Below are 56,659 nucleotides of genomic sequence, written 5' to 3' on the forward strand. Positions count from 1 at the left end.
GCGAACACGAGCCTGTATGTGCTCGACGAACACCTCGCGCCGGTCCCCGCAGGGGTGACGGGCGAGTTGTATATCGCCGGGGCGCAGGTGGCGCGTGGCTATCTGGGGCGGCCGGGGTTGACCGGGGAGCGGTTCGTGGCTTGCCCGTTTGAGAGCGGGCGGATGTATCGGACGGGTGATCGGGCTCGCTGGACTCCCGATGGGCAGGTGGTGTTCGCGGGCCGGGTGGATGACCAGGTGAAGATTCGTGGTTTCCGGGTGGAGCCGGGTGAGGTCGGCGCGGTGCTGGCCGGCTGCCGGGGTGCGGAGCAGGTGGCTGTGGTCGCCCGGGAAGAGGCGCCGGGTGATGTGCGGCTGGTCGGGTATCTGGTGGCCGGTGACACGGACAACACGGCAGAGCTGCCGTCGCTGGTGCGCCGCTTCGCGGCCGAGCGGCTGCCGGACCACATGATCCCCTCGGCGTGGGTCGTCCTGGAAGCCCTCCCGCTGACCGCCAACGGCAAGCTCGACCGCCACGCCCTCCCCGCCCCCGACTACGCCTCCGCCCACACGGCCGGCGGCCGTCAGGCGGCGACCGCGCAGGAGGAGATCCTGTGCCTGGCCTTCGCCGAGGTGCTCGGGCTGCCCGAGGTGAGCGTCGACGACGACTTCTTCGCACTCGGCGGCCACTCGCTCCTGGCCGTCCGCCTGGTCAGCCGCATCCGCGCACTCCTCGGCGTCGAGATCGAGATCCGCGCCCTGTTCGACACCCCCACCGTGGCGGGCCTGGCCGCCGGTCTGAACGGCGCGGCCCGGGCCCGCGCCCCGCTGACGGCGGGCGAGCGCCCCGGCCGCATCCCCCTCTCCTACGGCCAGCGGCGCATGTGGATCATCGCCAAGCTCGAAGGCCCGAGCGCCACGTACAACATCCCCGTCGCGGTACGGCTGGCCGGCCCGGTGGACGTCCCGGCCATGGCCGCCGCCTTCCGTGACGTCCTCGCCCGCCACGAGGTGCTGCGCACGGTGTTCCCCGTGGCCGACGGGGAGCCGTACCAGCACATCCTGCCCGTCGAGGACCTCGACTGGGAGCTGACCACGGCGCGGGTCGCGCCCGGGGACCTGGAAGCGGCGGTGGAGGCGGCGCGGGCGCACACCTTCGACCTGTCCGCCGAGCCGCCGATCCGGGCCTGGCTGTTCAGCGGCGGGCCGGAGGAGCACGTGCTCGTCGTCGTGGTGCACCACATCGCCGGCGACGGCTGGTCGTGGGCGCCGCTGGCCAGGGACGTCTCCACCGCCTACGCCGCACGCCGCGAGGGACGGGCGCCGGGGTGGGAGCCGCTGCCGGTGCAGTACGCCGACTACGCGCTGTGGCAGCGTGCCGTGCTCGGCGACGGAGAGGACCCGGACAGCCTCATCTCCAGCCAGGTCGCCTATTGGCGGGAGACGCTGGCCGGCCTGCCGGAGGAGCTGGAGCTGCCCTTCGACCGCACGCGGCCCGAGGTGGCCGGGCACCTGGGACGGCGGGTGCCGCTGGAGATCCCATCCGAGGTGCACGCCCGGCTGCGCGAGGTCGCCCGTGATGAGGGCGTGACCATGTTCATGATGCTGCACGGGGCGTTGGCTGTGCTGCTGTCCCGGCTCGGCGGCGGCACCGACGTGCCCATCGGCTCGGCGCTGGCCGGACGCACCGACGAGGCGCTCGACGACCTCGTGGGGTACTTCGTCAACACCTTCGTCCTGCGTACCGACCTGTCCGGCGACCCCACCCTGCGCGAGGTGCTGGGGCGGGTCAGGGAGGCGGGGCTGGGGGCGTTCGCCCATCCGGACGTGCCCTTCGAACGCCTTGTGGAGGAGCTGTCCCCGGCCAGGTCGCTGGCCCGCCACCCGCTGTTCCAGGTGATGCTGCTGCTGCAGAACACCGAGGGCGCCAGGCTGGACCTGCCGGACCTTGCCGCGACCCGGGGCGCCGACCGAAGCACCGCCGCCACACCTGGCGAGCAACTGTCGGTGGTGAAGTTCGACCTGGACGTCAGCGTCGGCGAGACGTTCGACGCCGACGGCGCTCCGGCGGGGATGCGCGGCGCGGTGATCGGCGCCGCCGACCTGTTCGACCTGGCCTCGGTGGAGCGCATCGCCGAACGCCTGGTCCGCGTGCTGGCCGCCCTCGCCGCCGAGCCGGGCACCAGGCTGAGCGCCGTGGACGTGCTCGACGCGGACGAGCGGCGCCGCATGCTGACCGCCTGGAACGACACCGCCGCCCCGCTCCCCGCCACGACCGTCGTGGAGCTGTTCGAGGCGCAGGCGACACGTACGCCCCACGCCACCGCCCTCACCTCCGGGACGACCGAGCTGACCTATGCCGCCCTCGACGCCCGCGCCAACCAGGTCGCCCGCCATCTGATCGGCAGGGGCATCGGCCCCGAGTCGATCGTGGCCGTCGTCTTCGACCGTGGGATCGACCTGGTGGTGGCGCTGCTCGGCGTCATCAAGGCCGGGGCCGCCTACCTGCCGATCGACCCGGCCTACCCCGCGGGCCGCATCGCGTACGTGATCGCCGACTCCGGCGCGGCGTGCGTGCTGACCGGCGAGGACATGCGCGAGCGGCTGCCCGGGTTCGAGATCGGCGACGGCGTGCCGATCGTCATGATCGACGATGCGGCGGTGCGCGCGGAGGCGGCCGGCCGGCCGGGCGTCGCCACGCGTCCCGAGCACCCGATGTGGGTCATCTACACCTCCGGCTCCACCGGCCGTCCCAAGGGCGTGCTGGTCGAGCACCGCGCCATCGTCAACTTCCTGCTGTCGATGCAGGACATGTTCGCGCTGACCCCGGACGAGCGCCTGCTCGCGGTGAGCACGCACGGCTGCGACATGGCCGGCTTCGAGTTCTACCTGCCGCTGGTCAACGGCGCGCGCATCGTCATGGCCGCGCAGGAGCAGGTGCTCGACCCGTGGGCGCTGCGCGCGCTCATCCGCTCCACCGGCGCGACGACGGTGCACGCCACGCCCAGCCTCTGGCGCGGCCTGGTCGCCGACGCCGACGACCCGGTCGACTGGACCAGGATCCGCGCCATGATCGGCGCCGAGGCCCTGCCCGCCGACCTGGCGCACACGCTGCTCGGCCGGACGCCGACCCTGACGAACCTGTACGGCCCCACCGAGACCACGGTCTGGTCCACCGCCAAGCGCCTCACGTCGGGCGCGCCCGACGTGTCCTCGATCGGCGTCCCCGTCGCCAACACCCAGGTGTACGTCCTGGACGACGACCTGCGGCCGGTGCCCCCCGGCGTGACCGGCGAACTGTACATCGCGGGTGAGGGCATGGCCCGCGGTTACCTGGGCCGCCCGGGGCTGACGGCGGGCCGCTTCGTGGCCTGCCCCTTCCGGCCCGGTGCCCGCATGTACCGCACCGGCGACGTGGTGCGGTGGACGGCCGGAGGCGAGCTCCAGTACGCCGGCCGCTCCGACGACCAGGTCAAGATCCGCGGCTTCCGCGTCGAGCTGGGCGAGATCGAGGCCGTCCTCGCCGCGCACCCGCGCGTGGCGCAGGCCGTCGCGCTGGTACGCGAGGACGACCCCGGGGACAAGCGGCTGGTCGCCTACGTGGTGCCGGACGGCGACGCCGACGGCCTGCCGCAGGCGGTACGCGCCGCCGCCCAGGAACGCCTGCCCGGCTACATGGTGCCCGCGGCCGTCGTGGTGATCGACCGGCTGCCGCTCATGCCGAACGGCAAGCTCGACCGCAAGGCGCTCCCGGCCGCGGCCCCGGAGGCTCAGGAACGCGTCACCCACTGGGACGTCACCTCGGTCACGTCCGGGCTGTGCGAGGCGTTCGCCGAGGTCCTGGGCGTGCCCGAGGTCGGCGTGGACGACGACTTCTTCGCGCTCGGCGGCCACTCGCTGCTCGCCGTGCGGCTGGTGGAGCGGCTGCGCGGCCGCGGCGTGACGGTCGCGGTCCGCGACCTGTTCGTCGCCCCCACGGTCGCCGAGCTGATGAAGCGGATGACGCTGTCGTCCGTACGGGACGCCCTCGGCGTGCTGCTGCCCATCCGCGCGGAGGGCGAGCGGCCGCCGTTCTTCTGCGTCCACGCCGCGGGCGGCCTGAGCTGGTGCTACATGCCGCTGGCCCGCCACGTCCAGCCCGGCATCCCCTTGTACGGCGTGCAGGCCCGCGGCCTCGACGGCACCACGGAGTTCGCCCGGTCCGTCGAGGAGATGGCGGCCGACTACGTCGAGCAGATCCGCTCCGTGCAGCCGAGCGGCCCGTACCACCTGCTCGGCTGGTCATACGGCGGCGGCGTCGCGCACGAGATCGCCGTCCAGCTCCGCGCTGCCGGCGAGGAGGTCGCGGCGCTGGTCCTGCTCGACCAGTACCCGTGGGTGCCCGAGCAGGACGCCGACGAGCACGACGACGATCCCGACGCCGCCCTGGAGCGGCAGATGGACATCGTGCGCTGGCAGGCCGGCAACGGCTTCGGCGCGGCCACCGAGGACGAGATCCGCACGTTCGCCCGCCTGCTGCAGAACCACCGCAGGCTGCGCCGCGGCTTCCGGCACGGCCGGTTCGACGGCGACATCCTGCTCATCGTCGCGGAGGACGGCAGGCCGGGACAGGAGCCCCGCCCCGAGCTGTGGCGGCCGTACGTGACCGGCGAGATCGCGGTCGAGAGCATCGCCTGCACCCACTACGAGATCGCCAAGCCCGACACCCTGGCCGAGGTGTGGTCCGCGGTGTCCCGCCGGCTGGGCCTGGACGGCTGAGAGCCCGCCCCCCGGCAGCGGGGGAGCGGGCTCTGAGCTCGGCGGTGACGGGGTCAGCCGTAGCGCTTCATCTCATGGAAGAAGCCGGGCACGGTCATGAGGTCGCCCGACGCGGCGACCTCGTCGTGGACGTAACTGGCCACGGCGAGATCGAGCACCCCGAGGCCGAACGGCGAGAACACGACCGGACGCGCCGCGGGCGGGACGACCCGGCCCTCCATCACGTCGTACAGGGTGCCGGCCACGAACGAGCGGTTGCCGACGCGCTGCTCGGCGAGGTGCGGCGACGTGCCGGCCTTCAGACAGTGCTCGACGTCGTCGACGATGTTGCAGGACGCCAGGATGATCTCCGGCGAGAGGTCGCGCAGCGAGACGTGCAGCACCAGCGGGTTGTGCGCCAGCAGCTCCGGCGCGTGCAGGTGCGGCTCCCCTGCGACCGTGGCCAGCACGACCAGGTCCGACTCGGCTACCAGCGACTCCGCGCTGTCGTGGATGGTGACGGAGCCCGCCCCGGCTCCCTCCAGGTATCCCTGGAAGCCCTCGGCGTGCTCGCGGACGAGGTCGAACACGCCGACCTCGTCGAACGACAGCCCGTTGGCCGCCAGGTACGTGTGCACGTAACGGGCGATGAGCCCCACGCCCACGAACCCGGCGCGGCGCGGCGTCACCCCGCGGGCGGCGGCCAGCGTCGTGGCCGCGAGCGCGGCCGAGGCGGCGGTGCGGGCCGCGCTGATGATCGAACTCTCCAGGCACGCCACCGGATAGCCGGTCGCCGTGTCGTTGAGGATCAGCACCGCCGAGGCGCGCGGCAGACCCGCCGCCACGTTCTCGGGGAACGAGGAGATCCACTTGACGCCGTGCACGTCCACCGGCTCCCCGACCGAGGCGGGCAGCGCGATGATCCGCGCCGACGGCCGGTCGGGGAAGCGCAGGAAGTAGGAGTCCGGGTTGACCGTGCGGCCCTCACCGTGCAGCCGGTAGGCCGCCGCCACCACGTCCGTGACCTGCTTCTCCCGGCCGTGCAGGACGCCCGCGACCTGCTCTCCCGGGACGACGGCGAACGATGGGGCACGGGTCATGGTCTCTCGCTCCTGTCAGGTCGGTCGGGCAGGTCGAGGCGGCCGAAGTGATCACGCAGCCAGCCCTCCTCGTAGATCGAGTCGAGGTAGCGCTCGCCGAGGTCGGGGGAGACCGCGACCGCGACCGGCTCCTCGCCCGGGTACTTCTCGGCCAGCCAGCGCGAGGCACCGCTCACGACGGTGCCCGTGGAGCCGCCGAACAGGAAACCGCGGGCGGCCAGGCTGTGGCAGGCCATGATCGTGTCCGGCTCCGGGACGTGCACCACGTCGTCCAGCCACGACTCGTCCACCAGTTCGGGCCGCACGCTCGTGCCCAGCCCCGGCACCATGCGGCGCTCCGGGACGCCGCCGAACGTCACCGAGCCGACCGCGTCGACCGCCACGATCGTGACCGGCGCGCCGCGCTCCTTGAAGTAGCGGGCGCAGCCCATCAGCGTGCCCGTGGTGCCCGCGCCGACGAACAGCACCTCCAGGCCGGGGAAGCTGCGGGCGATCGCGGGCGCCGTGTGCAGGTAGTGGGCGCGCCAGTTGCCCGGGTTGGCGTACTGGTTGAGCCACACGTAGCGGGGGTCGGACGCGCACAGGTCGCGGACGTGGGAGATGCGGCTGTTCAGGTAGCCGCCGTTGGCGTCCTGCGCCTCGACGACGACGACCTCGGCGCCCAGCGAGCGCATGAGCCGCCGCGAGGCGGTGTTGCAGCGCGGGTCGGTGACGCACACGAAACGCAGGCCCCGGTCGGCCGCGACCATCGCCAGCGCGACGCCGAGATTCCCGGACGACGACTCCACCAGCACCGAGTCCAGGCCGATCAGGCCGTCGCGCTCGGCGGCGGCGACCATTTCCGCGGCCGCCTTCAACTTGACGGATCCCGCGAAGTTGAACCCTTCGCATTTCAAATAGAGTGCAGTCCCGAGCACCGCCCGCAGATCTATGAAAAGGTCTTCGACATTGAACTCTTGCGGGGCTTTGATAACAGGCACTTCGCCGAACCCCCCTGCTCACGGGAATGGATGCGACAGAAACGGGTCAGGGGGTGGAAACGAGCCGCCGGCTATTTTTCCCGGCCCTGCACAACCTTGATCGTCGTAGCTCGGATCACGATACTTGAGGCCATCTCGGCCCGGCAAGGTCCGGAAATTCCTGGCAATTATCGGAGCGTGTGAATGACATTCGCGGACGGCCTGCCCGGCCTCGCAGAACTGCCCGTGCTGCCCATCTCACCCCCGCAGGTCCGGCGCGCCCGCGAGCTGGCGATGCGCCGCCCGCACGCGGCCGACCTGGCCGACGCCGTGATCACCTGGGTCGAGCGCACCGACGCCGGCCGCCCCGCCGTCAGGGACGGGACCCGCCGCCTCGCCTACGGCGAACTGGCCGTCGAGGCGCGCCGCCTGGCCGCGCTGCTGGAGCACGAGGGCGCCGGCCCCGGCACGGTCGTCGCGGTGGGCGGCGAACGCAACGTCGAGGTCATCGCCGCGTTCCTGGCGATCGAGCTGGTCGGCGCGGTCTACGTGCCCGCGGACGGCGGCTGGCCCGCCGGGCGGGTGGCCGGCGTCCTGACGCAGGCCGGCGCCGTGCTGCTGCTGGACACCTCCCGCGGGGCCGCGGCGCCGGCGCTCGCCGAGGGCGCGCGGGCCGCCGGGGTGCGCGTCGTGCGCGCGGACGCGGCCGCCCGGCACGCGCCGTGGCGGGGCCCCGCCCGGCTCGAAGCGCTCGACCAGCCGCGGTACATGCTGTTCACCTCCGGCTCCACCGGCCGTCCCAAGGGCGCGGTGGTCGAGCACCAAGGCATGCTCAACCACCTGCACGCCAAGGTCGTCGACCTGGGCCTGACCGGCGACGACGTGGTGGCGCAGACGGCGCCGCTCGGGTTCGACATCTCCATCTGGCAGATGCTCTGCCCGCTCGTCGTCGGAGGGCAGGTCAGCGTGGTCGGGGACGCGACGGCGTACGACTCGGTGGCCTTCGCCCGGCTCGTGGGCGAGCACGGCGTCACGATCGTCGAGCTCGTCCCCACCATGGTCCGGCTGCTCCTCGACGACCTGGCCGCCGCCCCCGAGGCGGACCTGCTCGCCGGCCTGCGCTGGATGCTCGCCACCGGCGAGGAACTGCCCACCGAGGTGGCGCGCCGCTGGCTGCGCGAGATGCCGCACGCCGGGCTGGTCAACGCTTACGGGCCGACCGAGTGCTCCGACGACGTCACCCACCACACCGTCACGGCCGCCGACCTCGACCTGCTGCGCCTGCCGATCGGCACCCCCGTCGTCAACGCCGACCTGTACGTCCTGCGCCGCGAGGACGACGGCTGGCACGCCTGCGAGCCGGGCGAGACCGGCGAGTTGTTCGTCGGCGGCGTGTGCGTGGGCCGCGGGTACGCCGGCGACCACGATCGCACCCGCGAGGCGTTCTTCCAGGATCCCTTCGCGGCCACGCCCACCGGTCGCCTCTACCGCACCGGCGACGCGGTGCGGGCGCTGCCGCAGGGCGCCCTGCAGTACCTCGGCCGGGTGGACCGGCAGGTGAAGATCGCCGGGGTCCGGATGGAACTGGGCGAGATCGAGGCGGTCTTCCAGCGTCACCCCAGCGTCGGCGCCGTCGCCGTCGTCGTGCACGACTTCTCCGTCCCGCCGCGCTAGAAACACGAAGAGGGCGGGGACCGGTAGGACCGATCCCCGCCCTCTTCCACGTGCCGTCAGCCCTCGGCCCAGCCGTGGTTCTTCGCGAACTGCAGCAGGGCCACGCGGACCTGCAGGATCTGGTCGCCCGTCAGCGACGGGGCCTCGCTCAGCAGGATCTCCGTCACCTCCCGCAGGTACTCCTCCGCGTCGAGCACGTCGCACATCGAATCGTCGTCCACCACCTCCGAGACGGCCGCGGAAGGCGCCGCCGCCACGCTCGCCGCCGCGACTGCGCCCTCCGCCAGCCGGACCCGCGACGCCTTCGGCCCTCTGTCTCCCTCTTCGGCCTCGAACACCACCGCCAGCCCCGCCCGCACCGCGGACTCGGGGATCAGCATGTCGTTGACGTGGAGGAACACATCCTCCCCACCGTCGTCGGGCGCGATGAACCCGTAGCCCCTCGTCCCGTCGAACTTCACCACTCGGCCAGAAACCACTGCGAACTCCCAAAACAGATTCGGGCCCATGCCCGGAAACGCCCGTGTTGAAGATAGTTCCGCGACCGCGCTAAAGCGAGCGGCGTCACCGCGGGTTGCCGGCCGCCTGCCCGGCGAACTGCGTGCGGTACAGGTCCGCGTACAGGCCGCCGGCCAGCAGCAGCTCCTCGTGCGTGCCCCGCTCGCGGATCCGGCCGGCCGCCACGACCAGGATCTGGTCGGCCTCACGGACCGTGGACAGCCGGTGCGCGATCACCAGCGACGTACGCCCGGCCAGCGCGCTCCGCAGCGCCCGCTGGATCGCCGCCTCCGACTCCGAGTCCAGGTGCGCGGTGGCCTCGTCGAGCACCATGATCGGCGGCGCTTTCAGCAGCAGTCTGGCCAGGGCCACCCGCTGCTTCTCGCCGCCGGACAGGCGGTGGCCGCGCTCGCCGACCACGGTGTCCAGGCCGTCCGGCAGGGCCTGGATCGTGTCCCAGACCAGCGCCGCCCGGCAGGCCGTGATCACCTCCCGTTCGCTCGCGCCCGGCCTGGCGTACTCCAGGTTGGCCCGCAGGGTGTCGTGGAACAGGTGTGCATCCTGGCTGACCACGCCGACCGCGTCCCGCAGGGACTGCAGCGTCAGGTCGCGGACGTCCTGGCCGCCGATCCGCACGCTGCCCTCGGTGGCGTCGTACAGGCGCGGCACGAGCTGGGTGATCGTGGTCTTGCCCGCTCCCGAGGGCCCGACCAGCGCGGTCAGCCGTCCGGCGGGCGCCCGGAAGCTGAGCTCCCGCAGCGTCCACGACTCGCTGGGCCCTTCCGGTCCGCGGGGCGCGGCGGACTCCAGGGAGGCCAGGGAGACCTGGCCCGCGTCCGGGTAGCGGAAGCCCACCCGGTCGAAGACGACGTCAGGCGCCGCCGGCCCCGAGGCGGCCGGCCCGTTCAGCGCGCGGGCGCCGGGCCGCTCGGTGATCTGCGGCTCCAGGTCGAGCACCTCCAGCACCCGGTCGAAGCTGACCAGCGCCGTCAACGCGGTGGCCTGCATCGAGGCCAGCAGGTTGACCGGTCCGTAGAGCCGCATCAGCAGGGCCACCATGGCGACCAGGGTCCCGAGTTCGAGCGAGCCCGCGATGGTCAGCACGCCGCCCAGGCCGTAGACGATGGCCGTGGTCAGCGCCGTGAGCACGGTGACGACGATGCCGAACAGGCGTCCGTACACGACGCGCAGGATGGAGATGTCGCGGATCCTCGCCGTCTTGCGCGCGAAGGCGGCCAGGTCGTCGTCCGGGTGGCCGTACAGCTTGGACAGCAGCGCGCCCGAGACGTTGAAGCGCTCGTGCATCATCGAGCTCATGCCGGCGTCCAGCTCCATCGACTCGCGGGCGAGCCGCTCCTGCCGCCTGGCCACCAGCCGCGCCGGCAGCAGGAAGAACGGGATCATCAGCAGCGCCGCGACGGTGATCTGCCACGACAGGTAGAGCATCGCGACGAGGATGAGCACGAGCGTGAGCAGCGTCGACACCGACTGCGACAGCAGCGTCGTCACCGCCTGCCGGGCGCCCACCACGTCGGTGTTGAGCCTGCTGACCAGTGCGCCGGTCTGGGTACGCGTGAAGAACGCCAAGGGTTGCCGCTGCACGTGCGCGAACACCTTGGTCCGCAGGTCGTGGACCAGGCCCTCGCCGATCCGGCCCGAGCACCAGGCCCCCAGGTACGCCGCCCCGCCCTCCACCAGGGACAGCCCGGCGACCAGCAGGCACAACCACACCACCGTGCCGGTCCGCCGGGGCAGGATCCCGTCATCGATGATCATTTTCAGGATCAGCGGCCCCACGGCCGTGATGACCGCGCCGGCGACCGTGGCCAGCATCAGCAGGGCCAGGAACCAGCGGTAGCGCAGCGCATACGGGAGGATCCGCCGCACCGTGCCCCGCCTCACCCGCTGCCGGGTGATCGAGTCGTCGAACCGCAGTGCCGTCAATGGACACCTGCCTCACTGTCGAAGGAACCCCGTGAGGGGGACGGCGGCGCTCACCCGTGCCCGGCCAACTGCCGCCAGCGCGCACTTGAACAGGGAAACCGTCGAGGTTGACTGGCGCACGGCGTCTGCGTTCATAGTTGATCCCAGCGGGGCCGAGCGACGCATCACGCGGCCACCGAACGCCGGACCGGAGCCGTACGGACGTCCGCGCTCCGGCGCCACCCACATCCCGTACCCGAGAAAGGACGACGTGGTGACGAACCCGTTCGACGACCCGGATGCCCAGTACCTGGTCCTGGTGAACGACGAGAATCAGCACTCGCTCTGGCCCGTGTTCGTGGCGGTCCCGGAGGGCTGGAAGACGGTCTTCGGGCAGGCCGGACGCCAGGAGTGCCTCGACTACATCGAGAAGTCCTGGACCGACATGCGGCCCAAGAGCCTGATCGAGGCGATGGAGAAGCAGTAACCGGTCCCACCACGTCGCCGACCACCTCCGGTGCGTCGGCGACGTCGGCGTTTCCCCGATCGGAGACGGCGCCCGGTGACGTCCGGTCCGCCCGGCTACTGGCCGACCGCCTTCCACACCGGTGACCCGTCCCGCTCGTCGAGCGTCTGCGCGAACTGCTGCCAGGTGGCGGCGTACTGGCGCGCCAGCCTGACCACCAGGGCCTCCCAGTGCGGCGGGACCGCGGCGATCAGCTCGGACCAGCACTCGGTCGCGATCGCGTTCTGCTGCAGCAGCCGCAGGAGCTGGCGGCCCTCCTCCTTCAGGCGCAGCGACGGGTCGCGCAGCAGCTTGTCCAGCATCATGATCGGCTCCGGCGGGCGCGCCGCGGACCCCGGCTCGGAGCGCCGCCCGGCGTGCATGGACAGCACGTCGTCGTGGAGCGGTTCGGCCGCGGTGTCGGCGGCTGGGACGGAACTGGCGGCCGCGGGGCGGGTCATCGTCGGCGGCTCGTTCGACAGCATGCGCTTGCGCACGTCACCGGCCGTGGCGGGGGAGATGCCGGCGAGCCTGGCCACCTCGCGGAGCGAGGCGTCGGGGTTGCGCGCGATCACCTCGGCGGCTCGTAACCGGCCGCTGTCCCCGCTCAGCGGGCGAACCCTGCCGTCCCGGCCGATGCGGGCGTTCAACTGCGGGACGGAGTCAGTTGAACGCCGGCGGATGGAGGCCACGGCCTTGGCCCCGAGCCCCGACGCCCGCGCGATCGCACGATCCGACATGTGCGGATGCGAGAGCACGATCCGGGTCGCCGCGGCCCGCCGATCGGCCTGGGTCAGTGGCAGGCCGTGCGCGATGTTCGTCTCGACGGCGCGGAGAAAGGCGTCCTCCGTGGTGCCGTCGAAGAATTCGACGTCGATGCTCTCCTGCCCGCGTATGAGGGCGGCGAGCAGACGGTGCATCCCGTCGATGACCCGCCTGTCGGAGCGACGGACGAGAATGGGAGGGAGCGGTCCGTCGATCTCGGCCAGCCGGGTCACGTGCTCCTGATCCTGACCCTGCAGGCGGGGTGATTCGCCGGGCATCAGCGTGGCGATCGGGACAGATACGATTTTCGGTTCAGAAGGTGTGATGACGCAGGGGGAGTGGTCACCCGGGTCAAGGGACGGACCGTATTGGGTTTCGTCTTGGTGCAAATCGTTCACCCCGTTACTTCGTGCCTATTACACCGTCGTCGCGAACTATCCGCCGCAAAATAGGACGTATTTCCGCATGGTTGTCCTGTCGTCCTCACAGTGAGAAGTCGCACCGTCACGGTCTAGTTGGGCGCCTCCGCGTGGGCGACGGCGGGGAGTCGCCGGGTCACCGGCTCCGCAGGCCGCCGAAAGGGCCAGGTGCTCATGATCCCTCATCATCCACGCGGCTCAGCGGTATGCCAAGCCCGGTGAGTCAGAGCTTCTGTCAATGGATTCGCGCGCTCGTGGAGGGCCGTCTTAATTGTCTGGTAAGGGCTCTTGCCCGAACGGGTCCTGAGCGCGGCCCGCCCGGCGTGCACCGGCCGTACCCGCTGTTCAAGTAGCTTTTTCACCCGTCCGGCGGCGGTGCGACCTAGATACACGGTCGTTCATTTTTTGGCTATTTCCCGCGATTCCGCCGCTGACCTGGGACTTCGCCCGACGCGGCGGGACCGGGAACGGCATCGGGCCCACCCGCCGGCGTCGGCCGGCCCGCCGAATTACTCATCGAGTCGGGTCCGAGTATTACCCGTTGTCACGGTGTGGTGACATTAGATTCGGCTTATGGGGAGGGGTGTTAACTTCGATTCATGTACTTACGGTCGACCCCCCGGCGCAATAAGGACGGCACCGTTGTCCGCTACCTGCAGCTGGCGCACAACGAGTGGGATCAGGCCACGCAGCGCTCGAAGGTGCAGGTCATCTACAACTTCGGCAGGGAGGAGAACGTCTCCAGCCGGTTGGCCCTGGTACGCCTGGTCGCCTCGGCGGCCAAGTTCCTCGACCCCGCGCAGCTCCTCGCCGTGGCGGCCGACGGCCTGGAGTTCGTGGAGTCCCGTCCGCTGGGCGGGGCGTGGGTGCTGGACGGGCTGTGGCGACAGCTCGGCATCGATGCGACCGTGCGGCGGCTGTGCCGCGAAAGCGGGCTCGACGCGGCGACGGAGCGGGTGGTCTTCGCGCTCGTCGCCAAGCAGGCACTGGCACCAGGGCACGGTCCGCCGCCCGCCGCGTGGATCAACGAGGACGTCCTCGTGGACGGGCTGCCCGCCACCGACGACGACGCCTGCGAACGCGCCCTGGAATGGCTGGTCGAGATCTACGGCCAGATGGAGGAGGAGGTGCTGCACCGGGTCGTCGACTGTCACGGCCTGCAGGTCGACCTGGTGCTCTTCGACGCCTCCTGCGCCTGTGGCTGGGCCGGGCACGTGCCCCCCTCCGGCACGCCGGGGCCGCACGACGACAGCAGGTTGACCGGGTTGGCGTGCTTCGGGACGGCCGTGGACGATCGCGACGACCCGCACGAGGTGGTCCTCGGGATGGCCGCCACGCGCACCGGCATCCCGCTGCGGATGTGGTGCTGGCCCAGCTGCGCCGACGACTCGGCGATGATCCGGCAGGCCAGGGACGATTTGAAGGGCTGGACCCTGTCCCGCGTCATCAGGGCCGCCGACCGCTGTTGCGCCACCGCGCATGACCTCCGTGACCTGCGGACGGACGGCGACCTTCACTACATCATCGGCGAGCGGCTGCGCCCGGGATCCGCCGAGGCCGACGCGGCGCTGTCCCGCCAGGGCCGCTACCAGCGCGTCGCGCCGCACCTGCGGGTCAAGGAGGTGCGCATCGCGGGGGACGAGCGGTTCGTGGTCTATTGCGACGCCGAAGCCGCCGAGCGGGACGCCCGTGCGCGTGCCCGCCTGGTGGAGCGGCTGGCCGAGCTGATCGCCGACACCGACCGGCTGCCGCCCGCCGCCCGTGCCGAGCTGTGCACCGTCATCTCGGCCCAGCCCGGCATGAACCGCTACCTCCGGCTGACGCCAGGCGGGCTGCTGCGCATCGACGCCAAAGCCGTCAAGGCCGAGGAGAACCTCGACGGGAAGTGCCTGGTGCGCACGTCGGACCCGGAGTCGTCGGCGGAGGAGATCGCGCTCGGCTACACGCAACTGCTCAACTTCGACCGCGGCTGGCACGACCTGGTGGCCGACCTGCGGCCCGTCCGCGAGCGGGGAGAGGCGGCCGTCCGGGGGGATCTGCTGTTGCGCTGGGCGGCGCTGGTGCTGGTGCGGGTCGCGGAGAGCCGTACGGGGATGGAATGGGCGCGGCTGCGACACGAGCTCGACCGCATCAAGCTCGGCGTCTTCGTCTCCAAGTCCGGCACCTTGCTGCAGCGCACGGAGCTCACCGATGCCCAGCAGGAGCTCTTCGCCGCTCTGACCCTCGCCCCGCCCCCGCGCGTCTTCCCCTCCACCCTTTAGGTCGCCTCGCCTACCGCTCGGGGCCCAGGTAGGCGAGGACCGCGGCCACCCTGCGGTGCACGTCCCCGCTGTTCTCCAGCCCCAGCTTCGTGAAGATGGCGTTGACGTTCTTCTCCACCGAGGAGATCGACAGATGAAGGGCCCTGGCGATGGCCGAGTTGGAGCGGCCGTGCGCCATCTCGCGGAGCACGTCGCGTTCGCGTCCGGTCAGCGCCTCCTGCTGGCCGCGGACGTCGCGTTTGGCCAGCAGGCCCTCCACGACCTTCGGGTCGATGACGGAGCCGCCGCCGGCCACCGCCCTGATGGCCCCCAGCAGCTCGTCCAGGTCCCCGACCCGGTCCTTGAGCAGGTACGCGAAGCCCTCGGTGCCGTGCTTGAACAGCTCGAACGCGAACAACGCGTCCGAGAACTGCGACAGCACCACGACCCCGACCCCCGGATGCGCGGCCCTGATGCGGTGGGCGGCGTCGATGCCCTCGAAGCCGGGCCGCCAGTCACCGCCCGGCATCCGGATGTCGGTGACCACGACGTCGGGGCCCAGGCGGCGGACGGCGTCGAGCAGCTCGTCGGCGTTGCCGACCGCGCCGACCACCGTAATCTCGCCCGACATGTCCAGCAGTTGCCGGGTTCCTTCGCGTACGAGGTAATGGTCGTCGGCGACCACCGTACGGAGCCGCTCACCCATCGGCCGGCACCCACGCGTTCACCCGTGTCCCCTTTCCCGGCGAGCTGTCGAGGTCGAGCCCGCCGCCGAGCGCGTCCAGCCGGTCGGACAGCGTGGCCAGGCCCCTGCGGGCGGTGGCGCCCGGGTCGAAGCCCTTCCCGTCGTCGGCGACCGTGGCGCGCAGGCGGCCGCCCGCGTGCGACAGGCGTACCTCTACGGTGGCGGCGCCCGCGTGTTTGAGCGCGTTGGCGACGGCCTCGCTGACCGTGAAGTACAGCGCGCCCTCGACCTCGTCCGCGAAGCGCCTGGTACGCAGCCCGGGGTCCGAGGTCACCGTCGTGTGCACCGGCAGGCGGGAGCAGCGCTCCTCGACCGCCTCCACCAGGCCGCCCTGGCTGAGGCTCGACGGGTGGATGCCGGCCGCCAGCTCGCGCACGTCGGCGAGCGTCTGGCGGGCCTGTTCGCGCAGGTGGGCGAGCATGTCGGGGCTCGCGCCGGTGGACCGGGCCAGCTCCAGCCCGGCGATGAGCGCGACGAGCTGCTGCTGAACGCCGTCGTGGATGTTGCGTTCGATGCGCCGGCGTTCCGCCTCCTGGGCGTTGACCAGGCGGGTGGCCAGGCCGGCGCTCTGGATGGCCAGCCCGGCCGGTACGGCCAGCGCCTCCAGGAGCCGCCGGTCCACGCGCGTCAGCCCGCCCACGCCTCTGGGCCCGCACTCGATCCGGCCGAGCCCTCCGCGCACCGGCACCGTCAGCGTCGCCGGGCCCTCCTGCCGGCCGGCGACCACGCGGGTGCCGTCCGCCAGCGTCACGGCCGCCCAGCTCGCCTCCAACGCCGTCCGCACGGCCGCGGCCACCCGGCCGAGCTGCTCCGCGGGCTCGGGCGCGTCCTCCAGGGCGGTGCCGAGGTCGGACAGCACCTCGTCCACCGTCGGCCGTACGTCGAAGATCAGGTGCAGGCGCGAGCCCCGGATGCCGATCCCGATGTCGAGCAGCCGGTGGCGGACCACGGTGACCCCGATCGCCACGGGCAGCGCCCCCGCCATGGCCACCGTCCCGAGCACCGCGACCGCCGGCAGCCACGTGGCGAACGCCAGCTGCGTGACGCCTCCCACCAGGCTCACGGCCACGCCTCCGACCATCCACGCGTACTGCCGCCGCTCGACTCGCGCGCTGCGCCGGAAGCGGAGCACGAGCCCGCAGAACCCGATCGCCGCCATGACCCACGTGATGAACTGGCCGACGGCGGCCGACAGGACCGCGAACAGCGCGAGCGCCGAATCCACGACCGGCAGCGGCCGGGCCCCGGCGTAGCCGCTCAGCACGAGCCCCATGGCGTGCAGGCCGATCGCGACGCCCGAGATCCACGCGAACGCACGCCAGCGGCGCGAGGGCAGCCGTCCTTCGGGGAAGAGCAGCGGGACGAAGATCCAGTTCAGGCCGTAGAAGACGGGGAGGACGGAGGCGAGCGGGGAGGCCAGCCAGAGCGGCGCGCCGCTCGTGATCGACAGCCCCGCGCCGACCAGTCCCAGCCCCAGGAAGAGCGCGCAGACCAGCAGCAGCCAGCCATAACGCAGCTCGGGACGCCGGGTGGCCAGCAACCAGCCCAGCGCGGGCAGGAGCAGCGCCACCCCCATGAAGACCCACTCGGTCACCGGGAGGGGGAGGTCGCGGCTCGCCGTGATGCGGCTCGTGATGACCATGTTGGCCACGATGCCGGCGGCTCCGCCCGTCGCCAGCACCCCGGCCGCCAACCTGGAACGCATAGGCCTCCATCCTCATGAGAGATCACGAAGGCGTCTATGAGGTTATCCGCATATTTCGTACGGCCATCCCCACCAGCCAGAACGGCGGCTCCCATGGTGGTCCGCCGTGAGCCTGCCGCGATTGCCTGAGAGGCATGAGAAGCAGCCTGGTTCTGATCACTTCGTCCAAGTCCGTCCGTCTTCTGGCGGCCGCCGCCACGGCGTTGACGATGACGGCGGCCTGCGTGGGCCGGACCGCGCCCGTACAGGCCGCCGTCGCCGCGCCCGAGATCCCCGGCACGGCCGCGGGCAAGCAGTTGCGCTGGCTGCTCGACGCCGCCACCCGCCCGCCGATCGCGGAGAGCGAGCTGAAGCGGCACTTCGCCGCCGGGTTCCTCCAGAGCGTCCCCGCCGACCGGATCAACCAGACCCTGACCGCGTTCAAGGGCATGCGGCTCCAGGAGCTCACCAGGTCGGAGAACGCCCTGCTGACCGCCACGGTCGAGGCGGCCGGCGCCCTGTTCGACCTGTCGCTCACGACGGACGGCGCCGGCCTCGTCAACGGACTGCTGTTCAGGCGGCACGTCGCCCCCGCGCCCAAGGACTGGGCGGAGCTGGACCGGCGGCTGGGCAGGCTCGCACCGCAGGCGGGCTTCATCGCCGCGGAGGTGACCAAGGACGGGAGCTGTCGCCCCGTGCACTCCGTCGCCCCCGGCACGGCGCGCCCGCTCGGCTCCATGTTCAAGCTCTACGTGCTGGGGGCCGTGGCCGAGCGCATCGCCAGCGGGGCGTTCGGCTGGGACACCCAGCTCACGATCACGCCGGAGCTGAAGAGCCTGGGCTCGGGCGAGTTGCAGAACCGCCCGGACAACAGCAAGGTGTCGGTGCTGGAGGCCGCCAAGCTGATGATCTCCGTCAGCGACAACACCGCGGCCGACCTGCTCATCCACCAGGCCGGCCGCAAGAACGTCGAACGCACGGCGCGGGCCTGGGGCACCCGCGACAAGCGCGACACGCCCCTGCTCACCACGCGGGAGCTGTTCGTGCTCAAGGGCGCCGACTACCCGCGGCACGCCAAGCGGTACCTGTCGCTGGGCACGGCCGGGAAGCGCGCCTACCTGGACAAGGTGGTCGCCGAAGTGCCGCTGTCCCGCATCGCCGGCTGGACCGCGCCGCGCGCGCTGGACACCCTCGAGTGGTACGCCTCCCCGGCCCAGGTGTGCCAGGCCTTCGCCCGGCTGTCGAGGCTCCCCGACAAGCACGTCGCCGAGGCCCTGTCGATCGACGACGCCGGGCTCGCGCTGGACAAGGCCCAGTGGCCGTCCGTCTGGTACAAGGGCGGGTCGGAGCCCGGGGTGAGCGACCTGGGCCACCTCGCCAGGACGGCGGACGGGAGGTCGTTCGTGGTGACGACCCTGGCGATCGATCCGAGGACGCCGTTCGACCAGGGGCGGACGCTCTCGGAGCAACTGGGGCTGGCCCGCGGCGCGTTCACGCTGGTCAAGGGCTCCTGAACGCCCTGCGCGACTGGCGGCGACAGGCGGTCAGGCGCTGGCTGCCTCTCGCCAGCGACGCAGGATCTCCTCGTCGTCGCGGTCGCCGTGCCAGGAGGCTTCCTCGTCGATCGCGTGCGGCAGCCAGTCTTGGTAGTCGGGGGCATCGGGCGTGATGTCCCTGGTGCCGTCGATGCGGGTGCCGTCGGGCAGCACGGTGGAGGCCGGAACGCGAAGGACGCCGCCGGCCAGCATGATCGCGGTCATGTGCTTCATCCCCTCCGCCCCATCTGCCACGGTTCTCTGCCCAGAATAGCCGCCCGGCACGCCGGTGGCAGTGGGCGCCGCTCAGCCGATCCCATATCGCCCCGCGAACCAGGTGTAGGCCTGCTGGGCGGCGTGTTCGTCGCCGAACAGCTGGATGAGACGCCGGGCCCGCCGGACCAGCACGCAGGCGAAGGCTTCGGCGTACAGCTCGGTGACCGTCTCCCGGTACGGCGGAGCAAGGCGGGCGGCGCTCGTGGCATGCAGGGCCGCCCAGAACGGGCTCTGGGACGGCATGCCGTCCAGGTCGTCGAGCGCGTGCCCCAGCTCGTGACCCGCCACGCTCACCGACGGTGACGGTACGCTGCCCACCCCGATGGTGCGCCGCCTGGCGTCGTAGACGCCGGCGCTGCGCTCCCACCCGCCCTGCTGGATGGGCAGCGGGATGCCCCGCAAATGCTGGAAGCCCGGTAAATCCGGCACGGCTCCCGGCCCCACGACGATCCCGCCGTACAGATGAGCGGCCAGCCGGGTGCCCAGGGCGCGCGGCACCGCGGACAGCGTCATGATCGCCAGCAGGGTCTCGGCAAGAGGGAACGTGCCCGGATCCCAGGCCCGGTGGACGCGTTCTTCGAGCGCGCCGACATGAAGCCAACCCGGCCGTCCTCTGCTCTGGCTGGCCACCCACGTCCTCTGATCGTCGCTCCGGCACCGGCCGACGTGCCTGGCGCATGAGGTGGTGGGGAGAGCTTCGCAGGCGCACCGGCACAGTTCTTGATCGCGAACTCTAGCGGCTGGCGGGTCACGCCGCATCTTCGTCTGGATCAACGGCCCGTGACGGGCTCCGGCTGTGAGGACGATCACACCGTGTCACAGCCGAGCCGGGCAAATCGTCTCAGAGGGCATGACGAACTCGAAGCAGACCTCGGTGCTGATCACCGGAGGCAACAAGGGACTCGGTCTCGAGGCGGCCAGGCGGCTGGGCGAGCTGGGCTGGACGATCTTCCTCGGCTCGCGTGACGAGGGCCGGGGACGGGCGGCCGCCGCCAAGCTGGCCGACGGCGGCGCGAACGTGGTCATGGTCCCCCTGGACGTGACCTCGGACGAGTCGGTGAGCGACGCGGTACGCCTCGTCCGCAAGCACACCGACCGGCTGGACGTGCTGATCAACAACGCCGGCGCGCCGGGACGGATCGTCACGCCCGCGGACGCGACGGCCGACGAGATCCACGCCGTCTACGACACCAACGTGTACGGGCCGATCCGGGTCACGCACGCCTTCCTCCCCCTGCTGCAGGCGGCCGAGCACCCGCGGGTGGTGATGGTGTCCAGCGGTGGCGGTTCGTTCGCGGTCGTGACCGATCCGGAGCAGCCCGTCTCGAAGATGCACGAGCTCGCGTACAGCTCGTCGAAGGCGGCGCTGAACATGATCACCGTCCGGTACGCCCAGGCCCTCCCGGCGATCAAATTCAACGTCGCCACTCCCGGAGAGGTCGCCAACCGCAAGTTCGCCGCCACCGACATGAACCATCACACCGGTCAGCTGACCGTCACCGAGGGGACCGACTCGATCGTTAGGCTGGCGACGATCGACGCCGACGGGCCGACCGGGATCTTCATCGATCGCCTCGGCCCCGTCGGGTGGTGACCGTGCGAGCGAGGTGAGGACTGCGGTTATGGGATTGTCGACGGCGTTCACGGAACTGTTCGGAGTGGAGCATCCGATCGCCCTGGCCCCGATGGGCGGGTCGGCCGGTGGCGCCCTGGCGGCGGCGGTCTCGCGCGGCGGCGGCCTCGGGCTGCTGGGCAGCGGCAACGGCGACCACGACTGGCTGGCCCGGGAGCTGCCGATCCTGGCCGGCGAAAGCGCCGGCAAGCCCTGGGGCATCGGCTTTCAGACGTGGGCGATCGACGACGGCGTGGTGGCGCGGGCGCTGGAGCACGATCCGGCGGCGGTGATGTTCTCCTTCGGCGACCCCGGCCCGTTCGCGGAACGCGTCCGCGGCGCGGGCGCGGCGCTGATCCTCCAGGTCACCGATATGGAGGAGGCCCGGCGGGCGGTGGATCTGGGCGCCGACGTGATCGTGGCGCAGGGCACCGAGGCCGGCGGGCACGGAGCCCGGCACGGGCGCTCCACGCTGCCGTTCGTGCCGGTCGTGGTGGACCTGGCGGCGCCGGTGCCGGTGCTGGCGGCCGGCGGGATCGCGGACGGCCGCGGCGTGGCGGCCGCCCTGGCGCTGGGGGCCGCCGGAGCCCTGCTCGGCACCCGCTTTCAGGCCACGGCCGAGGCCCTGGTCGACCCCGCGACCGCCAAGGCGATCGTCGAGGGGCGCGGGGAGGACACCGAGCGCAACAGGGTGCTGGACATCGCCCGCGGCTCGCGGTGGCCGGCGAAGTACACCGCGCGCACCCTGGGCCACCCGTTCCTCGACGGCTGGCGGGGCAGGGAGGACGAGCTCGCGGCCGCCCCGAACGCCCGGCGGGAATACCAGGACGCCGTGGCACGAGGAGAGATCCCCGCCCTGCCGCGGTGGGCGAGCGAGGCCGTCGACCTCATCGACGACCTGCCCCCCGCGGCCGAGCTGGTCGCCACCCTGGCCGCCCAGGCTGAGGCCGCGCTGGCCCGGGCCGGCAGGCGCTGACCGCGACCGGCCATCACGGCCGGCTCGCCGGCGTCAAAGCGGGGACATCATGGTTCGATGAGGGCGCGACAGCGGAGGACTGACATGACGGACATCATGGTCATCGGCGGCGGCATCGCGGGCAACGCGGTGGCGCTGGCCCTGCACCAGGCCGGGTTCGAGGTCGCCGTGTACGAGGCGCACCCCGACAGCACCGCGGACATCGGCGCCTTCCTCACCATCGCGCACAACGGCATGACGGCCCTCGCGCAGCTCGGCGCGGCGGGCGTGGTCGCCGACAGCGGGTTCCCGATCACGTCGCTGCGACTCACGGACGCCAACGGCGCCGAGCTCAGAACCGCCCCGCTGAACGGGCGCGACGACCCGCTGACCCAGTACCGTTCGCTGCGCCGGGCCGCCCTGTGCCGGGTGCTGCAGGCGGAGGTGCGCCGTCGGGGCATCCCCATCCAGCACGGGAGACGGCTGGAGTCGTACGAGGAGGACGGCGACGGGGTCACCGCGCGCTTCGGCGACGGCGGCTCGGAGCGGGCCGAGGTGCTGGTCGGCGCCGACGGGCTGGGCTCAGCGCTGCGGACGGTGCTCAACCCCGCGGGCGCCCGGCCGCGTTACATCGGCCAGCGGGTCTTCTACGGCTACAGCGCCGAGGCCGCCCCGCCGACCGTGCCCGCGCGCATCGAGATGATCAGAGGGAGCGCCACCGCGTTCGGTTACATGGTCTCTCCGGCAGGGGAGACGTACTGGTTCGCCCGGGTGTTCGGCCCCGAGCTGACCCCCGGCGAGATCGCCGAGGGCACGCCCGCGCACTGGCGGGACGAGCTGCTCCCGCTCCTGCGCGGCGACGACACCCCGGCCGTCGGCATCGTCGAAGCCACCGGCGACCGGTTGATGGTGACCAACTCCCACGACCTGCCCGACGTGCCCCGCTGGCACACCGGCCGGGCCGTCATCATCGGCGACGCCGCCCACACCGCCTCGCCCGCCACCGGGCAGGGCGCCTCCATGGCTCTGGAGGACGCCGTCGTCCTGGCCAAGGCGCTACGGGACACCGGCACCCCGCAGCGGGCCCTCGCGCTGTACGAATCGCTCCGCCGCCCTCGCGTGGAGGCGAACATGGCCAACAGCGCCCGGCTCAGCGGGGCCGAGGTCCCGGCCCACCTGGAGAGCAGCGTTCCGCCGAGCGAGGAGGACCTGCTCGCTCAACTGGACTGGACCAGGCGGCTGTGAGCCGGGGCGCGCCGGCCTCAGAAGATGGCGGTCACAACCTGCCGAGGGCCTTGGCCAGCGCGGTAGCGGTGGAGGCGATCACCTTGTCGTCGTTCGGGGTGTTGTTGACGGTGCGGTTGGTGAACACCGACAGGATGATCGGCGCCTTCGATCCGGGTGTCCAGACGATCGCCAGGTCGTTGGCGGTGCCGTAGTTCTTCGCGCCGCCGGTGCCGGTCTTGTCGCCGACCGTCCAGTTCTTGGGGAGCCCCGCCCGGATCCGGTTCGCGCCGGTGAGGCTGGCCTTCAGCCAGCCGACCAGCCGCTCCCGGTCGAGGGCGTGCAGGGTCTTGCCGGTGGTGAGCCCGGTGAAGGTCCGGGCGGCCGCCGCGGGGGTGGTGGTGTCGCGCTCCTCGCCGGGCTTCCACTCCGTCAGGCCGGGCTCCGGCCGGTCCAGGCGGCTCGTCCGATCACCGGCGGCGCGGAAGAACGCGGTCAGCCCGCGCGGCCCGTCGATCTGCTTCAGCAGCGTGTTGCCCGCGAAGCCGTCGGACTTGGTGATCCCGGCGCGGCACAGCTGCGCGGGTGTCATGCCGGTGTCGGTGTATTCGGTGGTCTCGGGGGAGTTGCCGGTCAGCTCGGCCATGTCGGCGGGCTTCCAGCGAATCACCCTGTCCATCAGCCCGGGGTCGCCGGCGCGGGCCTTGTTCAGCACCGCCGCGCACGCGAACACCTTGAACATGGAGTTGAACGGGAAACGCTCGTCGGCCCGGTAGCCGACCGTCTTGCCGCTCCCCAGGTCGATGCCCACCGCGCCGATGCGCCCGTTGTAGGACTTCTCCAGCTCCCGCAGCGTCTTGGCCAGGTCAGAGGCGCCCGCCGCATGGGCGGGGCCGCTCAGAAGCGTGGAGGCGGTCAAGGTCGCGACCACCGCGAGTCGCAGTGGGAGAGGTCGGGTCATGCCGAAGAGAAGATCAGAAACCTCCGCGGACGTCCAATATTGATATGGGGCATCCCGTCATATCGATCCGGATATCGATGCTAGATCTTCAGCCGGCCGGCCCGGGATTCCAGGTAGCGCTGCTCGGCGATGCTGGCGGTGGACTTCGCGGCGCGCCGGTAGTGCTCGTACGCCCCGGCCGGGTCGCCGGTCTTCTCCAGCAGATGCGCCCGTACGGACAGCAACCGGTGATGCCCGGCCATCCGCTCGTCGCCGTCCAGGGTGGACAGCAGGGCCAGCCCGGCCGCCGGGCCCTCGATCTCGGCCAGCGCGATCGCCCGGTTGAGGGTGACCATCGGGTTGGGCGCGATCCGCTCCAGGATCAGGTAGAGGGCGTGCACCTGCCGCCAGTCGGTCTCCTCCGCCGTGCCCGCGTCGGCGTGCGTGGCGGCGATGGCGGCCTGCAGCTGGTACGGCCCCAGCGCCGGCCCGGCCAGCGACGCCTTGACCAGCTCGGTGCCCTCGTCGATCAGCCCGCGGTCCCACTTCGTACGGTCCTGCTCGTCCAGCGGCACCAGGTCGCCGGCCGCGGTCGTGCGGGCGTCCCGGCGGGCGTGCGACAGCAGCATCAGCGCGAGCAGCCCGGTCACCTCGCCGTCGTCGGGCAGCTGCCCGTGCACCATCCTGGCCAGCCGGATCGCCTCGCGCGCGAGGTCGGCGCGGTGCAGCTCGCTGCCCGAGGAGGCGGTGTAGCCCTCGTTGAAGATCAGGTAGAGCACGTGCAGGACGACCCGCAGCCGCTCCTCGCGGTCCGCGCCGTCCGGGAGGCCGAACGAGCTGCCGGCGGCCTTGATGCGCTGCTTGGCCCGGCTGATCCTGGCCGCCATCGTGGCCTCCGGCACCAGGAACGCGCGGGCGATCTCGGCCGTGGTCAGGCCGCCGACCGCGCGCAGCGTCAGGGCGGTCTGGGAGGCCGGGGTCAGCGTCGGATGGCAGCACAGGAACAGCAGGACGAGCGAGTCGTCGGTGTCCGGTACGTCCTCGGGCGCCACCTCGGTGGCCGTCGCCGCCTCCCGGCCGCGGCGCGCGTGGTCACTGCGCACCTGGTCGATGAGCCGCCGGGAGGCGACGGTCGTCAGCCAGCCGCGCGGGTTGTCCGGCACGCCCTCGGCCGGCCACTGCACGGTGGCGGCGAGGACGGCCTCCTGCACGGCGTCCTCGCACCCTTCGAACTGGCCGTGCCGGCGGACCATCGCGCCGAGGACCTGCGGCGTGAGCTCACGCAGCAGGCCCTCGATGGCTGGAGCTGTCATGCCTCCAATTGTCCGTCAGAGAACATCACCTGCCGCACCTCGACCCCCAGCCCCTCGATCGCGGTGTCCGGGATCTGCGCCGCCAGCTCGATCGCCCGCTCCTTGTTCTCGCAGTCGACCAGGTAGAAGCCGCCCAGATACTCCTTCGACTCCAGGAAAGGGCCGTCGGTCACCACCGGCTGGCCGTTGCGCACGGACACCACGGCGGCCTGTGACGGGTCGACCAGCGCCTGGGTGAGGATCAGCTCGCCGGACTTCTTCAGCGCCTCGATGAACCTGCCGTGGCCGTCGCCGATCGCCGCCTTCTCCTCGTCGGTCAGCGCGTCCAGCACCGCCGGGTTGATGTGCATGCTGATCAGGAACTTCATCTTGTCCTCCTCGTGGTTCGCGAGCCTAGCCGGGCCCTTTCACCGGTTTGGTCGGAGCCGTCGCCGCCGCCTTGACATCCCCGCCTGAACTTTTTTCTTCCGTACCGATGTCAAGAAGCTCCCGTCCGCTTCGACCACCCGGCGAAACATCGAGAGAACAGGGAGTTTCGGATATGCGAGTCAACCGGGCATGGCTGGGACTGGGCGTCCTCATGCTGCCGACACTGCTCGTCGCGATGGACATGACGGCGTTGCTCCTCGCGCTGCCACAGCTGAGCGCCGACCTGGGCGCCACCAACGTCGAGCAGCTGTGGATCAGTGACAGCTACGGGTTCATGGTGGCCGGCATGGTCATCACCATGGGCACGCTCGGCGACCGGATCGGCCGCCGGCGGCTGCTGATGATCGGCGCGGCGGCGTTCGCGGTGCTGTCGGTCGTGGCCGCCTTCGCGGCCGGCCCGCTGACGCTGATCGTGGCGCGGGCGCTGCTGGGGGTCGCCGGTGCGACCCTGGCGCCGTCCACCCTGGCCCTGATCACCAACATGTTCCCCGACGGACGGCAGCGCGGGCAGGCCATCGCGATCTGGGCGACCTGCCAGTTCACCGGCGGCGCGCTCGGGCCCGTGCTCGCCGGGTTCCTGCTCCAGCACTTCTGGTGGGGGTCGGTGTTCCTGGTCGCCGTGCCGGCCATGGCGTTGCTGCTGCTCACCGGGCCGGTCCTGCTGCCGGAGTTCCGCGGCGGCCAGGCCGGCCGGCTGGACCTGGCCGGCGTCGGGCTGTCGCTCGTGGCGGTGCTCCTGATCGTCTACGGCATCAAGCAGCTGACCGCCGAGAGCGTGCCGGTCGTGCCGGCGCTGGCCCTCGTCGCGGGCGTGGCCGTCGGGTGGCTGTTCGTCCGCCGGCAGCTGCGGCTGGAGTCCCCGCTGCTGGACCTGCGGCTGTTGCGCAAGCGCCCGTTCACGGCCGTGATCGTCGCGCTGGTCTTCGCCGGCATCGCCATGGCCGGGACGGGCCTGCTGGTGACCCAGTACCTGCAGAGCGTGCTGGGCTTCTCGCCGGTCGCGTCGGCGGTGCTGTTCGCGCCCATGGGCCTGGGCGTGGCGGTCGGCACCATGGCCGCGCCGGCGCTGGCCCGGCGGATCAAGCAGCCGGCCGCGATCGCCGGTGGGCTGGTGGTGTCGGCGCTGGGCAGCCTGCTGCTGGTCGGCGTCGGTGCCGGCGGTGCGGCCGCCCTGCCGCTGGTCATGATCGGTATCACCGTACTGGCGCTGGGCACCGGCCCGCTGTTCGCGCTGGGCACCGGGCTGGTCGTCGGGTCCGTCCCGCCGGAGCGCGCCGGCTCGGCGGCGTCGATGTCGGAGACCGGCAACTACTTCGGCGGCTCGCTCGGCTTCGCCCTGCTCGGCGTGGTGGCCGCGGTGGTCTACCGCGACCGGATGGACGGCACGTCCGACTCGCTGGCCGGCGCGGTCGCCGCGAGTGAGCACCTTCCCGCCGACCAGGGCGCGGAGTTGCTGCACGCCGCGCGGGAGGCGTTCACGGCCTGCGTGCACGTCACCGGCGTCGTCGCCGCGATCATCTTCGCCGGGCTGGCCGTACTGGTCCTGACCATGCGCCCGGCGACCACCCCGGCCGCACTGCCCGAGTACGAGGCCGGTGGTGGCCCCAAGCGCCAGGAAAGCGTGCCTTGGTAGCGTAGGAGTGAGGAGCCGCCATGAAGACCGGCCCATAACACCAGCTCAGCGGGGCGGTCGGTCCGACGGCCCGCGAAGACGAGCAGGAGGTGGGCTCGTGACTGGGGCGACAGGCAGGGTGGCATTGGTGACCGGGGCCAGCCGCGGGATCGGCGAGGCCACCGCGCGCCTGCTGGCCGCGCGCGGGATGCGCGTGGTGGTCAACTACCTCCGCAGCGGCACGGCGGCCGAGGAGGTGGTGGCCGGCATCGAGGCCGCGGGCGGCCGGGCCATGGCCGCGCAGGCCGACGTGCGCGAGGCGGCGGCCGTCGAGAGCATGATCAAGCGGGTCCGGGAGGTCTGGGGCGGCATCGACGTGCTCGTGCACAACGCGCTCACCCCGTACGCGATCAAGCCGTTCCGGGACATGACGTGGGCCGAGCTGGGCGGCAAGCTGGACGACGAGATGCGTGCGGCGTTCGCGGTCACCAAGGCCGTCCTGCCCGCCATGACAGAACGGCGCTGGGGCCGCATCATCTACCTGGGCACCGGCCTCAGCCGCCGGCCCCGGGAGGGCATGATCGCACTGGGCACCGCCAAGGCCGCGCTGGCCCAGTTCGCCCGCTACCTCGCCCAGGAGCTGGGCCCGCTGGGCATCACGGTCAACGTCGTCGAGCCCGGCCCGGTGGAGGAGACCCGCATGGCGGCCGTGCTCGACGAGGGGATCAGGCGGCGGCAGGTCGCCGCCACCCCCCTGGGCCGCCTGGCGCACCCGGGCGACGTGGCCCAGGCGGTCGCCTTCTACGCCGCCGAGGACAACGCCTTCATGACCGGCACCACGGCCGCGGTCAACGGCGGGATGGCCATGTACTGACGCCACACGACCAAGGAAACTGCGCTCATGTACATGATCGATCTCGCCTACGTCGGGCGGGGCCTGCACGAGGAACTGGTCGCCTACCTCGCCGACCAGCAGGGATACTACGCCGACGAGGGCGTCCACGTCGCGCTGCGCGACGGCTGCTCCTGGGACGACGAACGGCTGCGTCACTGCGCCACCATCGGGCTCGGCCGGTCACTGCTGTCCCGGCTGGCCGACGGCGTCCCCTGGGTCGCGCTCAACGTCAACACCCATCGCCCGCTGTTCTGGTTCCTGGCCCGCTCCGGCCTGGCCTCCCTGGCCGACCTGGCCGGCCGGCGGCTGGCGGTGCACGCCCCGCGCACCGCACCCGGCTGCTTCGCCCGGATCGTGCTGCGCCGGGCCGGCCTCGACCCGGACCGCGACCTGCACGCCATCGTCCGCCCGCCCGGCGACTACGGCATGGACCTGCGCCGGCTGCGCGCCGGCGAGATCGACGCCGCCCTGGTCGGCAGCACCATGGCGCCGGAGGCGGTCGCCGCCGAGCACGGCTGGCGGGTGCCGGCCTGGGTCGGCGACCACTTCCAGATCCCCACCGTGGGCGTGGCGGTCGACCCCACCTACCTCCACCCGGACGACCCCGCGGTCCAGGCCGTCGTACGCGCCCACCGGCGCGCCCTGCGGGTGATCCACGACGAACCCGACCTCACGGTGCGGCACCTGCGGACGTTCCTGGGAGGGCACACCGCGGACGAGGCCCGAGCCCACTACGAGACGTTCATCGCACCGTATTTCACCACCGACGGCCAGGCCGACCTCGCCGTCGGCGCCGGCGCGATCACCGCGGTCGCCGCCGAGCTCGGCGTCCCCGCCACCGTCACCGCCGCCGAGTTCTACCGCACCGCGCCCTAGGAGCGGCGTGCCACGCCGCCCTGGCCACCCTGACCGCGAGGGCTGGCTAAGCTGCGCGCATGGCGCGGATTCTCCTCTTGCACTCGATGTACGGCCTGCGGCCCGCCGTCCACCAGGCCGCCGACCGGTTCCGGACGGCGGGTCACGAGGTGCACGTCCCCGATCTGTACGACGGCCGGGTCGTCGACACCCCCGAGGAGGGGATCGCGATCAAGGAGGAGATCGGCCGCGACGAGCTGCTGAAGCGGGCCGTGGCCGCGGCCGCCCCGCTGTCCGCCGACGGCCTGGTGTACGCGGGCTTCTCGCTCGGCGCGGCGATCGCGCAGAACCTCGCCCTGAGCGACGAGCGGTCCCGGGGGCTGCTGCTGATGCACGGCACCTCCGACCTGGCCGACGGAGTCTCGGCCGACGACCTGCCGGTCCAGCTGCACGTGGCCGACCCCGACACCTACGAACCCGTCGACTGGCTGAACGCCTGGTACATCCTGATGCGCCGGGCGCGGGCCGACGTGGAGGTCTTCCGCTATCCGGGCGTCGGCCACCTGTTCACCGATCCTGACCTGCCCGACCACAACGCCCAGGCCGCCGAGCGGGCCTGGGCCGTCGCGCTGGACTTCGTCGCCGACCTGTGACCGGCCTGCCGTCCGTAGCCGAACCGGCCCCCGGTGGTCAGCCGCCGTTGACCGCGCGCAGGGCGCCGGGGAGGCGGCCCGTGAGGCGGTCGAGCGCCGCCGAGGTGGCCGCGTCACCCGGCAGATAGGTGAGGATCCGCTGCCCGTCGTCGAACAGGTCGAGCACTTCGCACGCCAGCCGCAGCTCGCCCGCCTCCGGATGCGCCAGCCGCAGCCGCCGGGCCACCACGGCCGGCGAGGGCGGCCCGGCCACGCGGTCGGCGAAGTCCTTGCCCCCGGCGAAGGTCAGCTCGGAGATGAGCCCCGGCGTGAACACGTCGTCGTGGGCCAGCTCCAGCTTGAGCGCCGCGACGTGCTCGTCCGCGATGCGCTCCCAATCGGGGAAGGCCGCCCTGGCCCGCGGGTCGGTGAAGGCGTACCTGATGACGTTGGGCGTCTCGCCGTCGAGCAGCCCGACGGGCCCGAACAGCCGTTCGTAGCCGCCGGTGCGGGCCAGCACGTCGCCCAGGCGGTTGAGCAGCACGGCGGGGGTGGGCTCCAGCCGGTCGAGCAGCGCGCGCACGGTGGGCCGCACGGTGCGGACGGGCTCCTGATTCGCCGCGGTGCACAGCGCGGCGCTGCCGTTGAGCGTCTTGGACAGGGTGCGCAGGTGGTTGCGCTCGTCGGCGTTCATGCGCAGCGCGTCGGCGAGGGTGCCGAGCACCTGCATGGACGGGTTGCGGTCGCGGCCCTGCTCCAGCCTGGTCAGGTATTCGACGCTCACCCCGGACAGGGTGGCCAGCTCGGCCCTGCGCAGCCCCGGCGTGCGCCGCCGCGCCCCGTCGGGCAGCCCGACGTCGGCGGGTTTGACGGCCTCGCGGCGGGCGCGCAGGAACGCCCCCAGCTCGTTGTCGCTCACAGCCCCCGAGTGTACGGGGACCGTCACCGCCTATCGTGGCCCTGCCAGGGCCAGCCTTCGCCCGGTCTCCCTCGGCCACGGCAGCGGCGGCAGGTTGGGACCCGTGGACAGGGCGCTGCGCGCGGCCGGAGCCACCACCCCCTTCTCACACCGAAAGGCGCCTTCTTACATGCGTTACCGTCTGCTGGGCCGTACCGGGCTCAGGGTCTCCGACCTCTTCCTCGGCGCGATGACCTTCCAGGAGCCGTCGGCGGAGGCCCGGCGCGTTCTCGACCTGTACGCCGACGCCGGCGGCAACGTCGTCGACACGGCCTCCATGTACGGCGAGAGCGAGAACGTCGTCGGAGAGCTGCTCCAGGGCCGCCGCGACCGGTTCGTCCTGGCCACCAAGTACACCCCCACCCGCGACCGCACCGACCCCAATGCCGGCGGCAACCACCGCAAGAACCTCGTGCTGTCGCTGGAGCAGAGCCTGCGTCGGCTGCGGACCGACTACATCGACCTCTACTGGGTGCACGTGTGGGACCGGCACACCCCGATCGAGGAGACGATGCGCGCGCTGGACGACGCGGTCCGCGCCGGGAAGATCCTCTACGCCGGCATCTCGGACGCCCCGGCCTGGCTGACCAGCCGGGCGAACACCCTGGCCGAGTGGCGCGGATGGACGCCGTTCGCCGGGTTGCAGGTGCCGTACAGCCTGCTGCGGCGCGACATCGAGCGGGAGCTGCTGCCGATGGCGCAGGCGTTCGGGATGAGCGTGGCGGCCTGGGGGGCGCTGGAGCGCGGCGTGCTGTCCGGCAGGTACAACGTCCCCGGCGCGAGGGCCTCGCGCGTGTCGCCCGACTCGCTGACCGAGCGGGACCGGGCGGCGGCGCAGGCGGCGGTCGAGGTGGCCGTCGAGCTGGGGGTCACGGCCTCGCAGGTGGCGCTGGCGTGGGTGCTGGCGCGCGGGGTGCATCCGATCCTCGGGGTGAGCAGCGCCGAGCAGCTCAAGGACAGCCTGGGCGCGTCGGGGCTGGCGCTGCCGGAGGAGGCGGTGCGGCGGCTGGAGTCGGCGGTGGAGTTCGAGCTGGGCTTCCCGCGCGACTTCGTCGAGGAGGTGGATCGCAGCCCGGACATCTACGGCGACGCCGTCCACCTGCTGGACGCCCGCTGAGACCTCGCCGGCCCGCGTCAGAGGAGCTCGTCCAGCAGCCGGTAGTAGTACAGCCGCTCTTCGTCGATGCGGTCGACGAGGCCGTAGGCGGAGACGAACTCCTCCCATGCCGCCGGGCCGTGGTCCTCGGACAGGTCTCTGTGGGCGATGGCGAGGTCGCGGTAGCGGTCGGCCACACCCAGCGCCGGCACGTCGATGACGACGGGCTCTCCCGAGGCGGGCAGCAGCACGTTGGAAGGCGTGTAGTCCCCGTGCGCGACGACGAGGTCCTCATCCCGTGGGCGGGCGGCCAGGAGCCGGTCGTAGATCGTCTCAGGGGTCAGCCCGAGATGGTCGGCGTCGAAGTCGTCCGGGTCGACGAGGCCGTCACGGACGTTGGCCGCGGCGCGGTCGAGCACCGACGGCAGCCGGCCGTCGAACGCGCAGCCGGCGACGGGCAGCTCGTGCAGCATGCGCAGGGTCCGGCCCAGCACGGCGCCCATGTCGGCCGGCGCCGCGGTCTCCAGGGACGGAGCCCCCACGTCGGCGAGGACGAGAACGGGGTCGTGGAAGGCGACCACCTCGGGAACGGGGACGCGTCCATGGAGCCAGCGCAGCCGCAGGTGCTCGGCCCTGGCGAGGGGGCCGTGCTTGACGTAGAAGACCTTCGACCCTGACCTGACCCTCAGGGCGGTGCCGCTGGCTCCTTCGTGATCGGACGACCAGGAGGCGTTCTGGTCGATCAGCCGGCGAAGTTGATCGGGGAGCTGCATGGATCACATTCTCATCCACAGGTGAGAACAGGATGGCCGGACGGCGGGGGATGCCCGCCGTCCGGCCCGCTCACGTCTCGCTCAGGGCATGCCGAAGGCCAGGACGGCCGCGTAATAGACCTTGGCCAGTTTCCTGCAGGTGCCGCGCACCAGGAAGAAGTAGCCGCCGCACACCTTGTCGTTCAAGGTGATGTAGAACCGGGTGTCCACGTCGAGCTTTCTGAAGTAGGTCCGGTCGAGGTAGTACTTGTACTTCTTCTTCTGGTTGGTCATCAGGCCGTACCCGTAGTCGTGGGAGTCGCAGGCCGGCCTGAAGTCGAACCCGGCGGGGCGGTCCGGGGACTTCGTGCAGTGGTCGTACTCGATGCCCCTGACCTTGAAGCCGCTGGCGGTCCGCTTCCAGTCCGGCTTGCGCCACTTGCCGCCGTGGAACGCCCAGGCCGAGCAGCCCGACTTCGTGTACCACATCCAGGTCTTGGCCGAGTCGCACTTCTTCGGGTAGGACTGCGGGGGATCCACGCCGTCCGGCAGGAAGTCGCTGGCCGGCGGCTCGGTGGCGTCGGGGTCGTCGAGCCCGGCCGCGCCCTCGGTCGCCCCGCCGTTGGCCGGCATGTCGGTGCCGGTGGCGGTCACCTGGGGAGCCGCGGCGCCCGCCGGGAAGGTGAGCTGCCACCCGCCGTTGCTGACGGACTCGATCGACGACAGACGTCCCACCGGGTCGTAGTCGTAGGTCGCCTGGGTGGCGCCCAGGCTGGGGTCGGTCACGGCGCGCAGCAGGCCGTTCGGGTCGTAGGCGTAGCCGGCCTCGGTCTGCGGCGCGTCGGTCCCGTAGGTGACCGCGACCTGCTTGAGGCGGCCCGCGTAGTCGCCGAAGGAGGTGCTGGTGGCCGTGGTGGTCGTGGCGTAGGTGAACGTGGTGACCGACTCGGGGGCTTCGGCCGTCGCCGGCTCCTTGACGGTGCTGACCCGGCCCTGGGCGTCGTACGTGATCGAGGACTTGCCGAAGGCGACGGTGCCGACGCTGGTGACCCGCCAGGGGTCGGCGCTCGGCGCCCCGGACTGCCGCGCCCAGGTGTAGGTGAGCTTGAGGTCACCGGCGCTGACGGGGGTGCCGTCGGCGTTGGTGAAGGTGTCGTCGCCCGCGTCCAGGGGGCCCAGATCCGTCACGAACGTCTCGGTCGTCGTGGTGCGCATCGCCCCGATGACCGCGTCCCACTTCGTGGTCTCGGTGACCTTGGACCCGTCGGAGGCCTCGTACGTCAGGATGCCGCCGCCGTCGGGGAAGGAGACGCTGCTCTTCAGGGGGTAGCTGGTCGACGTCCCTTCGTCGAGTTCTGTGACGACGATGGTGCCGTTCTGGCTCTCCAGCTTCCGGTTGATCTCACCGCCGACGAACGCGGCCTGCCAGCCCGGCCCGAACACGCCCAACTCGGGACGGGTGGCCGGGGCCGACTGCGGCCGGGCCAGATCGTCGCTGGCCAGGGCCACGCCATGGCGGCGGCTGATCGCGCCCGCGGACACGTCCAGCTCGGTGAGCTTGAAGGTCTTGGTGTCGGAGGAGTACTGCCCGGGGCCGATCTCCTGGACCGCGGCCGGCGGCGGGTCGGCGAGCGCGGCGGCGGAGACTTCCGGGGCGAGGAAGGGGAGGAGCGTCGCCGAGAGGGCGACGGGGATCGCTAATCGACGCAAGTTGTGCCTCCAGGTAAAGGGAGAAAGTGATTTGATCACCTGGAGGGTAAGGGCTGACAAACCGCTCGACAAGAGCTGGACAATTTCCTGGAATGGTGCTCCAATCGCCTACGAAGCTGTGCTTTCAGATACGCCAAATTCGTGCATTTATGCAGGTCGATGAGTGTGTGGCAAATTTATGGCAAATTTATGGCGATACTGTAGAGGCTTCTAGAACAATGGCCTCGGGCATTTATTGACGCGCGCGCCGATGCTGCCCGGAAATTGCCGTCATTGGCCGCCTCGGCTGAGGTGCCGGTCGCCGGTGGCCGGCTCGCCGTCCTCCGTCGCCGTGATCCCGGGCGCCTGCTCGGCGAGCGGGGTCAGGCGCTGTTCCGCGGCCTCGATCACCTGCAGGTCGGCCTTGATGTGGGCGATCGCGGCGTCGATCAGCAGCGCCACCAGTGGGTCGGCGTCGTTCTCGCGCCGGAGCCTGGTCAGCCCCGCCAGGTCGGACAGGAACGCCTGGCGCTGGGCCGCGGTGAAGGCGGTGAGGGTGCCGGTGCCGAGCCTGGTGGCGGCGAGCAGCTTGAGGAACAGTTCGTCGCGGAAGCCGCCGCCGCGTACGTGTGGCGCGGTCGCCCAGCCCGTCAGCTCGGCCGCCCCCTCCTCGGTCAGCCGGTAGAGCGTCTTGTCCGGCCGGTCGCTCTGCGTGACGTGGCTGCGGACCACATGACCGTCCCTGACCAGGCGGTCGAGTATCTGGTAGAGGTGCCCGATGTTGAGCCCGCCCCACTGGGGCCCGACGGCTGCCTCGAAGCGGGTCTTGAGCTCGTATCCGTGGCTGGCGCCCTCGGAGAGCAGGGCGAGAACGGCGTGACTCAACGGCATTGTCCGATCATTCCCTAGATTGTCGCAATGTAGCTCTCTACATTGTGGCAATGTAGGGGCCATGGGAGTAGCGATCACCCTTCAACAAGTCAGCCGCACCTATGGCTCGGCCAAAGCGCTCCACGAGGTGAGCCTGGAGTTCCCCGCAGGTGGGACGACCGCGCTGATGGGCCATTCCGGCGCGGGCAAGTCGACCCTGCTGCAGCTCATCGGCGGGATGGACCTGCCGGACTCCGGCGAGATCCGCGTCGACGGGCAGGCGCTGCCGCGTCGCGGGCTGGATGGGCACAGGCGGCGGATCGGGTTCGTGTTCCAGCGGTTCCACCTGCTGCCCGCCTTGAGCGCGGTGGACAACGTGCTGGCGCCGGTGCTGCCGTACCGGGTGTCTTTCGACAGGAAGGCGCGGGCACGGGAGTTGCTGGCGGCGGTCGGGCTGGCGGACCGGGAGCGCGTGCTGCCGTCGGAGCTGTCCGGCGGCCAGCAGCAGCGGGTGGCCATCGCCCGCGCGCTGATCGGCCGCCCGCCGCTGCTGCTGGCCGACGAGCCCACCGGCGCGCTCGACAGCGGGACCGGCCGGGAAATCGTCGATCTGCTGCTCCGGCTGCGCGACCAGTACGGCATGACCATGATCATCGCTACCCACAACCCCGAGCTGGCCGCCACCTGCGACCGCCTGATCCGGCTGGCCGACGGCCGGGTCGTGGGCGACGACGCCATCCTCCCGGCCGCCGACGTGCTGGACCGCATCGGCAGGCTCGGATGATCCGGCTCGCCGCAGCCCAGCTCAGGCATCGGGCCGGCCGCGCCCTGGTGCTGCTGCTCGGCATCCTCGTGGCCGCGACCGCCTTCAGCGTGCTGACCGGCACCGCCCGGACGCAGCAGCTGGAGATCGTGGGCAAGGTCAAGGACAACTACCGCGCCCAGTACGACATCCTCGTCCGCCCCAAGGGCTCCGCCACGGCGATCGAGCGCTCGACCGGCCTGGTCAGGGCCAACTACCTGTCCGGCATCCACGGGGGCATCACCCTCGACCAGTACGCCTCGATCAGGAAGCTCGACGGCATCGCGGTCGCCGCCCCGATCGGCATGATCGGCTACATCACCGGGCGCGGGACCGTACAGGTGCCGGTCACCGACGCGCTGAGCGGGGGCGAGCGGACGATGCTGCGGGTGGACCGCACCCGCGTGGCCGACGGCGGGCTCACCCGGATCCCCGCCGCGCCGCACTACCAGTACGTCACCGACCGCCCGCTGTCGTTCACCTTCGCCGAAGGCGACCGGCTCGACCAGACCACGGAGAGCGTGGGCGGGAACCGGGACGTCACCCTCGGCACCTCGCTGGGCTGGCCGCGGCCGGACGATTCCGGCGGCCCCACCGCCGACGTGTGGTCCACCCGCAGCGGCAAGGGCGAGGGCGTGCCGCTGCCATGGGGCAAGGGCGGGCCCAAGAAGGGGCAGGCCATGGTCGAGCTCTCCCAGGACTTCCCGCTCCTGCTCGCCGCGGTCGACCCCAAGGCGGAGGCCGAGCTCGCCGGGCTGGACAAGGCAGTCGTACAGGGCAGCTACCTGGGCACGGACGAGAAGCTCACCAAATGGGACGTGCCCCTGCTGGCCACCACCCGGCCGATGCTCGACCAGCGCGAGGAGATCGCCGTCAGCAGGTTGCCGGCCCAGGCGGCGAAGATGGTCGCCGGCGGTGAGCCCGCCGGGAAGCTCCGCGCCTACCTGGAGTCCCACAAGGGCGCCCCGGCCAAGAAGGTGAGCCTGGAGCCTCAGGCGTTCTTCGAAGACCTCCTCGACACTTGGGCGAACCAGGGCAAGCAGCTCGCCCAAGGCGTCTTCTCGCCGCTCACCCGCTACTGGACGGTCGGGCCCGTGGACTACCGCCGCGACGCCGCCGGCACCCTGACGCCCGAGCAGGTGACCAACGACAAGAAGATCTGGCGCGATCCGGCCTGGGTGGGCGGCCCGCCCGTCGGCTCGGCCGACGTCCAGTTCCGCAAGCTGAGCCTGCACCCGCTCGCCACCGGCATGAAGGGCGAGGACGGGCTCGGCGGGCCGCTGCTCATGAAGCTGATGGGCCGCTTCGACGCCGCCCGGCTGCCGGGCTTCTCCGAGCTGTCCCAGGTGCCGATGGAGACGTACAACCCGCCGTCCGTCGCCGCCGCGGACGACCGGAGCCGCATCCTGCTCGACGGCGGGAAACTGCTGCCCACCGACAACGTGGGCGGCTACCTGCAGGCCCCGCCGCTCCTGCTCACCGACCTCGGCGGAATGGCCAAGATCGCCGGACGGGACCGGAACGGCACGCTGGCCAAGGCGCCGCTGAGCGTGATCAGGATCCGCGTGGCCGGCGTCACCGGCCCCGACCCGGTCAGCCGCGAACTCATCTCCCAGGTGGCCCGCGACATCGTGGCCGCCACCGGCCTGGACGTGGACATCACCATGGGCGCCTCGCCCTCGCCGGTCACCGTGGCGCTGCCCGCCGGCGAGTACGGCCGGCCGTCGCTCGCCCTCCGGGAGAACTGGGTCGGCAAAGGGGTCGCCTACCGCATCCTCGACGAGGCCGACCGCAAGTCGGTCGTGCTGTTCGTGCTCATCCTGGCCGTGTGCGGGTGCTTCGTGCTGAACGCCGCCGCCGCGGTGGTGCGCTCCAGGCGTTCCGAACTGGGCGTGCTGTCCTGCCTGGGCTGGTCGAGGGGCAGGCTGTTCGGCGTGGTGCTGTGGGAGGTCGGCACGGTCGGGCTGCTGGCCGGGCTGCTGTCGGCCGGGCTCGCCATCCCGCTGTCGTCGTGGGCAGGGCTGGACGTCTCGCTGCCCCGCGCGCTGCTGGCGGTGCCCGCGGCCCTGCTGCTGGCGCTGGCCGCCGGGGCGTTCCCCGCCTGGCGGGCCTCCACCGTGCCGTCGATCGCGGCGGTGCGGGCCGACGTACGCGTCACGCGCCGGGCCCGCTCGCCGCGCGGCGTGACCGGGCTGGCGCTGGCCGGCCTGGCCCGGGCGCCGGGCCGCACCCTGCTCGGCGCCACCACGCTCATGGTGTCGGTGTTCGCGCTCAGCGTGCTCCTCGCGGTCACGTACGCCTTCCAGGGCCGGGTCGTCGGTTCCCTGCTCGGCGACGCGATCGTGCTGCAGGCCAGGCCGGCGGACTACGCGGCGGTCGCCGTCATGTTCGCGCTCGGCGCGCTGGCGGTGGCGGACGTGCTCTATCTCGGCGTACGGGAACGCGACGCGGAGCTGGCCACCCTGCGCGCCACCGGCTGGCCGGACCGCACCGTGGCCCGGCTCGTGATGTCGGAGGGCGTCGTCATCGGCCTGCTCGGTGCGCTGGCCGGGGCGGCCCTCGGGGTCGCGGCAGCCGTGGGACTGGCCGGGGAACTGTCGGGAGTGCCGATGCTCGGCGCGCTGGCATCCGCCGGGACCGCCGTGCTGCTTGCAGTGCTCGCCTCGGCGGTGCCCGCCCTGGTGGCCCGCCGCCTGCCGCTGACGTCGGCGCTCACCGGCGAGTGACCTTCCCGATCTTCGTGCCCGGGCGTCGCCCGCCCGCTGACCGAGGTCATTGCTGGAGGGTCTGGCTGCGTCCGATGAGGTCCAGCATCGCCTGCTGGATCTGGCGCAGGACGGCGAGGGTCTCCTCGGCGGCCGCGGCGATGGCCGCCTCGCCGGGGGGGACGGGAGGGTCGAGCAGCAGGGCCACGGTGTCGGCGAGGACCTGGTCGGGGTCGTCGACGCCGAGCGAGGCGGTGGCCGGGTCGGACAGGGCGGCGCCGAACCCGGTGAGCACGGCGTGCACGGCGTAGGTCAGGTCGCGCAGGGGACGGTCCTGGCGGATCAGCCCGTGGCGGTGATGGATCGGCATGCCCGTCTGGCACAGGGCGCCGGGCGTGGTGCGGGCGAACAACTCGCGGTCGCCGGCCTGCTGGGTGAGCAGCCGCAGCAGGTCGGCGTCGCCGCTCTGCGCGCGGCGGGCGAGGGGGAGCCGCTGCCCCGTGCGGATCAGCAGCGGGGCCAGGCGGCGCGGCAGCACGGTGGCGGGGTCGGCGGCGATGCGGGCGGTGATCTCGTCCAGGAAGGTCAGCACCTCGCGGGCGAACAGGCCCAGGATGAGGTCCTCCTTGGCGGGCCAGTACAGGTAGACGGTGCCCTTGCCGACCCCCGCCGCGCGGGCGATCTCGCTGACGGTGACCTTGCGCACGCCGTGATCGAGCACCAGCTCCCGTGCGCTGTCCAGGATGCGGGCGGCCTTGCGGGAGTGGCGTTCGATCAGCTGGCTCACCTGGGCTGTCCTCTTCTTTCGTGCTGCGGTCAGGTCACACGGCGGCGACGTCGAGAGTCTTGTTCTTCATGTCCGCGCCGTTCATTATCTTGCCCATCGCCTGCCCGATGAGCGGCGCGCGCATGAGGCGCAGCATCGCGGTACGCGTGATCATTTCCTTGCGGTCGTGGGGCGTGAAGATCCTCCGCATGATCAGCGCGCTGTTCTGCTCGGTCTCGATGAAGGGCCGCATCCGGGCCTCCCAGGCGCGCAGCGCGCCGGGCAGGTCGGCGGGGTGGCGCTGCAGCATGGTGCCGAGCAGCTCGCCTCCGGCGATGCCGCTGGAGGCGCCCATGCCCGCGTACAGGGTCACGCACCAGGCGGCGTCGCCGACCAGGACCACCCGGCCCTGGTGCCAGCGCGGCATCTTGACCTGGTTCACCGAGTCGAACAGGAACTCCGGGGCCTGCTCGAACGCCGTGAGCAGCTTCTCCAGGAGCGGCCCGGCGGGCTGCGGGCCGAACGCGGCGCGGATGGACTCGACCGGCGGTCGGGCGAACTCGGCGTCGACGTCGCCGGTGCGGTAGGAGAACAGCAGGCCCGGCGCGTGGTCGGCGAAGGGGAAGATCCAGGCCGAGCGTCCCGGCTCGGCCAGGGTCAGGCCCTGGTCCTGCCGGATGCCGTCGAGCGGCTTGTCCAGGACCGTGGCGCCGATCATGTAGTTCAGCGGACGCAGGTGATCCTCGGGGCCGAAGGCCAGCCCGCGTACGGTCGAGCGCATCCCGTCGGCGCCCACCACCAGGTCGAAGCGCTCGGTGACCGTGTCGTTCAGCGTCACCTCCACTCCCGAATCGTCCTGGCGGAGGTGGGTGGGCACGGTGGAATAGCGGATCTCCACATCGGCCGGCAGCGCGGAGAACAGCGCCCGCTCGACGTCGCCGCGCAGCACCACCCGCGGCTTGCCGGGCAGGCCGGCCAGGCTCATGCCGACGGTGTGGCGTCCGGCCCGGTTCACCTCGTACGGGGCGGGCCGCGGGGTACGGTCGCCGATCGCCTCCAGCACGCCCAGCCGCCGCGCGGAGGCGAGACCGGTGCCGAACAGCAGGATGAAGTACCCGCCCGAGCGGCGTGCCGGGGCCCGCTCCACCACAACCGGCTCCCAGCCGACCTGACGCAGCCGCAGCGCGGTGGCGATGCCCGCGATCCCGAGCCCCACCACCAGCGCACGGCCGCGCCCGCCTGCGTCCTTCATGACGGCTCCCTCTCTGTCGTGTCACCACGACCCTACCCGACGAACTGACCAAATTGGTACTGTTGGTCAGTTTGCGGCGCAGTCGTAGAGGGTCGTGGTGCCTCCAGGGATGCCGCCGGACGTGGAACCACCCCCGTACGCGGCGGCGGGGACCTCGGCGCAGTTGTCCTTGATCCACTGTGTGCGCTGCGAGCCCGTCCCGCCCATCATGGCGGCGAAGCCGCCCCCGCCGGATCCCAGCACGAAGCGCAGTTGCCCGGAGCTCGTCCAGTCCTCCAACTGCCGGACGGTCGGGGCGTCGTCGATGCCGGTGAAGCCGCCCATGCCGATGACGGTGGCGTCGCTGTTCAGCACGAAGCCGGAAGCGAGCATCGCGCCACCCTCGACGGCGAGCTTGATCCGGGCGGAGCCGGAGTTCTTGACGACGTAGTCGAGGATCTTGCGCTGGTCGGGGGTGAGCTCGGCCCCGCCGCCGGGGAAGCCGCCGGGGAGCCCGGACGGCATGCCGCCGTTCCCGCCCGGGAATCCTTCGGGGAGTTCCATCCCCGCCGGGAGCTCCATGCCCGCCGGGGGTTCGAACCCGCCCCCGCCCCCGCCCCCGCGGCCGAAGGGCATGGTCGCCGGCCCCGCGGTGGGGTTGGTGCCACCCATCGCCGACGTGGTGCCCGGGACGCTGACCGCCCAGGCCGCGGGCGCCGCCAGCACCGCCACGACCGCGACGCCGAGGGCGGCGGGCAGCAGCCGTCGCCGGCCGGCCGACAGCAGGAGCAGGACGATCGCCGCCACCCCGGCCGCGGCCACGGGCCATACCAGCCAGCCGTTCCAGGACGGGACCCGTTCGATCAGCACATAGGCCCAGGCCGCGCTCACCGCGACGGCCCCGGCTCCCAGCGGGAGCGCCCAGCGAGCCCCCGCCCGGTGGGCGCGCGCCAGCGTCGTGGCGAAGCCCGCGACGATGGCGGCGATCGCCGGGGCCAGCTGCGTCGTGTAGTACGGGTGGAAGATCCCCTGCTGGGTGGCGAACACCAGGCCGCAGACCACCAGCCAGGTCCCCCACAGCACCCATCCGGACGCGGCGAGCGGCTCACCGGTCGTCGCGACCCCGCGCTGGCGCAGCACGGCGACGGCCACGGCCAGCGCCAGGGCCACCCCGCACAGCGGCAGCAGCCAGCTGATCTGCCCGCCGACCTGGTCGTTGAAGAGCCGTCCAGGACCGGCCGCCCCACCGAACGAGATGCCGAAGCCGCCCGCCGGCCCGCCGCCGCTCCCGCCCGCCGGCACGCCGCCGAAGCCGCCCGCCGGCCCGCCGCCGCCCCCGCCGAGGATCCGGCCGAGGCCGTTGTAGCCGATGACCAGGTCCCAGGCGCCGCCGTCGGTGCTGCCGCCGACGTACGGGCGGCTGCCCGGCCAGAGCGCGACCATCGCCACCCACCACAGGGAGGACGCCACGAGAACGCCGCCGCCGGCCAGCAGTCTGCCGAGCCGGCCGAGCCAGGGGCCGCGCGCGCCGACCAGCCAGGCCGCCGCGAAGGCGGGGATCACCATCCACGCGGCCAGCATCTTGGCCATGAAGCCGAGGCCGATCAGGAGCCCGGCGGCGCACAACCACCGCAGGCCGGCCCGGCCGGAGTCGGTCCGCAGGGCCCGGGTCAGCGCGTACGCCGCCGCCACCAGCGTCAGCACCAGCAGGGTGTCGGGGTTGTTGTCGCGGTTGATCGCCACCGTGATCGGGGTCAGGGTCAGGACCAGCGCGGCCAGCAGCCCGGCCGCCTCGCCGGCCCACAGGCGTACGGTGCGGTGCAGCAGGAACACCGTAGCGACTCCCTCCAGCACCTGGGGCAGGATCATCGCCCAGCCGTGCAGGCCGAAGATCTTGGTGCTGAGTACCTGCGGCCACAGCGCCGCAGGCGGTTTGTCGACGGTGATCACGCCGGCCGGGTCGTAGGCGCCGAACAGGAAGTTCGTCCAGCTCTGGCCCATCGACTTCACGGCGGCGGAGTAGTAGCTGTTGCCCCAGCCGAGGGAGCCCAGGGCCCAGCCGTACAGGCCGGCGGCCAGGAGCAGGATCACCGCGAGCGCGGCCGGGGCCGCCCAGGCCGGGAGCGGGCGGTCCGCGGCGCGCGGCGGCGACGGGAGTTCGGTGGTGTGGGTCATCTGTGCTTCGCTTCTCCGAAGTCGGTCAGGGCGTGGTACGGCGGAACACGGCCAGCCGCAGCGTCACGAAGCGGACGGCGGTGACCAGCACGGACGAGGCGGTGAGCACGAGCGTCTCGGCCGCGGCCGACGCGTCGGGCTGGACCTGGCGGAACAGCAGCACGGCGGCGGAGGTGACGACGTACCCGAGCACGAACAGGGCGCCGGCCCCCAGGTGCGCCCGCCCGGCCCCCGTGCCGGACCAACGGAAGGTGAGGCGGCGGTTGGCCTCGGTGTTGAGCACGGTGAGGACGACCAGCGACACCAGGTTCGCGAGCGCGGGCGGCCACCACGCGCGCAGCAGCCAGTAAAGCAGGGCCTGGCCGGCTGTCGAGAGCACGCCGATGGCCACGAAGCAGCCGACCTCCCAGGTGATCCGGGAGCCCGCCCTGCGGGGGGCCAGCACGGCGTCGGGGTGCTCGGCGGCGGGGGCGGGGCGCCTGGGCAGCGGGGCCCGCGCGACGCCCGACGCCTTCATGCGGGCCACCCGCCACAGTCCGCGCAGATCGTCGGCGGCGGTGCTGACGACGTCGACCCGGGTGTCGACGTCCTCGACCCAGTCGACCGGGACCTCGTGGATGCGCAGCCCGTTGTGCTCGGCGAGCAGCAGCAGCTCGGTGTCGAAGAACCAGGCGTCGTCCTGGGTTCTTTCGAGAAGGGGGCCGAGCACGTCCGTACGGGCGGCCTTGAAACCGCACTGCGCGTCGGTGAAGCGGGCTCCGTGCGTGAGCCGGATGATCGCGTTGTAGCAGCGGGAGATCAGCTCGCGGCGCGGACCGCGTACCGTGCGCGCGCCGGGGGCCAGCCGGCTGCCGATGGCGAGATCGGAGTGGCCGCTGGCGAGCGGGGCGATCAGCGGCAGCAGCCCGTCCAGGCGCGTGGACAGGTCGACGTCCATGTAGACGACGATGTCGGCCTCGCTCGCGCCCCACACCGTCCGCAGCGCGAGCCCGCGTCCCTTCCTGCCGAGGTGGACCACGTTCGTCCCGGGCAGCTCGGCGGCCAGCTCCCGGGCCACCTCCAGCGTCCGGTCGACGCTCGCGTTGTCCGCCACGGTGATCCGCCAGGGGAACGGCATCCGCTCGCGGAGGTGCGCGTGCAGGGTGCGCAGGCATCCCGGGAGCGCGCGCTCCTCGTTGTAGACGGGGATGACGATCTCGACCGTGGGATTCGGCAACTGCTCGGGCTGAAAATCGCGGAGGGCGCCTGGGGCGCGGCTCATGTTGATCATTGACTTCCTCATGTAGGGGATGCCGGACCGGCGGTCCTCGACGGTCCGCGGCGCCGGAACGTCACCCTTCAAGCCTCGTGGCGTCGCTCCGGACGGACGTCCGCCCGCAGGAGGGTTCTGAGCTGCGGCGAGCGCAGTAGACGCGGGACGCGGGCTACTGCGCTCGCGGTTCCCGGCCGATCAGCGGGTCTGGGGGCGGACCAGGCCGGTCTCGTACGCGATGATCACCAGCTGGGCGCGGTCGTGCGCCTTCAGCTTGGCCATGGCCCGGTTGAGGTGCGTCTTGGCGGTCACCCGGCTGATGCCCAGCAGGTCGGCGATCTCGTCGTTGGTGCGCCCGCAGGCCACCAGGATCATCACCTCGCGCTCGCGCTCGGTGAGCACGGCCAGGTCTTCGGGCACGTGCTGGGCCGATACGCCGGGGCCGGCCAGGAAGCGGGTGATCAGGCGTCTGGTCGCCGACGGCGACAGCAGCGCCTCGCCCTTGGCGACCACCCTGATGGCCTCCTGCAGCTCGCCGGCCTCCACGCCCTTGCCGAGGAAGCCGCTGGCGCCCGCCTGCAGCGCGGCGAAGACGTACTCGTCGATCTCGAACGTGGTCAGGACCAGCACCCGGACCCCGGCCATGGCGGCGTCGCCGGTGATCGCCCGCGTCGCGGCCAGGCCGTCCATCCCAGGCATGCGCACGTCCATCAGCACCACGTCGGCCATGGTCTCGCGCGCCAGCCGTACGGCGTCATAACCGTCGGCGGCCTCGCCGACCACCCGCAGGTCGGGGGCCGAGTCGATCAGCACCCGGAACCCGGCGCGGACCAGCGCCTGGTCGTCGGCCAGCAGCACCTTGACGGTCATCGCCCGCTCTCCCTGGAGGTGGGGAGCACGGCGTGCACCCGGAACCCGCCGCCGTCCACGGGGCCGGCGAGGAAGGTGCCCCCGACCGACAGGGCCCGCTCCCGCATGCCGATCAGCCCGTGACCGGTCCCGGAGGAGATCCCGCCCGCGCCACCCAGGCCGTCGTCGGTCACGTCCACGATCATCCCGTCGGCGGCGTACTCGATCCGCACGGTGGCGGTCGCCCGCGGCGCGTGCTTGCTCACGTTGGTCAGCGCCTCCTGGACGATCCGGAACGCGGCCAGGTCCACGGGCGCGGGCAGCGGCCGCGGCTCGCCGCAGACGAGCCGGCCCACCTTCAGCCCGGCGGCGGTGAAGGAGTCGACCAGGTCGGGCAGCCGGTCCAGCCCCGGCGCGGGCTCGGTGAGGAGCTCGTCGCGGCTGCCGGGACGGCGCAGCAGCCCCACCGTCGTCCGCAACTCGTCCAGCGCCTCCCTGCCGGCCTCGCGGACGTGGCCCAGCGCCGTGCGGGCCTGCTCGGGCTCGGTCACCAGCGTGTACGAGGCCACCTGCGCCTGCACGTTGATCAGCGCGATGTGGTGGGCGAGAACGTCGTGCAACTCCCGGGCGATGCGCAGCCGTTCCTCCATCACCCGGCGTTCGGCCTCCTCCTCGCGCGTCGCCTCGGCCCGGCGCGCCCGCTCCTCGACGGCGGCCACATAGGCCCGGCGGCTGCGCAGCGAGTCCCCGACCGCGGTGGCCATGCCGATGGACGCGATCGGCGCCAGCACCTCGGGCGCCAGCCACCCACTCCCGTCGAACACGATCCTGGCCACGGCGACCACGAGCGCGGCGAGCCCGCCGTACGCCCACGCGTGCCGGCGCGGGCATCGCGAGGCCACCGTGTAGACCGCGATCGCCGGCCACAGGTCCAACAGGCTCCGCCCGGTGCCGATCGCGGTGTAGGCGACGAACCCGGCGACCGTGACGGCGAGCACGGAGCGGGGCCACCGCCGCCGGAAGGCCAGAGCGCCGCAGACGACCGCGGCCAGCGCGAGGTCTTGCGCGGTGAGGGGCTGCGCCGGGCCGTGCCACTCCGCCCCCGGCGTCGGCGGGGGCGGGCCCGGCGCCAGCAGCGTCATCGCATACACGCACACGGCCAGGATCGTGTCGGCCGCATAGGGCCGGGAAAGGAGTTCCCGTCTCAGCCAGGTCACCGTACGCACCTTTAAACACTAGGGCTGAGCTGGGCGGATTCCCTCATCCCTTGGTACCCGTCCACGCTACTGCGACCGCAGTAGATTCCTCACTGCTCCACTCCGTTCACGAACACCTTCCGCAGCACCAGATCGTCCGTGAACGCGACCTTGTCCGGGCCGGTGACGTTCGTGAACACGCACCGCTCAAGCCGCACACCGGCCAGGTGGTCGGTCTCCAGGCCGACGAGGTTCAGCACGGCGTCGGCGCCGTCCAGCTTGGTGTGCTCCATCCGGAGGTCGCGTACCGACACCGGCTCGGTGCCCTGCTCGTTGCTCGCGTAGGCCATGTTGACGAACATCACCTCGCGGTCCACGTTCTGACCGGTGAAGCCGCGTACGTAGACGCCCCTGACGAAACCGCCGCGCTTCTTGCTGGCCTTGATGTAGACGGGGTACTTCACCGGGTAGTTGCCGGGGAAGTCCGGCGAGTTGATCACACATCGTTCGGCGAAGACGTTGCGGACGCCGCCCGACATCTCGCTGCCGACCGTGATGCCGCCCCAGCGGCCCGAGAACAGGCAGTCCTGGACGACGATGTTCTCGCTGGGCACGCCCACCCGCCTGCCGTCGGCGTCGCGTCCCGACTTGACCGCCACGCAGTCGTCGTTGGTGTTGAACCGGCAGCCGTGGATGTGCACGTACGACGACGACTCGGGGTCGCAGCCGTCGGTGTTGTAGAGGGTGCTGACCACGGTGATGCCGCGGACGGTGACGTTCGTGGACAGGACCGGGTTCACGGTCCACATGGGCGGTTCGAGGATCGTGACGTCACTGACCAAGATGTCGCGACATTTCACGAACTGGACCATGGCCGGGCGCAGATAGTGCCCCGCCCCGAACACCCGCTGCTCGACCGGCACGCCTTCGTCGCCCATCCTGCGCAGCTCCCGCTGGTCGGCGCCTTGGGGGCCGCTGTTGGCGTACCAGCTCTCCCACGGGCCCTGCCGGGCCTGGCCGTCGAGCGTGCCCTTGCCCGTGACCGCGATGTTGCGCTGGCCGTGGGCGTAGATGAAGGGGCTGTAGTTGTAGCATTCCGTGCCCTCCCACCGGGTGAAGACGACCGGCAGGTACGCGTTCGGGTCGGTGCTGAAGGCGATCACGCCGCCTTCGGACACGTGCAGCTCGACGTCGCTGAGCAGGTGGATGGCGCCCGTGAGGAAGCGTCCCGGCGGGACGACGACCCGGCCGCCGCCCCTGCGATGGCACTCGGCGATCGCGGCCCTGAACGCGGCCGTGCAGTCGGTCGTGCCATCACCCACGGCGCCGAACGCGGTGACATCCCACCTTCGGTTCCTGAACCGAGGGGGCCGGATCTTGCGCAGGATGCGCGGCACCTCGTGCCAGGGGTCAGCCGATTGGGCCTCGGCGTGCGCGGACATGGTTCCGGGGACGAGCGTGGCCGCGGTGAGAGCTCCGCCGGCCTTGAGGAGAGATCGTCGGGAGGGCATGGTCACCACCGGGGGGTAGTGGAGACATCGGACCTCTGGAGCGTAAATGCTCCCTTGCCGGAATTCAATTCTTGACGAAGTTAATAGTTCCTCGGCTGGGGGCCGGGCGACTGGTGGGCCATCGCCCTGGAGCTCGTCCGACCTTGAAGGCACGTACGGGAGAGTGTCGATCTGGCAGGGGGCCGTTCGTGTAGAGGGCAGGAAAGCCGGGCCGCGGTCGGTGTGGCCGGGCGAAATGAGGAGGCGTCATGTCCAAGCCGGAGATCCTGCTGAGCGGTCTGGGGATTCCCGAGTCGCCGCGCTGGCACGAGGGCCGACTGTGGTTCTGCAACTGGATCGACAGGGAGATCGTGGCCGTCGACCTTGACGGCAAGCCGGAGGTCGCATCCGTACGGGGACCGGTGCCGATGGGGTACTCCATCGACTGGCTGCCCGACGGCAGGCTGCTGGTGACCGGGGACAGGCTGCGCCGCCAGGAGCCCGGCGGGTCGATGGTCACCGTCGCCGAACAGGGCGGCAACGAGATCGTCGTGGACGGGCGCGGCAACGTCTACATCAACGGCGCGGACTTCGACTTCGCCGGTGGCGGAGCGCCCAAGCCCGGCTACATCAAGCTCGTCACGCCGGACGGGGAGCTGCGCCAGGTCGCCGACGACATCCAGTTCCCCAACGGCATGGTCATCACGCCCGACGACCGGACGCTGATCGTTTCGGAGTCGTTCGCGGGGCGGCTCACCGCGTTCGACGTCGACGCGGACGGAGGGCTGGCCAACCGGCGGGTCTTCGCCGACGGCGTCGCCCCGGACGGCATCTGCCTCGACGCAGAAGGCGCGGTATGGGTCTCCATCGGCGGTTCCTCCGTCGCTCGCGTCGCCGAGGGCGGCAAGATCCTCGAAAGCATCGAACTCCCGGAGAACCAGGCGCCGTTCGCGTTGATGCTCGGCGGTCCGGACCGGCGCACCCTGTTCGTCCTGACCGCCGAGTGGCGCGCGTCCGACGGCGTCACCGACAACCTCCGGCGGCTGACCGACGGGCCACGCACCGGACAGATCCTCACCCTCCCCGTCTCCGTGCCCGGCGCCGGCAGGCCCTGAGCGAGGTTCGTGGTAGGAACTCTCGGCATGGAGTTCCTCTGCTATCACCGTGACCGGTCTGACACCGCCGCGCTGCGCGACGAGTTGCTGGAAGCCCACTGGTCCTACATGGACCGGTACGCGGCGGAGATGATCGCCCGTGGCCCGACCTTCGGCCGGGGCACCGACACGGCCACCGGCAGCGTGCACATCGTGGACCTGCCGGATCTGGCCACCGCGCGTGCGTTCGCCTTCGACGAGCCCAACTACCAGGCGGGTGTGTACCGGGACGTGATGTTGCGCCGATGGCGCAACGTGCTGGGACGCACCATGTGGGACTTCCCCGGCGGCCGGGAGGGCGGCAACCGGTATCTGGTGCTGGGCCTCGGATCGGGTCAGGCCGCCGACCTCGTCCCGCCGCCCGATCGGGACGAACTGATCGCGTACGGGCCGCTGCTGTCCGACGACGGCACCACCTGGCTGGGTACGGCGCTGCTGGTCCGGGCGCCGGACCCCGATGCGGCGCGCTCCGTCCTGACCCAGGACCGGTACGCCGACATCGAGGTCCACGACTGGGAGTTCGGCGGACGGCGGTGACGAGCGTGACTCAGGCTTAGCCTGCGCGACGCCTTCGCAATGGCGGGAGCGGCAGATGTTGAGGGCTCGGCAGTGACAACGTTCGCGACTTGGCCCGGTCGGGGGCAACGCGGAAAGTGAGGGGGACATTGATCGCATAGTGGGGAATTTCCATGGCTACTCCTCTCCAGATCCCCGTGCCGTCGGAGCGGACGTCCGAGACCATCCGCCGTTACCACGACCAGAGCGGGCCGATCTTACGCGTCGAGCTGCCGGGCCAGGTGCCCGCCTGGCTCGCGACCTCGTACGATGTGGTCAACGAGATCCTGACGCACGACGACACGCTGTTCAGCAAGAACCCGGCGAACTTCACGGCGCTGAACGACGGCACCATCCCGGCCGACTGGCCGCTGCGCCAGCTCATCGAGGGCGAACACCTGCTGACCCAGGACGGCGCGGACCACCGGCGGCTGCGGGGGCTCATCAACCGGGCCTTCACCCCGGCCCGCGTGCAGGGGCTGGCCCCGCGCATCCAGCAGATCACCGACGAACTGCTCGACCGGATGGCCGACCAGGGTGACCCGGTGGACCTGGTGAGCTTCTTCACCGAACCGCTGCCGGTCATGGTGATCTGCGAGCTGTTCGGGGTGCCGCGGGCCGAGCAGCAGCAGATCCGCGACTGGAGCCACACCCTGCTGCAGCACACCACCCCGCCGGAGGAGATGCTCGCCGCCAACGCGGGGCTGCTCGGGTATCTGGCCGCCTTCATCGAGCGCAAACGCGACGACTCGGACGACGACCTCACCACGGGCCTGATCCGGGCGCAGGAGGACGACGGCGACCGCCTGTCCGACAGCGAGATGGTGTGGATCCTGTGGCTGGTGCTCATCGCCGGTCACGAGACCACGGTGCACCTGCTCGCCAACACGGTCGTCGCCCTGTGCTCGGACCCGGAGCAGCTGGCCTACGCGCGCGCGAAGTACGCCTGGGAACAGGTGGTGGAGGAGGCGCTGCGCAGCAGGAACTCGGTGATCAGCGTCATGTTCCGGTATCCGCTGCGGGACGTGCGGCTCGGCGGGGTGACGGTCGGGGCGGGCCAGCCCATCATGGTCGGCGTCGCCAGCACCGGGACGGACAGGGGCAGGTTCGGCGGGGAGGCGGAGCGGTTCGACGCGGCGCGGGAGCCGGACGCGCACCTCGGGTTCGGCCGCGGTCCGCACTTCTGCCTGGGGGCGCCGCTGGCCAGGCTGGAGGCACGCATCGCGCTGGCGTCGTTGTTCGGCAGGTTCCCCGATCTGCGGCCGGCGGTCGAGCCCGGCGAGCTCCCGTACACCTCGTCCCTCGTCACCGAGGGGCCCACGACGCTGCCGGTGCTCCTCCGCTAGCGGTCCCGTCGCAGGCCGGACCGGCTCGATATCGGGTTTCACCTGGTCGCGGAGTTCAGTAGGGTCGCGCCATGACGATCTTCGGCCCGGTCATCGACGTCCGCCCGCTGTTCCCGCGCGAGCGGCAGGCCATGCTGGACCTGCTGCGTGCGCTGGGCCCGGCGGACTGGGCCCAGCCGACGATCTGTCCAGGCTGGGACGTGCACGACGTCGCCGGTCACGTCCTCAACGACTACCTGCGACGCCTGTCAGGCAGCCGCGACGGGTACGGGGGCGCCGTCTTCGCCGACGACGAGACCCTTCCCGCCTACCTCGCGCGTACCAACGACGAATTCGTCCGGGCCGGTCGGCAGCTCAGCCCGCAGGTGCTGATCGACCTGCTGGAGCACCTGGGACCGCAGCTGGACGCCCTCTGGGCGGCACGCGATCTGCGAACGCCCGCCGACCTGAATGTCTCCTGGGCCGCCACGGACCGCGACAGCCCCGCCTGGCTCGACATCGCCCGCGAATACACCGAGTTCTGGGTCCACCAGCAGCAGATCCGCGACGCCGTCTCCCTGCCCGGAGCCACACAGCCGGAGCTCATGGCGCCGGTGCTGGACGTCTTCGCCCGCGCCCTGCCGCACACGCTGAGGACGTGCGAACGCCCCGACGGCACGGTGGCTCGCCTGGAGGTGCTCGGGCCGGCCGGCGGGCAGTGGAACGTGGCCCGGCAGGACGGCCGATGGCGGATGGCGACGCCCGGCAGCGGGCCGGCCGCGAGTGTCTCGATGGACCAGGACACGTTCTGGCGGCTGTCGACCAGGGGCATCACCGTCGAGGAGGCCCGCGCGCGCTCGAACCCGAGCGGCGACCCGGAGCTCACCGCGGCCATGACGACCTTGCTCGCGGTCGTCGCCTGACCGCCCTCGGCTCGTCACCGCCGCACCAGGCACGCGTGCCCTCAGCGAGCGCTGGGCGGCCGGCACGGGTCGACGGGTGCGGGATCGTACTGCTCGCCCGGCCCCGCCGGCACCGGGGTTCGGGCGCGCGGACGCAGCACGGCATGGGCCAGCACCCCCAGCGCGCCCGCCACCAGCACCGACAGCGCGGTCAGCGTCGCGCTCCGCCAGTCGCCGCCGTCCAGAGTGCTGAAGAAGACGGTGCCGGTGATCGTGCCGCCGAGCACGCCCCCGGTCTCCTGGACGGTCCCGAGCACCCCGGCCGCGGCTCCGGCCCGCTCGGGGCGTACGGCCGACAGCACCGAGGAGAGCAACGGCGACATGATCAGTCCCATCCCGGCCCCGACCACGAGGAGGGCCATGGCCACCTGGTACGGCTGCGCCCCGCGCGCCACGACGTCGTACAGGAGGCACAGCCCGAGCAGCAGCACGGGTGCGCCGAAGCGTCCAGGGCGGAGCGAGGCGGCGAAGAAGCCCGCGTTGAGCGCGGTGCACACGGCTCCGGCGGCGAGGGGGCCGAGGCCGAGGCCGTCCTGCAGGTAGAGGGCGAGCACGAACGACAACCCGGCCGAGGTGCCGAAGAGCAGCGCCACCGCGACCAGCCCCCAGGCGAACGTCCGGTCCGTGAACACGCCGAGGTCGAGCAGCGGGGTCCGCCCCGAGGCCGCCAGCCGCCGCTGCCGGCGGACGAACGCGACCAGGATCGGGCCGGCGGCGGCCAGACACCACCAGGCCCACGGCGGCCAGCCCTGTTCGCGGCCCTCGACCAGGGGCAGCACGACCGCCACCTGCCCGGCGGTCACCAGCCCGGCCCCGCCCAGATCGAGCCGGGCCCGGGACGCGCCGTCCCCGGCCCCGCCCAGATCGAGCCGGGCCCGGGACATGCCGTCCCCGGCCCGCCGCGGCGGCGACGGCAGCGGCGGGGGGAGCAGGCGTCCGGTCATGGCCAGCGCCGCGGCGCCGACGGGCACGTTCACCAGGAAACAGGCCCGCCAGCCCAGCCCCAGCGGATCGGCGGACACCAGCACGCCGCCGATCACCTGGCCGCTGACTCCGGCCAGGCCGACGGCCGTGCCGTACCAGCGGAAGGCCGTGGCCCGGTCGGCGCCCCGGTAGAGCTCCCCGAGCAGCGTGAGGACCTGCGGCGCGAGCAGCGCCGCCGCGACGCCCTGCGCGACCCTGGCGGCCACCAGCCAGGCCGCCCCGTCCGCGAGCCCGCACCCCGCCGACGCCACCGTGAACAGCGCCAGCCCGGTACGGAACATCCGCCGGTGCCCGTACAGGTCGCCGAGCCGCCCGGAGGTGATCAGCCCGGCCGCGTACGCCAGCCCGTACCCGGTGACCACGAACTGCACCGCCGCGTCACCGGCCCGCAGGTCGGCGCGGATGGACGGGACGGCCAGGTTCGCGACGAAGAAGTCCAGCGTGGTCACGAACACCGCGACCAGCAGCACGGGCAGGGCCGCCCAGCGGGCAGTCATGAGGGGCTCCAGAGCAACGAGGGGAAGGACGTCGGGAAGAACACCGCGGTGCGGCGAACGGTTGACCCTCACCCTGGAGCGGCGGAGTTATGGATCTCTTCGGAACGGCTACGGGTTTGCGTTCGAGCGCGCTCGAAGCCATAGCGTTCCCGCCATGACGACGAAGACCTGGATCATCACCGGCGCGTCCCGCGGTTTCGGGCGCGCCCTGGCGGAGGCGGCGCTCATGGCGGGCGACCGCGTGGTGGCGGCGGTACGCCGGCCGGAGAGCGTGGCCGACCTGGCGGCGAAGCACCCGGACGACTGCCTGATCGCGAAGTTCGACGCCCGGGACACCACTGCGGCCGCCGAGCTGGTACGTGTCACCCTTGTCCGTTTCGGGCAGCTCGACGTGCTCGTCAACAACGCGGGCCGGGCCGTGGTCGGAGCGGTCGAGGAGGTCGGCGACGAGCGGCTGCGTGAGCTGATGGATCTGCACCTGTTCGGCCCCGCCGCGCTCGTCCGCGCGGCGCTGCCCGCGATGCGCGCGCGGGGCACCGGGACGATCGTGCAGATGAGCAGCCAGGGCGGGCGGATGTCGTTCCCCGGCGTGTCGGCGTACTCCGCGTCGAAATTCGCTCTCGAAGGCTGGTCGGAGGCGCTGGCCGGCGAGGTGGCGCAGTTCGGGATCCGCGTGATGATCGTCGAGCCCAGCCGGTTCCGGACCGACTTCAACGCGGGTGACGTGCTGGAGTTCGTGGAGACGTCCGAGACCTACCGTGAACTGCTGGCCGCGGTACGCGCGGACATGGCCGGGGCCGACGGCCGCCAGGAAGGCGACCCGGTACGGGCGGCCGAGATCATCGTGTCCCTCGCGCACGGCGACGAGGTGCCGCTGCGGCTTCCGCTCGGGCGCGAGGCGGTCGAGCGGATCTCGGGCGCGTACCGGCGTGGCCTGGACGGGGTCGAGCAGTGGGCCGAGACCGCTCGGAGCGCCGACTTCGAGGGTGTCCCGGCTTCGGTCCGGCCCGTCTAGGCTGGTGGTCATGGCCACCGACGACCTGATGACCAGGGCACTCGAAACGGTCGGGGACGACGGCCCGCCGTCCGTGGAGGCGATCCACCGTCTCACCGACCTGGCCGACGTGCCCGAGCCGATGATGATCGCCGAGGTCTCCGAGCTCCTCGGCATCTCGCCCCACACGCTGCGCTACTACGAGCGGGCCGGGCTGGTCGAGGTGGCCCGCGACGGCAACGGTCACCGCGTCTACGACGCCCACGCGGTGCGGCGCCTGGTGTTCCTCACCCGGATGCGGCTGTCCGGCATGCCGATGCGCGACCTGCAGGACTACATCTCGCTCGTCGACGCGGGGGAGCACACGGTGCCCGATCGGCTCGACATGCTCGTCGAACATCGCGACACCATCCGCCGCCGGATCCGTGAGCTGACCCTTTCCCTCACGGCGATCGAGTACAAGATCACCACGTACGGCGGCGCGACCGGGCCGGACGTTCCGGACACCGGCGCGGCGCTGCCGCAGGAGCGACCGGCACTACGGGCCGGGTGAGGCTGCTCGCCGTCGGTGCTCTTCCACGACGGTGCTCTTCCACGCTGTCGGTGCTCTTCCACGTGGAGGACGGGCTCGCGGCGGAGCCGGGTTTCCGTTCGATGACCTCGGCGGGGGCGCTCAAGCTGAGCGTCCCCGCTGTCGAGGGCGTGCTCGGTGACGCGAGCCCCGGGTCAGACGAGGCGGGTGACCGCGCCGGTGTCGATCGAGTAGTACGCGCCGATGACCTTGAGCTCACCCTTGGCGATGCGAGGCGCGAAGAGCTTGTCCTTCTTGAGCTGCTTGACCACGTCGACGGTGTTGATGCGGATCATCTTGTCGACGTCGCCGCCCGAACGCGTGTAGGCCGAACGCAGGGCGGAGGCGATGGTGTTCAGCTCGCCGGGCAGCTTCTTGTGATCGTGCAGCGCTTCCGCGGCGGCCGTGACGGCTCCGCAGCGCTGATGGCCGAGCACGACGACGAGCGGGGTGCCGAGCTCGGCCGGACCGTACTCGGCGGCGCCCGTCACCAGCGGGTCGATGGTCTGCCCGGCGGTCCGCACCACGAACAGGTCGCCCAGCCCGGCGTCGAAGACTAATTCGGGGGAGACCCGCGAGTCGATGCACGAGAAGACGACCGCGAACGGGTCCTGCTTCTGCGCCACTTCCTTGCGCCGGTCCACGTCCTGGTGCGGGTGGGTGGCCGTGCCGTCCACCCAGCGGCGGTTGCCCTCGCGCAGCGTCGCCCACGCCTGGTCCGGGGTGGCGGGACGCTGGTCGGGGGCGGTCCCGTTCGAGGGCTGAGCGGTGCGGGCGAATACGGCGGTGCCCGCGGAGGCCGTGCCGGTCAGGAGACCGCCGGCGACGATGCCGGCGCGCAGGAGGGCCCGCCGGTTGATCATGTGATTTGGCATGGAACAGGAGTATGCGCCGGTCTCATGCCGACGCGCCAGAATTTGTAACGCTCATCACATGAGATGTCGCATATCGTCATGTCCGGCGGGATTCACACGATGGGGGTGCCCGTCTTCAAGCTCCGCCAAGGCCTTCACCACGCCGGAAACCGCACCGCCGTCCGCGGCCGGGGTGGCGTCCCCGCGTCCTCAAGGAGGTCTTCGGGGCGGAGAGCCCCGGGGATGCAAGGAAAGCGGAAGAGCTAGAACCAGACCGGCGCCCCGCGAAGGGGCACTCCGGTTCCAAAAGGGTGAGAAGGAAGCCCTCCCATGGCCTTGCGCTTGCCACGCTATCAGGTGAGTACGGGTTCGGGGTGGGATATAACCTGCACCGAGGCACGGATCGGACAGGCGGGAACGCGCGGCCGGCCACTGGTTGAGGGCGCGGTCAGGCTTGGTCGGGCGCGCAGGCGGTTTCGTGCGGCCGTCCGTCCTCGACTCTCGCGATGGGCTCGCCGACGAGATGCTGCAACGCGCTCTGCAGGCCGGTCCGAGCCGAAGGGGAGAGGCCGGCCAGGAGCTGGTTTTCGATCGCCTCGATGTCGCCGCGGGCGGCTTTGAGTGTGTGGCTGCCTTCGGGGGTGACCTCGATGATCCGGGCCCGGCGGTCGGCGGGGTCCGGCCGGCGGCGCACCAGGCCCGTGCTTTCCAGCTCGTCGAGGATGAGGACCAGCTTGCTCTTGTCGACCGATACGGCCTGGGCGAGGGCGAGCTGGGTGCGGGCGGGGGCGTCGACGATCGCCATCAGAACCGTGTAGCCCCACAGCGTCATGCCGTGCTCCCGCACGACCGCGGTCTCGGCTGTGGCCAGGCCTTGCTTCAGCCGCGCGAACACCCAGTGCAGGTCCTGGTGCAACCAGCCGCCGGACGAGCCTTCGGAGGCGTCAGAGATGGCCATGCAGAGCATGATAGCAAGACGAGATGTTCTTGACTTGAGACTATCTTGCTCTATATTGATTGCGATTCCAGATCATCTTGAATGTGAGGCAATCTTGTGACGCATCTTCTGCATCTGGACGCCAGCGGGCGCAGCGACTCCTTCTCGCGCAAGCTCGGCAGGGCCTTCGTGGCCGACTGGCGGGCCACCCATCCGGCCGGGGTCTACACCTATCGCGACCTGGTGGAGGACCCGGTGCCGCCCATCGACGAGGAACGTGTCCACCTCGCCACCCAGTCATCCGTCAACGGCGTCCGCGACATCGAGACCATGGACACAGTGGCCGCCGGCGCCCCCGAACTGGCCAGAAGCTGGGCAGCCACCCGCCCGCTGGTGGAGCAGCTCCTCGCGGCCGACGTCCTGCTCCTGGGCGTGCCGATGTACAACTTCACGGTGCCCGCCGCGCTCAAGGCGTGGATCGACCGCGTG

Annotated in this window: 48 protein-coding genes (1 of these 48 cut by a window edge); 22 read left to right on the forward strand and 26 right to left on the reverse strand. The window is 71.9% G+C overall.

Annotated features, from left to right (window positions below):
• The first annotated feature begins 18 nt into the window (after positions 1–18).
• Positions 19–4,737, forward strand: a complete 4,719-nt coding sequence (locus ABZS69_RS59355; protein WP_355391344.1) for an amino acid adenylation domain-containing protein — start codon at positions 19–21, stop codon at positions 4,735–4,737.
• A 53-nt stretch (positions 4,738–4,790) separates the two neighbouring features.
• Here ABZS69_RS59355 and sbnB read toward each other — a convergent pair whose 3' ends face one another.
• Both sbnB and sbnA read right to left on the reverse strand, forming a co-directional pair.
• Positions 4,791–5,816, reverse strand: coding sequence for a 2,3-diaminopropionate biosynthesis protein SbnB (gene sbnB, locus ABZS69_RS59360; RefSeq protein WP_355391347.1), 1,026 nt, complete (start codon positions 5,814–5,816; stop codon positions 4,791–4,793).
• The gene (gene sbnA / locus ABZS69_RS59365; RefSeq protein WP_355391350.1) at positions 5,813–6,796 is read right to left on the reverse strand and encodes a 2,3-diaminopropionate biosynthesis protein SbnA; all 984 of its coding nucleotides are present in this window, start codon (positions 6,794–6,796) and stop codon (positions 5,813–5,815) included. The genes sbnB and sbnA overlap by 4 nt, the downstream gene beginning before the upstream one ends.
• Positions 6,797–6,979: 183 nt before the next feature.
• On the opposite strand from sbnA, the gene ABZS69_RS59370 reads away from it, so the two are divergent.
• The gene (locus tag ABZS69_RS59370; RefSeq protein ID WP_355391353.1) at positions 6,980–8,449 is read left to right on the forward strand and encodes an amino acid adenylation domain-containing protein; all 1,470 of its coding nucleotides are present in this window, start codon (positions 6,980–6,982) and stop codon (positions 8,447–8,449) included.
• Positions 8,450–8,505: 56 nt separating this feature from the next.
• Here the strand turns inward: ABZS69_RS59370 and ABZS69_RS59375 are convergent, their stop codons facing one another.
• Positions 8,506–8,928: a cold shock domain-containing protein gene (locus ABZS69_RS59375; protein WP_355391356.1), complete on the reverse strand. Its 423-nt coding sequence runs from the start codon at positions 8,926–8,928 to the stop codon at positions 8,506–8,508.
• An 85-nt stretch (positions 8,929–9,013) separates the two neighbouring features.
• Positions 9,014–10,891 (reverse strand): ABC transporter ATP-binding protein, encoded by a 1,878-nt coding sequence (locus tag ABZS69_RS59380; protein WP_355391359.1) that lies wholly within the window; start codon positions 10,889–10,891, stop codon positions 9,014–9,016.
• Positions 10,892–11,144: 253 nt separating this feature from the next.
• Between ABZS69_RS59380 and ABZS69_RS59385 the strand changes: the two genes are divergently transcribed.
• Positions 11,145–11,357 (forward strand): MbtH family protein, encoded by a 213-nt coding sequence (locus tag ABZS69_RS59385; protein ID WP_355391361.1) that lies wholly within the window; start codon positions 11,145–11,147, stop codon positions 11,355–11,357.
• 95 nt (positions 11,358–11,452) lie between these two features.
• Here the strand turns inward: ABZS69_RS59385 and ABZS69_RS59390 are convergent, their stop codons facing one another.
• Positions 11,453–12,538 (reverse strand): ParB/RepB/Spo0J family partition protein, encoded by a 1,086-nt coding sequence (locus tag ABZS69_RS59390; RefSeq protein ID WP_355391364.1) that lies wholly within the window; start codon positions 12,536–12,538, stop codon positions 11,453–11,455.
• A gap of 620 nt (positions 12,539–13,158) precedes the next feature.
• Between ABZS69_RS59390 and ABZS69_RS59395 the strand changes: the two genes are divergently transcribed.
• Complete coding sequence (locus tag ABZS69_RS59395; protein ID WP_355391367.1) at positions 13,159–14,820, forward strand: transposase; 1,662 nt, start codon at positions 13,159–13,161, stop codon at positions 14,818–14,820.
• 10 nt (positions 14,821–14,830) lie between these two features.
• On the opposite strand, the gene ABZS69_RS59400 is transcribed toward ABZS69_RS59395, so the two are convergent.
• Positions 14,831–15,505 carry a response regulator transcription factor gene (locus tag ABZS69_RS59400; RefSeq protein WP_355391370.1) on the reverse strand — a complete coding sequence of 225 codons (675 nt, stop codon included), beginning with the start codon at positions 15,503–15,505 and terminating at the stop codon, positions 14,831–14,833.
• Complete coding sequence (locus ABZS69_RS59405; protein ID WP_355391373.1) at positions 15,498–17,249, reverse strand: ATP-binding protein; 1,752 nt, start codon at positions 17,247–17,249, stop codon at positions 15,498–15,500. The genes ABZS69_RS59400 and ABZS69_RS59405 overlap by 8 nt, the downstream gene beginning before the upstream one ends.
• 134 nt (positions 17,250–17,383) lie before the next feature.
• Here ABZS69_RS59405 and ABZS69_RS59410 point away from each other — a divergent pair, with 134 nt between their 5' ends.
• On the forward strand, positions 17,384–18,742 hold the full coding sequence (locus tag ABZS69_RS59410) for a serine hydrolase (protein ID WP_355391376.1): 1,359 nt from the start codon (positions 17,384–17,386) through the stop codon (positions 18,740–18,742).
• A 30-nt stretch (positions 18,743–18,772) separates the two neighbouring features.
• On the opposite strand, the gene ABZS69_RS59415 is transcribed toward ABZS69_RS59410, so the two are convergent.
• Together ABZS69_RS59415 and ABZS69_RS59420 are read right to left on the reverse strand one after the other, a co-directional pair.
• Positions 18,773–18,988: a hypothetical protein gene (locus ABZS69_RS59415; protein WP_355391378.1), complete on the reverse strand. Its 216-nt coding sequence runs from the start codon at positions 18,986–18,988 to the stop codon at positions 18,773–18,775.
• A gap of 81 nt (positions 18,989–19,069) precedes the next feature.
• A complete protein-coding gene (locus ABZS69_RS59420) occupies positions 19,070–19,669 on the reverse strand; it encodes a hypothetical protein (protein WP_355391380.1) in 600 nt (199 codons plus the stop codon).
• Positions 19,670–19,889: 220 nt separating this feature from the next.
• Here ABZS69_RS59420 and ABZS69_RS59425 point away from each other — a divergent pair, with 220 nt between their 5' ends.
• The 3 genes from ABZS69_RS59425 to ABZS69_RS59435 all read left to right on the forward strand — a co-directional run bounded on the left by ABZS69_RS59425 (position 19,890) and on the right by ABZS69_RS59435 (position 22,851).
• Positions 19,890–20,633 (forward strand): SDR family NAD(P)-dependent oxidoreductase, encoded by a 744-nt coding sequence (locus tag ABZS69_RS59425; RefSeq protein ID WP_355391383.1) that lies wholly within the window; start codon positions 19,890–19,892, stop codon positions 20,631–20,633.
• 28 nt (positions 20,634–20,661) lie between these two features.
• Positions 20,662–21,627, forward strand: coding sequence for a nitronate monooxygenase (locus ABZS69_RS59430; RefSeq protein WP_355391386.1), 966 nt, complete (start codon positions 20,662–20,664; stop codon positions 21,625–21,627).
• A gap of 84 nt (positions 21,628–21,711) precedes the next feature.
• On the forward strand, positions 21,712–22,851 hold the full coding sequence (locus tag ABZS69_RS59435) for an FAD-dependent monooxygenase (protein ID WP_355391389.1): 1,140 nt from the start codon (positions 21,712–21,714) through the stop codon (positions 22,849–22,851).
• Between the two features lie 31 nt (positions 22,852–22,882).
• Here the strand turns inward: ABZS69_RS59435 and bla are convergent, their stop codons facing one another.
• From bla to ABZS69_RS59450, 3 genes are all read right to left on the reverse strand, one after another.
• A complete protein-coding gene (gene bla, locus ABZS69_RS59440) occupies positions 22,883–23,791 on the reverse strand; it encodes a class A beta-lactamase (RefSeq protein WP_355391392.1) in 909 nt (302 codons plus the stop codon).
• 80 nt (positions 23,792–23,871) lie between these two features.
• A complete protein-coding gene (locus ABZS69_RS59445) occupies positions 23,872–25,083 on the reverse strand; it encodes a DUF6596 domain-containing protein (protein ID WP_355391395.1) in 1,212 nt (403 codons plus the stop codon).
• A complete protein-coding gene (locus ABZS69_RS59450; protein WP_355391399.1) occupies positions 25,080–25,451 on the reverse strand; it encodes a YciI family protein in 372 nt (123 codons plus the stop codon). Before ABZS69_RS59450 ends, ABZS69_RS59445 begins: the two co-directional genes overlap by 4 nt.
• A gap of 173 nt (positions 25,452–25,624) precedes the next feature.
• Here ABZS69_RS59450 and ABZS69_RS59455 point away from each other — a divergent pair, with 173 nt between their 5' ends.
• From ABZS69_RS59455 to ABZS69_RS59470, 4 genes are all read left to right on the forward strand, one after another.
• Positions 25,625–27,145 (forward strand): MFS transporter, encoded by a 1,521-nt coding sequence (locus ABZS69_RS59455; protein ID WP_355391402.1) that lies wholly within the window; start codon positions 25,625–25,627, stop codon positions 27,143–27,145.
• A gap of 127 nt (positions 27,146–27,272) precedes the next feature.
• On the forward strand, positions 27,273–27,998 hold the full coding sequence (locus tag ABZS69_RS59460; RefSeq protein ID WP_355391405.1) for an SDR family oxidoreductase: 726 nt from the start codon (positions 27,273–27,275) through the stop codon (positions 27,996–27,998).
• Positions 27,999–28,025: 27 nt separating this feature from the next.
• Positions 28,026–28,895 (forward strand): ABC transporter substrate-binding protein, encoded by an 870-nt coding sequence (locus tag ABZS69_RS59465; RefSeq protein WP_355391408.1) that lies wholly within the window; start codon positions 28,026–28,028, stop codon positions 28,893–28,895.
• 59 nt (positions 28,896–28,954) lie between these two features.
• Entirely contained in the window at positions 28,955–29,527 is a 573-nt protein-coding gene (locus ABZS69_RS59470; protein ID WP_355391411.1) for a dienelactone hydrolase family protein, read from the forward strand.
• Between the two features lie 37 nt (positions 29,528–29,564).
• Here the strand turns inward: ABZS69_RS59470 and ABZS69_RS59475 are convergent, their stop codons facing one another.
• The gene (locus ABZS69_RS59475; protein WP_355391414.1) at positions 29,565–30,425 is read right to left on the reverse strand and encodes a helix-turn-helix transcriptional regulator; all 861 of its coding nucleotides are present in this window, start codon (positions 30,423–30,425) and stop codon (positions 29,565–29,567) included.
• A 169-nt stretch (positions 30,426–30,594) separates the two neighbouring features.
• Here ABZS69_RS59475 and ABZS69_RS59480 point away from each other — a divergent pair, with 169 nt between their 5' ends.
• Positions 30,595–31,581 (forward strand): aldo/keto reductase, encoded by a 987-nt coding sequence (locus ABZS69_RS59480; RefSeq protein ID WP_355391417.1) that lies wholly within the window; start codon positions 30,595–30,597, stop codon positions 31,579–31,581.
• A gap of 17 nt (positions 31,582–31,598) precedes the next feature.
• On the opposite strand, the gene ABZS69_RS59485 is transcribed toward ABZS69_RS59480, so the two are convergent.
• The 3 genes from ABZS69_RS59485 to ABZS69_RS59495 all read right to left on the reverse strand — a co-directional run bounded on the left by ABZS69_RS59485 (position 31,599) and on the right by ABZS69_RS59495 (position 34,892).
• A complete protein-coding gene (locus ABZS69_RS59485) occupies positions 31,599–32,333 on the reverse strand; it encodes an aminoglycoside 3'-phosphotransferase (RefSeq protein WP_355391420.1) in 735 nt (244 codons plus the stop codon).
• Positions 32,334–32,414: 81 nt separating this feature from the next.
• Positions 32,415–34,022: a phospholipase A2 gene (locus ABZS69_RS59490; protein WP_355391423.1), complete on the reverse strand. Its 1,608-nt coding sequence runs from the start codon at positions 34,020–34,022 to the stop codon at positions 32,415–32,417.
• Positions 34,023–34,292: 270 nt separating this feature from the next.
• A complete protein-coding gene (locus tag ABZS69_RS59495; RefSeq protein WP_355391426.1) occupies positions 34,293–34,892 on the reverse strand; it encodes a PadR family transcriptional regulator in 600 nt (199 codons plus the stop codon).
• Between the two features lie 61 nt (positions 34,893–34,953).
• Between ABZS69_RS59495 and ABZS69_RS59500 the strand changes: the two genes are divergently transcribed.
• Positions 34,954–35,655 carry an ABC transporter ATP-binding protein gene (locus ABZS69_RS59500; RefSeq protein ID WP_355391429.1) on the forward strand — a complete coding sequence of 234 codons (702 nt, stop codon included), beginning with the start codon at positions 34,954–34,956 and terminating at the stop codon, positions 35,653–35,655.
• Positions 35,652–38,399, forward strand: a complete 2,748-nt coding sequence (locus ABZS69_RS59505) for an ABC transporter permease (RefSeq protein WP_355391432.1) — start codon at positions 35,652–35,654, stop codon at positions 38,397–38,399. Before ABZS69_RS59500 ends, ABZS69_RS59505 begins: the two co-directional genes overlap by 4 nt.
• Before the next feature lie 46 nt (positions 38,400–38,445).
• Here the strand turns inward: ABZS69_RS59505 and ABZS69_RS59510 are convergent, their stop codons facing one another.
• From ABZS69_RS59510 to ABZS69_RS59540, 7 genes are all read right to left on the reverse strand, one after another.
• Positions 38,446–39,165: a helix-turn-helix domain-containing protein gene (locus tag ABZS69_RS59510; RefSeq protein WP_355391435.1), complete on the reverse strand. Its 720-nt coding sequence runs from the start codon at positions 39,163–39,165 to the stop codon at positions 38,446–38,448.
• A gap of 34 nt (positions 39,166–39,199) precedes the next feature.
• On the reverse strand, positions 39,200–40,396 hold the full coding sequence (locus tag ABZS69_RS59515) for an FAD-dependent monooxygenase (RefSeq protein ID WP_355391438.1): 1,197 nt from the start codon (positions 40,394–40,396) through the stop codon (positions 39,200–39,202).
• A 66-nt stretch (positions 40,397–40,462) separates the two neighbouring features.
• Positions 40,463–42,550 (reverse strand): glycosyltransferase family 39 protein, encoded by a 2,088-nt coding sequence (locus ABZS69_RS59520; protein WP_355391441.1) that lies wholly within the window; start codon positions 42,548–42,550, stop codon positions 40,463–40,465.
• Positions 42,551–42,575: 25 nt separating this feature from the next.
• Complete coding sequence (locus ABZS69_RS59525; RefSeq protein ID WP_355391443.1) at positions 42,576–43,811, reverse strand: bifunctional glycosyltransferase family 2/GtrA family protein; 1,236 nt, start codon at positions 43,809–43,811, stop codon at positions 42,576–42,578.
• Between the two features lie 189 nt (positions 43,812–44,000).
• Positions 44,001–44,672: a response regulator transcription factor gene (locus ABZS69_RS59530; protein ID WP_355391446.1), complete on the reverse strand. Its 672-nt coding sequence runs from the start codon at positions 44,670–44,672 to the stop codon at positions 44,001–44,003.
• Positions 44,669–45,868 (reverse strand): sensor histidine kinase, encoded by a 1,200-nt coding sequence (locus ABZS69_RS59535; RefSeq protein WP_355391449.1) that lies wholly within the window; start codon positions 45,866–45,868, stop codon positions 44,669–44,671. The genes ABZS69_RS59530 and ABZS69_RS59535 overlap by 4 nt, the downstream gene beginning before the upstream one ends.
• 89 nt (positions 45,869–45,957) lie before the next feature.
• Positions 45,958–47,358 carry a glycosyl hydrolase family 28 protein gene (locus ABZS69_RS59540; protein ID WP_355391512.1) on the reverse strand — a complete coding sequence of 467 codons (1,401 nt, stop codon included), beginning with the start codon at positions 47,356–47,358 and terminating at the stop codon, positions 45,958–45,960.
• Between the two features lie 248 nt (positions 47,359–47,606).
• Between ABZS69_RS59540 and ABZS69_RS59545 the strand changes: the two genes are divergently transcribed.
• From ABZS69_RS59545 to ABZS69_RS59560, 4 genes are all read left to right on the forward strand, one after another.
• Positions 47,607–48,452, forward strand: coding sequence for an SMP-30/gluconolactonase/LRE family protein (locus ABZS69_RS59545; protein ID WP_355391451.1), 846 nt, complete (start codon positions 47,607–47,609; stop codon positions 48,450–48,452).
• 27 nt (positions 48,453–48,479) lie between these two features.
• Positions 48,480–49,028 (forward strand): YciI family protein, encoded by a 549-nt coding sequence (locus tag ABZS69_RS59550; RefSeq protein WP_355391454.1) that lies wholly within the window; start codon positions 48,480–48,482, stop codon positions 49,026–49,028.
• A 152-nt stretch (positions 49,029–49,180) separates the two neighbouring features.
• Positions 49,181–50,392, forward strand: coding sequence for a cytochrome P450 (locus ABZS69_RS59555; protein ID WP_355391457.1), 1,212 nt, complete (start codon positions 49,181–49,183; stop codon positions 50,390–50,392).
• A gap of 71 nt (positions 50,393–50,463) precedes the next feature.
• Entirely contained in the window at positions 50,464–51,294 is an 831-nt protein-coding gene (locus ABZS69_RS59560; RefSeq protein ID WP_355391460.1) for a maleylpyruvate isomerase family mycothiol-dependent enzyme, read from the forward strand.
• 41 nt (positions 51,295–51,335) lie between these two features.
• Here the strand turns inward: ABZS69_RS59560 and ABZS69_RS59565 are convergent, their stop codons facing one another.
• The gene (locus tag ABZS69_RS59565; RefSeq protein ID WP_355391463.1) at positions 51,336–52,814 is read right to left on the reverse strand and encodes an MFS transporter; all 1,479 of its coding nucleotides are present in this window, start codon (positions 52,812–52,814) and stop codon (positions 51,336–51,338) included.
• A gap of 154 nt (positions 52,815–52,968) precedes the next feature.
• Here ABZS69_RS59565 and ABZS69_RS59570 point away from each other — a divergent pair, with 154 nt between their 5' ends.
• Together ABZS69_RS59570 and ABZS69_RS59575 are read left to right on the forward strand one after the other, a co-directional pair.
• On the forward strand, positions 52,969–53,829 hold the full coding sequence (locus ABZS69_RS59570) for an SDR family NAD(P)-dependent oxidoreductase (RefSeq protein ID WP_355391466.1): 861 nt from the start codon (positions 52,969–52,971) through the stop codon (positions 53,827–53,829).
• Positions 53,830–53,839: 10 nt separating this feature from the next.
• Positions 53,840–54,361: a MerR family transcriptional regulator gene (locus ABZS69_RS59575; protein ID WP_355391469.1), complete on the forward strand. Its 522-nt coding sequence runs from the start codon at positions 53,840–53,842 to the stop codon at positions 54,359–54,361.
• 173 nt (positions 54,362–54,534) lie between these two features.
• On the opposite strand, the gene ABZS69_RS59580 is transcribed toward ABZS69_RS59575, so the two are convergent.
• A complete protein-coding gene (locus tag ABZS69_RS59580; protein ID WP_355391472.1) occupies positions 54,535–55,254 on the reverse strand; it encodes a carbonic anhydrase in 720 nt (239 codons plus the stop codon).
• Positions 55,255–55,681: 427 nt separating this feature from the next.
• Positions 55,682–56,191: a MarR family winged helix-turn-helix transcriptional regulator gene (locus ABZS69_RS59585; RefSeq protein ID WP_355391475.1), complete on the reverse strand. Its 510-nt coding sequence runs from the start codon at positions 56,189–56,191 to the stop codon at positions 55,682–55,684.
• 96 nt (positions 56,192–56,287) lie between these two features.
• Here ABZS69_RS59585 and ABZS69_RS59590 point away from each other — a divergent pair, with 96 nt between their 5' ends.
• On the forward strand, positions 56,288–56,659 hold the 5' portion of the coding sequence (locus tag ABZS69_RS59590; protein ID WP_355391477.1) for an NAD(P)H-dependent oxidoreductase. Its footprint extends 294 nt past the window's final position; only the first 372 of its 666 coding nucleotides appear in the window; it begins with the start codon at positions 56,288–56,290; the stop codon falls past the right edge of the window.

Origin of the sequence: Nonomuraea sp. NPDC005650, from assembly GCF_040605375.1 — a bacterium.
Taxonomy (GTDB): Bacteria; Actinomycetota; Actinomycetes; order Streptosporangiales; family Streptosporangiaceae; genus Nonomuraea.

Excerpts from the sequence above, each read along its gene's own strand:
- sbnB (WP_355391347.1), bottom strand. The coding sequence starts at position 5,816 with ATGACCCGTGCCCCATCGTTCGCCGTCGTCCCGGGAGAGCAGGTCGCG.
- ABZS69_RS59370 (WP_355391353.1), top strand. The coding sequence starts at position 6,980 with ATGACATTCGCGGACGGCCTGCCCGGCCTCGCAGAACTGCCCGTGCTG.
- ABZS69_RS59395 (WP_355391367.1), top strand. The coding sequence starts at position 13,159 with ATGTACTTACGGTCGACCCCCCGGCGCAATAAGGACGGCACCGTTGTC.
- ABZS69_RS59400 (WP_355391370.1), bottom strand. The coding sequence starts at position 15,505 with ATGGGTGAGCGGCTCCGTACGGTGGTCGCCGACGACCATTACCTCGTA.
- ABZS69_RS59405 (WP_355391373.1), bottom strand. The coding sequence starts at position 17,249 with ATGCGTTCCAGGTTGGCGGCCGGGGTGCTGGCGACGGGCGGAGCCGCC.
- ABZS69_RS59410 (WP_355391376.1), top strand. The coding sequence starts at position 17,384 with ATGAGAAGCAGCCTGGTTCTGATCACTTCGTCCAAGTCCGTCCGTCTT.
- ABZS69_RS59415 (WP_355391378.1), bottom strand. The coding sequence starts at position 18,988 with ATGACCGCGATCATGCTGGCCGGCGGCGTCCTTCGCGTTCCGGCCTCC.
- ABZS69_RS59425 (WP_355391383.1), top strand. The coding sequence starts at position 19,890 with ATGACGAACTCGAAGCAGACCTCGGTGCTGATCACCGGAGGCAACAAG.
- ABZS69_RS59430 (WP_355391386.1), top strand. The coding sequence starts at position 20,662 with ATGGGATTGTCGACGGCGTTCACGGAACTGTTCGGAGTGGAGCATCCG.
- ABZS69_RS59435 (WP_355391389.1), top strand. The coding sequence starts at position 21,712 with ATGACGGACATCATGGTCATCGGCGGCGGCATCGCGGGCAACGCGGTG.
- bla (WP_355391392.1), bottom strand. The coding sequence starts at position 23,791 with ATGACCCGACCTCTCCCACTGCGACTCGCGGTGGTCGCGACCTTGACC.
- ABZS69_RS59445 (WP_355391395.1), bottom strand. The coding sequence starts at position 25,083 with ATGACAGCTCCAGCCATCGAGGGCCTGCTGCGTGAGCTCACGCCGCAG.
- ABZS69_RS59450 (WP_355391399.1), bottom strand. The coding sequence starts at position 25,451 with ATGAAGTTCCTGATCAGCATGCACATCAACCCGGCGGTGCTGGACGCG.
- ABZS69_RS59455 (WP_355391402.1), top strand. The coding sequence starts at position 25,625 with ATGCGAGTCAACCGGGCATGGCTGGGACTGGGCGTCCTCATGCTGCCG.
- ABZS69_RS59465 (WP_355391408.1), top strand. The coding sequence starts at position 28,026 with ATGTACATGATCGATCTCGCCTACGTCGGGCGGGGCCTGCACGAGGAA.
- ABZS69_RS59470 (WP_355391411.1), top strand. The coding sequence starts at position 28,955 with ATGGCGCGGATTCTCCTCTTGCACTCGATGTACGGCCTGCGGCCCGCC.
- ABZS69_RS59480 (WP_355391417.1), top strand. The coding sequence starts at position 30,595 with ATGCGTTACCGTCTGCTGGGCCGTACCGGGCTCAGGGTCTCCGACCTC.
- ABZS69_RS59485 (WP_355391420.1), bottom strand. The coding sequence starts at position 32,333 with ATGCAGCTCCCCGATCAACTTCGCCGGCTGATCGACCAGAACGCCTCC.
- ABZS69_RS59495 (WP_355391426.1), bottom strand. The coding sequence starts at position 34,892 with ATGCCGTTGAGTCACGCCGTTCTCGCCCTGCTCTCCGAGGGCGCCAGC.
- ABZS69_RS59500 (WP_355391429.1), top strand. The coding sequence starts at position 34,954 with ATGGGAGTAGCGATCACCCTTCAACAAGTCAGCCGCACCTATGGCTCG.
- ABZS69_RS59505 (WP_355391432.1), top strand. The coding sequence starts at position 35,652 with ATGATCCGGCTCGCCGCAGCCCAGCTCAGGCATCGGGCCGGCCGCGCC.
- ABZS69_RS59515 (WP_355391438.1), bottom strand. The coding sequence starts at position 40,396 with ATGAAGGACGCAGGCGGGCGCGGCCGTGCGCTGGTGGTGGGGCTCGGG.
- ABZS69_RS59520 (WP_355391441.1), bottom strand. The coding sequence starts at position 42,550 with ATGACCCACACCACCGAACTCCCGTCGCCGCCGCGCGCCGCGGACCGC.
- ABZS69_RS59525 (WP_355391443.1), bottom strand. The coding sequence starts at position 43,811 with ATGAGCCGCGCCCCAGGCGCCCTCCGCGATTTTCAGCCCGAGCAGTTG.
- ABZS69_RS59530 (WP_355391446.1), bottom strand. The coding sequence starts at position 44,672 with ATGACCGTCAAGGTGCTGCTGGCCGACGACCAGGCGCTGGTCCGCGCC.
- ABZS69_RS59540 (WP_355391512.1), bottom strand. The coding sequence starts at position 47,358 with ATGCCCTCCCGACGATCTCTCCTCAAGGCCGGCGGAGCTCTCACCGCG.
- ABZS69_RS59545 (WP_355391451.1), top strand. The coding sequence starts at position 47,607 with ATGTCCAAGCCGGAGATCCTGCTGAGCGGTCTGGGGATTCCCGAGTCG.
- ABZS69_RS59550 (WP_355391454.1), top strand. The coding sequence starts at position 48,480 with ATGGAGTTCCTCTGCTATCACCGTGACCGGTCTGACACCGCCGCGCTG.
- ABZS69_RS59555 (WP_355391457.1), top strand. The coding sequence starts at position 49,181 with ATGGCTACTCCTCTCCAGATCCCCGTGCCGTCGGAGCGGACGTCCGAG.
- ABZS69_RS59560 (WP_355391460.1), top strand. The coding sequence starts at position 50,464 with ATGACGATCTTCGGCCCGGTCATCGACGTCCGCCCGCTGTTCCCGCGC.
- ABZS69_RS59565 (WP_355391463.1), bottom strand. The coding sequence starts at position 52,814 with ATGACTGCCCGCTGGGCGGCCCTGCCCGTGCTGCTGGTCGCGGTGTTC.
- ABZS69_RS59570 (WP_355391466.1), top strand. The coding sequence starts at position 52,969 with ATGACGACGAAGACCTGGATCATCACCGGCGCGTCCCGCGGTTTCGGG.
- ABZS69_RS59575 (WP_355391469.1), top strand. The coding sequence starts at position 53,840 with ATGGCCACCGACGACCTGATGACCAGGGCACTCGAAACGGTCGGGGAC.
- ABZS69_RS59580 (WP_355391472.1), bottom strand. The coding sequence starts at position 55,254 with ATGCCAAATCACATGATCAACCGGCGGGCCCTCCTGCGCGCCGGCATC.
- ABZS69_RS59585 (WP_355391475.1), bottom strand. The coding sequence starts at position 56,191 with ATGGCCATCTCTGACGCCTCCGAAGGCTCGTCCGGCGGCTGGTTGCAC.